This window comes from Paucibacter sp. KBW04, assembly GCF_003852425.1.
GTDB lineage: Bacteria > Pseudomonadota > Gammaproteobacteria > Burkholderiales > Burkholderiaceae_C > Paucibacter_A.
Genome location: NZ_QAJN01000003.1, coordinates 1 through 55,613, shown reverse-complemented (window position 1 = coordinate 55,613; position 55,613 = coordinate 1). Strand labels below are relative to the sequence as shown.

50 protein-coding genes and 1 pseudogene (1 of these 51 running past the window's edge) are annotated in these 55,613 nt (G+C 64.0%); 26 read left to right on the top strand and 25 right to left on the bottom strand.

Annotated elements, in window-relative coordinates:
• Together DBR47_RS05655 and DBR47_RS24910 are read left to right on the top strand one after the other, a co-directional pair.
• Positions 1-98: the 3' portion of a hypothetical protein gene (locus tag DBR47_RS05655; RefSeq protein ID WP_124447831.1), read on the top strand. The gene continues 439 nt to the left of window position 1, outside the view; only the last 98 of its 537 coding nucleotides appear in the window; the start codon falls outside the window, past its left edge; its stop codon occupies positions 96-98.
• Positions 99-285: 187 nt separating this feature from the next.
• Positions 286-531, top strand: coding sequence for a hypothetical protein (locus DBR47_RS24910; protein ID WP_124447829.1), 246 nt, complete (start codon positions 286-288; stop codon positions 529-531).
• 105 nt (positions 532-636) lie between these two features.
• Here DBR47_RS24910 and DBR47_RS05645 read toward each other — a convergent pair whose 3' ends face one another.
• The 6 genes from DBR47_RS05645 to DBR47_RS05620 all read right to left on the bottom strand — a co-directional run bounded on the left by DBR47_RS05645 (position 637) and on the right by DBR47_RS05620 (position 7,158).
• The gene (locus DBR47_RS05645; protein ID WP_124447827.1) at positions 637-1,416 is read right to left on the bottom strand and encodes an MBL fold metallo-hydrolase; all 780 of its coding nucleotides are present in this window, start codon (positions 1,414-1,416) and stop codon (positions 637-639) included.
• Positions 1,417-1,500: 84 nt separating this feature from the next.
• Positions 1,501-2,670, bottom strand: coding sequence for an outer membrane protein assembly factor BamC (gene bamC, locus DBR47_RS05640; RefSeq protein WP_124448039.1), 1,170 nt, complete (start codon positions 2,668-2,670; stop codon positions 1,501-1,503).
• Between the two features lie 200 nt (positions 2,671-2,870).
• Positions 2,871-3,752 carry a 4-hydroxy-tetrahydrodipicolinate synthase gene (gene dapA / locus DBR47_RS05635; RefSeq protein WP_124447825.1) on the bottom strand — a complete coding sequence of 294 codons (882 nt, stop codon included), beginning with the start codon at positions 3,750-3,752 and terminating at the stop codon, positions 2,871-2,873.
• A 50-nt stretch (positions 3,753-3,802) separates the two neighbouring features.
• A complete protein-coding gene (locus DBR47_RS05630; RefSeq protein ID WP_124447823.1) occupies positions 3,803-4,348 on the bottom strand; it encodes a bifunctional 2-polyprenyl-6-hydroxyphenol methylase/3-demethylubiquinol 3-O-methyltransferase UbiG in 546 nt (181 codons plus the stop codon).
• A 183-nt stretch (positions 4,349-4,531) separates the two neighbouring features.
• Entirely contained in the window at positions 4,532-5,779 is a 1,248-nt protein-coding gene (locus tag DBR47_RS05625) for an MFS transporter (protein ID WP_231512143.1), read from the bottom strand.
• A 77-nt stretch (positions 5,780-5,856) separates the two neighbouring features.
• On the bottom strand, positions 5,857-7,158 hold the full coding sequence (locus DBR47_RS05620) for a hypothetical protein (protein ID WP_124447821.1): 1,302 nt from the start codon (positions 7,156-7,158) through the stop codon (positions 5,857-5,859).
• Positions 7,159-7,239: 81 nt separating this feature from the next.
• Between DBR47_RS05620 and DBR47_RS05615 the strand changes: the two genes are divergently transcribed.
• A complete protein-coding gene (locus DBR47_RS05615; RefSeq protein ID WP_124447819.1) occupies positions 7,240-8,274 on the top strand; it encodes a histone deacetylase family protein in 1,035 nt (344 codons plus the stop codon).
• A gap of 4 nt (positions 8,275-8,278) precedes the next feature.
• Here the strand turns inward: DBR47_RS05615 and DBR47_RS05610 are convergent, their stop codons facing one another.
• Positions 8,279-9,571, bottom strand: coding sequence for an amidohydrolase family protein (locus tag DBR47_RS05610; protein WP_124447817.1), 1,293 nt, complete (start codon positions 9,569-9,571; stop codon positions 8,279-8,281).
• A gap of 254 nt (positions 9,572-9,825) precedes the next feature.
• Between DBR47_RS05610 and DBR47_RS05605 the strand changes: the two genes are divergently transcribed.
• From DBR47_RS05605 to bla, 5 genes are read left to right on the top strand one after another with little or no spacing between them, the layout of a single operon-like run.
• Complete coding sequence (locus DBR47_RS05605) at positions 9,826-11,817, top strand: DNA topoisomerase IV subunit B (RefSeq protein WP_124447815.1); 1,992 nt, start codon at positions 9,826-9,828, stop codon at positions 11,815-11,817.
• 19 nt (positions 11,818-11,836) lie between these two features.
• The gene (locus tag DBR47_RS05600) at positions 11,837-12,376 is read left to right on the top strand and encodes a GNAT family N-acetyltransferase (protein WP_124447813.1); all 540 of its coding nucleotides are present in this window, start codon (positions 11,837-11,839) and stop codon (positions 12,374-12,376) included.
• On the top strand, positions 12,373-13,077 hold the full coding sequence (locus DBR47_RS05595; protein WP_231512142.1) for a lytic transglycosylase domain-containing protein: 705 nt from the start codon (positions 12,373-12,375) through the stop codon (positions 13,075-13,077). The genes DBR47_RS05600 and DBR47_RS05595 overlap by 4 nt, the downstream gene beginning before the upstream one ends.
• A gap of 11 nt (positions 13,078-13,088) precedes the next feature.
• Positions 13,089-15,452: a DNA topoisomerase IV subunit A gene (gene parC / locus DBR47_RS05590; protein WP_370454871.1), complete on the top strand. Its 2,364-nt coding sequence runs from the start codon at positions 13,089-13,091 to the stop codon at positions 15,450-15,452.
• Entirely contained in the window at positions 15,449-16,336 is an 888-nt protein-coding gene (gene bla, locus DBR47_RS05585) for a class A beta-lactamase (protein ID WP_124447809.1), read from the top strand. The genes parC and bla overlap by 4 nt, the downstream gene beginning before the upstream one ends.
• A gap of 9 nt (positions 16,337-16,345) precedes the next feature.
• Here bla and DBR47_RS05580 read toward each other — a convergent pair whose 3' ends face one another.
• The 4 genes from DBR47_RS05580 to DBR47_RS05565 all read right to left on the bottom strand — a co-directional run bounded on the left by DBR47_RS05580 (position 16,346) and on the right by DBR47_RS05565 (position 20,959).
• On the bottom strand, positions 16,346-18,418 hold the full coding sequence (locus DBR47_RS05580; RefSeq protein WP_124447807.1) for a S9 family peptidase: 2,073 nt from the start codon (positions 18,416-18,418) through the stop codon (positions 16,346-16,348).
• Between the two features lie 89 nt (positions 18,419-18,507).
• Positions 18,508-18,975 (bottom strand): CYTH domain-containing protein, encoded by a 468-nt coding sequence (locus DBR47_RS05575; protein WP_124447805.1) that lies wholly within the window; start codon positions 18,973-18,975, stop codon positions 18,508-18,510.
• 14 nt (positions 18,976-18,989) lie between these two features.
• Positions 18,990-20,030, bottom strand: coding sequence for a quinone-dependent dihydroorotate dehydrogenase (locus DBR47_RS05570; protein ID WP_124447803.1), 1,041 nt, complete (start codon positions 20,028-20,030; stop codon positions 18,990-18,992).
• Positions 20,021-20,959: a LysR family transcriptional regulator gene (locus DBR47_RS05565; RefSeq protein WP_197046883.1), complete on the bottom strand. Its 939-nt coding sequence runs from the start codon at positions 20,957-20,959 to the stop codon at positions 20,021-20,023. The genes DBR47_RS05570 and DBR47_RS05565 overlap by 10 nt, the downstream gene beginning before the upstream one ends.
• Positions 20,960-21,146: 187 nt before the next feature.
• Here DBR47_RS05565 and DBR47_RS05560 point away from each other — a divergent pair, with 187 nt between their 5' ends.
• From DBR47_RS05560 to rpiA, 5 genes are all read left to right on the top strand, one after another.
• On the top strand, positions 21,147-21,539 hold the full coding sequence (locus DBR47_RS05560; RefSeq protein ID WP_124447799.1) for a 4-oxalocrotonate tautomerase family protein: 393 nt from the start codon (positions 21,147-21,149) through the stop codon (positions 21,537-21,539).
• Positions 21,540-21,636: 97 nt separating this feature from the next.
• Positions 21,637-22,770, top strand: coding sequence for a 3-deoxy-7-phosphoheptulonate synthase (locus DBR47_RS05555; protein WP_124448033.1), 1,134 nt, complete (start codon positions 21,637-21,639; stop codon positions 22,768-22,770).
• Positions 22,771-22,931: 161 nt separating this feature from the next.
• Positions 22,932-23,366, top strand: coding sequence for a DUF2141 domain-containing protein (locus tag DBR47_RS05550; RefSeq protein ID WP_124447798.1), 435 nt, complete (start codon positions 22,932-22,934; stop codon positions 23,364-23,366).
• Positions 23,367-23,381: 15 nt separating this feature from the next.
• Positions 23,382-24,905 carry a carotenoid oxygenase family protein gene (locus DBR47_RS05545; protein ID WP_124447796.1) on the top strand — a complete coding sequence of 508 codons (1,524 nt, stop codon included), beginning with the start codon at positions 23,382-23,384 and terminating at the stop codon, positions 24,903-24,905.
• 95 nt (positions 24,906-25,000) lie between these two features.
• On the top strand, positions 25,001-25,663 hold the full coding sequence (gene rpiA / locus DBR47_RS05540; RefSeq protein ID WP_124447794.1) for a ribose-5-phosphate isomerase RpiA: 663 nt from the start codon (positions 25,001-25,003) through the stop codon (positions 25,661-25,663).
• A gap of 69 nt (positions 25,664-25,732) precedes the next feature.
• On the opposite strand, the gene DBR47_RS05535 is transcribed toward rpiA, so the two are convergent.
• The 7 genes from DBR47_RS05535 to DBR47_RS05505 all read right to left on the bottom strand — a co-directional run bounded on the left by DBR47_RS05535 (position 25,733) and on the right by DBR47_RS05505 (position 35,662).
• Positions 25,733-27,283 carry a methyl-accepting chemotaxis protein gene (locus DBR47_RS05535; protein ID WP_124447792.1) on the bottom strand — a complete coding sequence of 517 codons (1,551 nt, stop codon included), beginning with the start codon at positions 27,281-27,283 and terminating at the stop codon, positions 25,733-25,735.
• Between the two features lie 193 nt (positions 27,284-27,476).
• Positions 27,477-29,069 carry a M4 family metallopeptidase gene (locus tag DBR47_RS05530; protein WP_124447790.1) on the bottom strand — a complete coding sequence of 531 codons (1,593 nt, stop codon included), beginning with the start codon at positions 29,067-29,069 and terminating at the stop codon, positions 27,477-27,479.
• Positions 29,070-29,272: 203 nt separating this feature from the next.
• Positions 29,273-31,189, bottom strand: coding sequence for an FAD-dependent 5-carboxymethylaminomethyl-2-thiouridine(34) oxidoreductase MnmC (gene mnmC / locus DBR47_RS05525; protein WP_124447788.1), 1,917 nt, complete (start codon positions 31,187-31,189; stop codon positions 29,273-29,275).
• Positions 31,190-31,204: 15 nt separating this feature from the next.
• Entirely contained in the window at positions 31,205-32,122 is a 918-nt protein-coding gene (locus DBR47_RS05520; RefSeq protein ID WP_124447786.1) for a DUF4010 domain-containing protein, read from the bottom strand.
• Positions 32,119-32,820 carry an NAD(P)H-binding protein gene (locus DBR47_RS05515; protein WP_124447784.1) on the bottom strand — a complete coding sequence of 234 codons (702 nt, stop codon included), beginning with the start codon at positions 32,818-32,820 and terminating at the stop codon, positions 32,119-32,121. The genes DBR47_RS05520 and DBR47_RS05515 overlap by 4 nt, the downstream gene beginning before the upstream one ends.
• Positions 32,821-32,957: 137 nt before the next feature.
• On the bottom strand, positions 32,958-34,466 hold the full coding sequence (locus DBR47_RS05510; RefSeq protein ID WP_124447782.1) for a DEAD/DEAH box helicase: 1,509 nt from the start codon (positions 34,464-34,466) through the stop codon (positions 32,958-32,960).
• Positions 34,467-34,660: 194 nt separating this feature from the next.
• Positions 34,661-35,662, bottom strand: a complete 1,002-nt coding sequence (locus DBR47_RS05505) for a PEP-CTERM sorting domain-containing protein (protein WP_197046882.1) — start codon at positions 35,660-35,662, stop codon at positions 34,661-34,663.
• A 304-nt stretch (positions 35,663-35,966) separates the two neighbouring features.
• Between DBR47_RS05505 and ettA the strand changes: the two genes are divergently transcribed.
• From ettA to DBR47_RS05485, 4 genes are all read left to right on the top strand, one after another.
• Positions 35,967-37,631: an energy-dependent translational throttle protein EttA gene (gene ettA, locus DBR47_RS05500; protein ID WP_124447778.1), complete on the top strand. Its 1,665-nt coding sequence runs from the start codon at positions 35,967-35,969 to the stop codon at positions 37,629-37,631.
• 162 nt (positions 37,632-37,793) lie between these two features.
• Positions 37,794-38,369, top strand: coding sequence for a Spy/CpxP family protein refolding chaperone (locus DBR47_RS05495; protein ID WP_124447776.1), 576 nt, complete (start codon positions 37,794-37,796; stop codon positions 38,367-38,369).
• Between the two features lie 111 nt (positions 38,370-38,480).
• A complete protein-coding gene (locus DBR47_RS05490) occupies positions 38,481-39,194 on the top strand; it encodes a response regulator (protein ID WP_124447774.1) in 714 nt (237 codons plus the stop codon).
• Between the two features lie 9 nt (positions 39,195-39,203).
• Complete coding sequence (locus DBR47_RS05485; protein WP_124447772.1) at positions 39,204-40,670, top strand: HAMP domain-containing sensor histidine kinase; 1,467 nt, start codon at positions 39,204-39,206, stop codon at positions 40,668-40,670.
• A gap of 6 nt (positions 40,671-40,676) precedes the next feature.
• On the opposite strand, the gene DBR47_RS05480 is transcribed toward DBR47_RS05485, so the two are convergent.
• The 3 genes from DBR47_RS05480 to trpS are packed head-to-tail and all read right to left on the bottom strand — an operon-like array spanning position 40,677 to position 43,518.
• Entirely contained in the window at positions 40,677-42,062 is a 1,386-nt protein-coding gene (locus DBR47_RS05480; RefSeq protein WP_124447770.1) for an MATE family efflux transporter, read from the bottom strand.
• The gene (locus tag DBR47_RS05475) at positions 42,059-42,523 is read right to left on the bottom strand and encodes a DUF3717 domain-containing protein (protein WP_124447768.1); all 465 of its coding nucleotides are present in this window, start codon (positions 42,521-42,523) and stop codon (positions 42,059-42,061) included. The genes DBR47_RS05480 and DBR47_RS05475 overlap by 4 nt, the downstream gene beginning before the upstream one ends.
• A gap of 29 nt (positions 42,524-42,552) precedes the next feature.
• Positions 42,553-43,518: a tryptophan--tRNA ligase gene (trpS, locus tag DBR47_RS05470; protein ID WP_231512157.1), complete on the bottom strand. Its 966-nt coding sequence runs from the start codon at positions 43,516-43,518 to the stop codon at positions 42,553-42,555.
• Between the two features lie 163 nt (positions 43,519-43,681).
• Between trpS and purN the strand changes: the two genes are divergently transcribed.
• On the top strand, positions 43,682-44,317 hold the full coding sequence (gene purN, locus DBR47_RS05465; protein WP_124447764.1) for a phosphoribosylglycinamide formyltransferase: 636 nt from the start codon (positions 43,682-43,684) through the stop codon (positions 44,315-44,317).
• 7 nt (positions 44,318-44,324) lie between these two features.
• On the opposite strand, the gene DBR47_RS05460 is transcribed toward purN, so the two are convergent.
• On the bottom strand, positions 44,325-44,558 hold the full coding sequence (locus DBR47_RS05460; RefSeq protein ID WP_124447762.1) for a DUF1653 domain-containing protein: 234 nt from the start codon (positions 44,556-44,558) through the stop codon (positions 44,325-44,327).
• Positions 44,559-44,627: 69 nt separating this feature from the next.
• Here DBR47_RS05460 and DBR47_RS05455 point away from each other — a divergent pair, with 69 nt between their 5' ends.
• The 3 genes from DBR47_RS05455 (at position 44,628) to DBR47_RS05445 (ending at position 47,966) form a co-directional block, all read left to right on the top strand.
• On the top strand, positions 44,628-45,887 hold the full coding sequence (locus DBR47_RS05455) for an RsmB/NOP family class I SAM-dependent RNA methyltransferase (protein ID WP_124447760.1): 1,260 nt from the start codon (positions 44,628-44,630) through the stop codon (positions 45,885-45,887).
• Positions 45,888-46,093: 206 nt separating this feature from the next.
• Positions 46,094-47,314, top strand: coding sequence for a fatty acid desaturase (locus tag DBR47_RS05450; RefSeq protein ID WP_124447758.1), 1,221 nt, complete (start codon positions 46,094-46,096; stop codon positions 47,312-47,314).
• A gap of 154 nt (positions 47,315-47,468) precedes the next feature.
• Positions 47,469-47,966 (top strand): DUF3016 domain-containing protein, encoded by a 498-nt coding sequence (locus DBR47_RS05445; protein WP_124447756.1) that lies wholly within the window; start codon positions 47,469-47,471, stop codon positions 47,964-47,966.
• A 110-nt stretch (positions 47,967-48,076) separates the two neighbouring features.
• Here the strand turns inward: DBR47_RS05445 and rpmG are convergent, their stop codons facing one another.
• The 3 genes from rpmG to trxB form a co-directional block, all read right to left on the bottom strand.
• Complete coding sequence (gene rpmG, locus DBR47_RS05440) at positions 48,077-48,244, bottom strand: 50S ribosomal protein L33 (RefSeq protein WP_058719936.1); 168 nt, start codon at positions 48,242-48,244, stop codon at positions 48,077-48,079.
• A gap of 26 nt (positions 48,245-48,270) precedes the next feature.
• Entirely contained in the window at positions 48,271-48,504 is a 234-nt protein-coding gene (gene rpmB / locus DBR47_RS05435; RefSeq protein ID WP_102766965.1) for a 50S ribosomal protein L28, read from the bottom strand.
• A 233-nt stretch (positions 48,505-48,737) separates the two neighbouring features.
• Positions 48,738-49,697 (bottom strand): thioredoxin-disulfide reductase, encoded by a 960-nt coding sequence (gene trxB, locus DBR47_RS05430; RefSeq protein WP_124447754.1) that lies wholly within the window; start codon positions 49,695-49,697, stop codon positions 48,738-48,740.
• Positions 49,698-49,916: 219 nt separating this feature from the next.
• On the opposite strand from trxB, the gene DBR47_RS05425 reads away from it, so the two are divergent.
• The 5 genes and pseudogenes from DBR47_RS05425 to DBR47_RS05405 form a co-directional block, all read left to right on the top strand.
• Positions 49,917-50,582, top strand: coding sequence for a Crp/Fnr family transcriptional regulator (locus tag DBR47_RS05425; protein WP_124447752.1), 666 nt, complete (start codon positions 49,917-49,919; stop codon positions 50,580-50,582).
• A gap of 120 nt (positions 50,583-50,702) precedes the next feature.
• A complete protein-coding gene (locus DBR47_RS05420; RefSeq protein ID WP_124447750.1) occupies positions 50,703-53,066 on the top strand; it encodes a DNA translocase FtsK in 2,364 nt (787 codons plus the stop codon).
• Positions 53,067-53,081: 15 nt separating this feature from the next.
• Positions 53,082-53,723 (top strand): outer membrane lipoprotein chaperone LolA, encoded by a 642-nt coding sequence (gene lolA, locus DBR47_RS05415; RefSeq protein WP_370454868.1) that lies wholly within the window; start codon positions 53,082-53,084, stop codon positions 53,721-53,723.
• 62 nt (positions 53,724-53,785) lie between these two features.
• Entirely contained in the window at positions 53,786-55,162 is a 1,377-nt protein-coding gene (locus DBR47_RS05410) for a replication-associated recombination protein A (protein ID WP_124448029.1), read from the top strand.
• 251 nt (positions 55,163-55,413) lie between these two features.
• Positions 55,414-55,613 (top strand): annotated as a pseudogene (locus tag DBR47_RS05405) (branched-chain amino acid ABC transporter permease); the annotation flags it as partial.

The window sequence follows — 55,613 nt, the reverse complement described above, 5'->3', positions numbered from 1 at the left end:
CCTTGAGCCAGATCGACGCTGTGTCGCTGCGCGAACAGACTGATGCAAGCTTGCAACGGTCTTACGAATCATTTGCCAGCACGACATTGGGTCTATAAGGGTGGACAAAAGTACCGGTTATACTTACAGGCTAGGCGGTGGAAGCGCTCGAGGTTTCCTCGTCTTAAGACGTCGAGGTTCGCAGCAAGTCAAATATTCAGTTTTTTCTGAGGGTTTGAGACTGTTGTGATGCTTCAAAAAATTACCGGTAATTGCATCGTCGTTTAACGAATTTTGAGGACAAGTATGAACAAGTCGATCCTGTTGGCTACCCTGTTGGCTGCTGTTGCCCTGACCGCTTGCGGCAAGAAGGAAGAAGCCGCTGTTGTGGCTCCCGTCGCTGAAGCCGCTTCGGCTGCCGCCAGCGCTGTTGACTCGGCTGCTTCGGCTGCCGCTTCCGCAGTGGCCACCGGCGCTGCTGACGCAGCTTCGGCTGTCGGCACTGCCGCTGCTGATGCAGCTGCTTCGGCTGTTGACGCCATCAAGAAGTAATCGAATCTTTTCGATTCTCTGAAAAAACCGCCCGGTGCGAACCAGGCGGTTTTTTTACGTCTGCTGTTTTTGCAAGGCCTGCGTTTATCGGGTGACAAAAGCGGCTCAGCGCAGTGAAAACCAGTCCGTGCCCAAGCCCTGGCTGGCGACCGGAATGTCCTCGATCTTGCGATCCAGTGCAGCGGCCAGCGCTTGTGCGGCCAGCTCGGGCCGGTTATTGCGCTCGCTCAGATGGGCGGCGACCACGACGCCCAAATCGGTGTGCAGGCACTGGCGCAGCAAGTCGGCCGAGTGCTCGTTGCATAAATGGCCGTGGCTGCCCAGGATGCGGCGTTTGAGGCTGGCCGGGTAGCTGGAGTTCCTGAGCAGCTGCTCGTCGTGATTGCATTCCAGCAGCAGGGCATGGCAGTCTTGCAAGGCTTCGATGACCTGCGGTGTGGCGCAGCCCAGATCGGTCAGCAGGCCTAGATGGCGGTCACCGTCGTGGCAGCGCAGGTGCAGGGGCTCGCGGGCGTCGTGAGGCACGGCAAAGGGCTGTAAAGCCATATCGCCCAGGTCGATGAAGTCGCCGTCGCGTACCAGGTGCAGCAGCTTGGGGTCGAAGTCCTCATGGCCTATGGCCTTCCAGGTGCCACGGCTGGTCCATAGCGGCACTTGAAAGCGCTGGCATAGATTGAGTACGCAACCCACATGGTCGCCATGCTCATGGGTGATGAACACCGCGCTGAGTTGCTCGGGCGAGCTGCCGGCGCGCAGCAGGCGTTTGCTGAGTTCGCGCAGGCTGAAGCCGCAGTCCAGCAGGAGCTGGGTGCTGGTGATGCCCTGGCTGGCTTCGATCAGCGTGGCATTGCCGCCGCTGCCGCTGCCTAGGCTACAAAAACGCATGGGGCTCTTTCGTTTGCTGTCTTGAATGAAAAACGCCACCGACCCGGAGGCGGTGGCGTGTTCTGTTTGGGCTGGGCTCTTGAATCAGCGCAGATCGTCCATCAGCAGATTGAGAATCCGCTTGGCGATCTCATTGGTCTGCTTCTGGCCCTTGTCGTCCAGCACCGAGACGACGCTGCGCTCGCCTTCGGACTTGACCTGCACCCGGTAGCGCACCTTGGCCGGGCCTTCGTCCTTGCTGAACAGCTTCTGGAAGAAGTTGGGCTCTTCCTTGCCGGCCTGGTTGGGGTCGGCATAACGCAGATAGAACAGGCCGGCTTTGCGGTCGCGGTCTTCCACGGTGAAGCCATGGCGATCCAGCGACTGACCCACACGGCGCCAGGCGCGCTCAAAGCCTTCGGCCACTTGCAACTCGTCCGGCACATCGGCCAGGCTGCGGCTTTGCGGCTTGCTGGCCACGGCGGCGGCACCAGCGGTGGCCACGGCGCCCGAGGCGGCGGCAGCGGCCGGCTTGGCGGCAGCCGCATTGTTGGCGGCCACCAGGGCGGCCTTGGCCGCTTCATCCTTGGCGCCCAGTTTGAGCATCAGGCGGGACAGCATCTCGGCTTCGAGCTGAGGCTCGCTGGCGCGGGGCTGCCAGGCCGTGCTGTCCTTCTGCTGGCTGGTGTAGACCTCTTGCACACCCTTGTGCGAGATATAGATCTCGGTGCCGCCGGCCACGCGCTCGATGCGGGTGCGATACATATCGCGCTCGCCGCTGGAGTAGAGGCCGTCAAACACCCGACCGATGGTGGAGCGGATCACGTCCTGCGGCAGCTTGGCGCGGTTTTCATTCCAATTGGTTTCGATCAGGCCGATATCGGCCTGCTCTTTAGCGATCTCGAAGCCGCGCTCGACCCAGAAGTCACGCACTTGCTGCCACAGCTGCTCGGGCGGCAGGTCCACACGCAGGAATCGCTCGCTGCCATTGCGCTCCAGGCGCACATTGCCGGCGGCGTTCAGGGCCACGGTATTGGCAGGGGCTGCGCCGCTGGCCTGGGCATTGGCCTTGGCGGCCGCATTGTTTTGCTGGAAGGTGGCTGCGCTGACCACGCCGCCTTGAGCCTGGTTGCGGCCGTCGCGGGCCAGCTGGGTCAGATCGGGCGGCACGTCCAGGCCGGTGGTCTGCTTGGCGCCGCTGCGGTAGTCCACCTTGTCGGTGGAGATCACATTGTCCAGCGAGGAGCAACCGGCTGCCAGCGCGCCCACCATCATCAGACAGGCCAAGGACACCGGGCGGGTCTTGGAAGAAGCAATTGAGGAACGAGTCACGCTAGACATCTCCGGAGGTCAGGGTTGCGGCTGCATGCGATCTTCAGTGATCTTGCATGAGCGGCTTCAATCAAAGTGGGGCGATTAGAGCAGATGCCGGGCTCGGACAAAACGAATGCGGTCTCGCCATCTGCTCGGGGGCCTTAGAGCAGGCCCGCGTCCTTCATGGCTTGCTCGACCAGGGCCTGGCCAGCAGGCGTCAGACCGGTGATGGGCAGGCGCAGATGGGGCTCGATGCGGCCCAGGCGCGACAGCGCCCACTTGGCCGGTGCCGGGCTGGGTTCGCAGAACAGATGCTTGTGCAGACCCAGCAGCTGGAAGTGGATGCGGCGGGCCTCAGCGATATTGCCGGCCAAAGCAGCCTTGCACAGCTCATGCATGGCGCGCGGAGCCACATTGGCCGTCACGCTGACATTGCCTGCGCCGCCCAAGAGCATCAGGGCGATGGCGGTGCCGTCGTCGCCGGAGTAGATCTTGAAGTGCTGGGGTGCGTGCTTGATCAGATAGGTCGCGCGCTCGATATTGCCGGTGGCTTCCTTGACGCCGAACACGCCGGGCAGGGCGGCGCAGCGCAGGGCGGTCTCGGGCAGCATATCGGCGACGGTGCGGCCGGGCACGTTGTAGAGCATCATGGGGATGTCTACCGCCTCGGCGATGGCCTTGTAGTGCTGGTAAATGCCTTCTTGCGAGGGCTTGTTGTAGTAGGGCACGACAGACAGGGTGCAATCCGCGCCGACTTCCTTGGCGTAGCGGCTCAGCTCGATCGCCTCGGCGGTCGAGTTCGCGCCGGTGCCGGCCATGATGGGCACACGGCCCTTGGCATGCAGAACCGCCGCGCGAATGATCTCGCGGTTTTCTTCCATGCTGACCGTGGGTGATTCACCGGTGGTGCCGACCACACCGATGACATCGGTGCCCTCGGCGATATGCCAGTCGATCAGCTTGCGCAGGGTGGGGTAATCAACGCTGCCATCTTCAAGCATCGGGGTCACGAGAGCGACGATGCTGCCAACAAGTCCGTTCATTGAGCAATTCCTAGTAATCGGCTGATTCTACTCAGCCACACAGCGCTTTCTCAGCCGGCTAGGGCATAACGCTGGAAAACCCCGTCTGAGCTAGCTGGGGCGCGCACAGCGGCAACGCGCTGCACAAAGCGGCCGTTGACGCCCGCAGCCTCGGTGCTGCTCGTTTGTGCGCATTCAAAGCCATCCTCGTAGGCGATCACCCGCAAGCCTTCACAAGCCTGCAGCAATTCGCCCGGCTGCAGCAAGAACTCGGCCCGCGCCGGCCGGCCTATGCTTTGCTGACCCTGGGCAAAGGTTTCGTAGATCAGCCAGCCGCCCGGCGCCACCGCCGCCACGATCTGCGGCAGCAAGGGCCGCCACAGATAGTTGCTGACCAGCACCAGATCAAATTGCCGCCCGGCCAAGGGCCAGGGGCCGTTCTCAATATCGCTGAGGATGATTTCGGCCAGCTCGCGCAAGGGGGCGACGGCAGCTTCGTCACGGTCCACGCCAGTCACCTGCATACCTCGCTGAGCCAGATAGCGCAGATGGCGCCCAGAGCCGCAGGCCAGGTCTAGCGCCGTGGCGCCGGGTCGGCAGGCTTGCGACCAGCGCATCAGCCAGGGGGAAACAGGATTGGCGCAGAGCAAAGGGTTCAAAAACAGGCCCAAATTTGATCAGACAAGCCCTGCATCAAGCTGGGCTGGAAATAGGCCAGAAACACCAGGCCCAACACCGCGAGAAGCAGGAGCCGCCACAGTGCAGCGCGTATTTTCATCTCAACTCTTCTTCGCCCGCCATCAAGCCGGCACAGCGCCGCGCGGAATGGCCGTCTCGCGCACCGGCAGATTCACCAAGGCCGCCATCACGCCCAGGCCAACCGCCAACCACCAGACCACGTCATAGCTGCCGCTCAAGTCGTAGAGCTTGCCGCCCAACCAGACGCCCAAAAAGCTGCCGATCTGGTGGCTTAGAAACACAAAGCCGCCCAGCATGGACATGTGTTGAACACCGAAGATCTGCGCCAACACCGCATTGGTGGGCGGCACGGTGGACAGCCACAACACCCCCATCACCGCCGAGAAGATGTAGATGGAGGCCGGCGTGAGGGGCAGGCTCAGAAAGATCACGATGGCGATGGAGCGCAGGCTATAGATGGCCGAGAGGATGTAGCGTTTCGGGAAGCGCTGGCCGAGCGAGCCCGCCGCATAAGTGCCAAAGACGTTGAATAGCCCGATCAAGGCGAGCGAATAGGTGGCGATCTGGGGGCTGAAGCCGTGGTCCTTCAGATAGCTGGGCATGTGCACGCCGATGAAGACGACCTGAAAACCGCAGACAAAATAGCCCAGCATCAAGAGCTGAAAGCTGCGGTAGCCAAAGGCCTCACGCAAGGCCTGGGCAATGCTTTGCTTGTGGCCATGGGCGGTTTGCGTGCCCTTGGGTTCGCGCAAGCCCAGGGCCAGAGGCAGGATGATCAAGGCGGCACAGGCCAGGATGAAGAGCGCGTTTTGCCAGCCGGTGTGGCCGATCAACCAGTTCTCCACCGGCACCATCAGGAACTGCCCGAAGCTGCCCGCCGCTGCGGCCACACCCATGGCCCAGGAGCGCTTTTCGGGCGCCACATTGCGGCCGATCACGCCGTAGATCACCGCATAGGTCGTGCCTGATTGGGCAATGCCTATGATCAGGCCTGCGCTGCCGGTGAAGGCCAAGCCTGAGGTCGACAAAGCCATCAAGACCAGGCCCAGGGCGTAGAGCAAGCCACCCACCATCAGCACGCGGAAAGGCCCGAAGCGATCGGCCAACATGCCGGTGAAAGGCCCGGCCAGGCCCCAGGCCAGGTTCTGGATCGCCAGAGCGAAGGCAAAGGTCTCGCGCGTCCAGCCTCGCTCCATGGTGATGGGCTGCAGCCACAGGCCAAAGCCGTGGCGTATGCCCATGGACAGGGTCACGATCATGGCGCCGCACAGCAGCACCTGAAACATGGACAGCTGTGGCGGCCGGGCGGCCGAAGATGGGGGTGTTTGGGGGAGGGTTGGGGCGCTCATCGCGCGACTCTAGCCAGAAATGCAAGTCCTGGCTGTCCCGCAGGTGAATCCATGGGCTTGTGAGCGAGGCGCTTTCTCTATTGGCTCAAGACCCGACCCTGTTTGACCCGCAGCTGAATGCGTTCCAGAGCCTCCAGGCCTTGGGCGCCTTGCAAGGGATTGCTCTTGAGCAGCAGGAAGCTGGCCTCGCAGCCATCGTCAAAGCAAGCGATCTTGCGCTTGGGGAAGAGGGCGCGTGGCGTGTCCACGGTGGCCAGGCGCAGCAGCTGGGCGCGCTCCAGCACGCCCAGGGAGTCCAGGCTGCGCAGCTCGCTCAAGACCGTGCCGTTGTAGAGGTCGGAGCCCAGCAGCAGCGGCACCTTGGCATCCAGCAATCGGCGCAGATTCTCGGCCTGCAACTGGCGCACGGCGGTGAGCGTCTCGGCCGACATGGGGAAGAGCTTGCTGCCGGAGATGGCGGTGATGACGGATACCTTTTTTTTCGCCGCCTCAGAGGCTGCGTCGGCGCTGATGCGATAGCGCTCGGCGTTCGTGCCCTCGAAGAAGAACAGGCCCGGCAGGCGTGCCACCCAGTCCACCCCGCTCTGGGCCGCCAGAGCAAAGTCGGCCGCGGTATCAGCCTGGGCGATGACCTTGAAGCCGTCCTGGTGCGCGCGTTTGACGATGGCGGGAACCAGCTCGGGCTTGAGCCCCAGGCGGCCCCACTGCTTGGGGTCGGCGCGCAGCTCGGGGCTTTCTGAGCGGCTGATCATCAGCTTGATGGAGTCGCTTTTGCGGGGGGCGATCAATGGCCACTTCTGGGCAATGTCCTGCGGCGAGTCCATCACCAGCACGGCCTTGTCGATGAAGTCCTCAGCGCGCAGCTTGGGGTCTTCGCCCATGAGCTGGGCCAGGGGCTGGCCGTCGCTGGAAGTGATGCAGGCGCTGTTGAACAGGACCTCGGGCGAGGCGGCCTGGGCAGCGATGGGCCGCATCTCGGACACGGCCTTGGGCTCGCCGCATTGCTGGGCTGTGTAGAACACGCCGTCGCGCAGATAGCTGGGCGCATAGCGGGCAAAGCCCCAGAGCGTCTGTAGATTGTGGTTGTGGGCGTCGGCCAGGGGCGGGATCAAAAACTGACCCTTGAGATCCATCTGGCGCTGGGCTTTTTTGATGCGTTGCTTGGTGAAGCGGCCGTCCTTGACGTAGAGCGTGCCTTGTTGAAAGCCCTTGCCGTCGAACCACTGGGCGTTCTTCAGCTCCATGCTCAGGGCCGGGCTGGCCTTGAAGTAGGGCGTTTCGGGCTCGGGATTGGCAGCGGCCGGAACTACAGCGAGCAGCAAACTCAGGCTGAGGGTGATGGGAGCGAGGGGACTGAAGGGGAAGCAGGAAACTGTCATAGCCCGGCCATGCTAGCCGGGTTTGCTGGCCTCAGCCCCGTGCGAAGATGGCCTCGCCCCAAAACAGCGAGGAGCCAAGGCTTGAAGACCGTCTACAACGACAAGCATGTTCAGCACGCCGCCAGCCATGAGTTCTTTCGTGGCCGACTGGTGCCGGCTTTTGAGATCCCGGCCCGTGCCGACTATGTTTTGCATACGCTGCAGGCCTCGGACCTGGGCCCCATCATGGCCCCCCAGGATCAGGGCTTGCAGGCGCTGGCCCGCGTGCATGCTCCCGCCTATTTGGATTTTTTGAGTGGCGCTTGGGGCGAGTGGCAGCGCTTGGGTGGCGAGGGCGATGCCTTCCCCGCCGTTTGGCCGGTGCGCAGCCTGCGCGCCGACGTCTTGCCCCAGAGCTTTGCGGCCCGCATGGGCTTGTTTTCCATGGACAGTGGCACGCCATTGACGGCCGGCGCCTGGCCCGCCGCTTACTGGGGTGCGCAATGCAGCTTGACGGGCCTGGATCTTGTCCTGGCCGGGGAGCGCAGCGCCTATGTGCTGAGCCGCCCGCCGGGCCACCATGCGGGGGCAGACTTTTTCGGCGGCTACTGCTTCGTCAACAACGCCGCGGTGGCGGCCCAGGCGGCCCTGGATCGCGGCCTGAAAAAAGTCGCCATCCTGGACGTGGACTACCACCACGGCAATGGCACGCAGGCGATTTTTTACGAACGTGCCGATGTCTTTTTCGCCAGCATCCACGGCGACCCGATGACCGAGTACCCCTTCTTCCTCGGCCATGCGGACGAAACCGGCGCGGGTGCTGGCCTGGGCTTTAACGCCAATTTCCCCTTGCCAGCGGGCGCCAGCAATGCGCTGTGGTTTGAGCGTCTGGACGCCGCCCTGGCGCGTCTGCAAGCCTATGCGCCCGAGTTGCTGATCGTCTCCCTGGGTGTGGATACCTATGGCGGCGACCCGATCTCGCACTTCCATCTGGACCGGCCGGAGTTCGCCCGGCTGGGCCAGCGCCTCCAGCGTTTTGGCGCGCCCACCCTGTTCTTGCAGGAGGGCGGCTATGCCACCGAGGCGATTGGCCACAATGTGCTGGCCGTTTTGCGGGGCTTTGAGTCAGGCGCTTAGTCGCCTAGTTCTTGGCCGGCAGGGCCTGCAGCACATGGCCCTGCTTGACCCGCAGCTGCACTTGGCCGAAGGCCTCTTTGTCGCGCAAGGGGTCGGTCTTCAGCACCAGAAAGCTGGCCTCGCAGCCGGGCTCAAAGCAGCCCAGGCGGCGCTTGGGGAAGAGGGCGCGCGGCGTGTCCACCGTTGCCAGCTTGAGTAATTCGGCCGCATCAAAAACCTGCAGGCTGGCCAGATTGCGGTACTCGGCCAGGCCGGTGGCGGCGAAATGGTCCGAGCCCACCAGCAGCTTGACCCCCGCCTGGCGCAGCAGGCGCAGATTGATTTTCTGCACGTTTTGGATGCGCGCCAGCAACTCGGGCTTGGGCTGGAAAAGATGGCTGACGGCCGTGGTGGTGATCACCTCCACCCCGCGGCGGGCGGCCTCGGCGGCCAACTCGGGGCTGAGCAGATAGTCCTCGATGCGATTGCCGTGATGGGGATAGTAACCGGGCAGGTGGGCGATCTGGTCCACCCCGGCCTGCAGGGCCGCGCCGAAGTCGGCGATGCTGTCCACATGGGCGCTGACCCGCAGACCTGAAGCATGGGCCAGGCGCACGACGGCGGCGGCGGTGTCGGCCCGCATGCCCAGATAGCCCTTGAGCTTGGGGTTGGCGATCAGATCCGGCCGCTCGTGGTAGCTGAGTATCAGCTTGACCCAATCGGTCTGGCTGCGCAGCACCAGCGGCCATTTGCGTTCGACCTCCTCGGGGCTGTCGGCCACCAGCACCGATTTGTCGGCCACGTCCTCATAGCGCACAGGCGGCTCCGGTGGCGGAGGCTGATCGGCCAGGGCCATGCCTATGGGGTGGCCGTAGGAGGAGGTGATGACGGCACTGGCAAAGAGAACATCCGGGCTGTCCGGCCGACCCGCCAGGGCGCGCAAGGGGGCGACGCCCTCGGGGTCGCCGGCCAGCATGGCCGCGTAGAACACGCCCTCATGCAGATAGCGCGGCCCGTTCTGCTGAAAGCCGCGCAGGAACTGCAGATTGTGGTTGTGCGCCTCCGCCAGCGGCGGGCTCAGGAAGCGGCCTTGCAGATGCATCACCCGGTCCACCCGGGCCGGTCGCTGGGCGCTGAACACGCCGTCCTGCACAAACAGCGTGCCCTGGCGCCAGCCCTGGCCGTCAAACCAGCGGGCCTGGCGCAGCTCCAGATTCTGGGCCGGCAGGGCCTGGTAGGCGGGGCTGCTTGCGCCCTGGGCCGGGCTGTTGATCAGGGTCAGCGCCGCTGTGAGCGCGGTGAGAAACAGAGCTTTCATGGGGGAATCCAGGAAAAAAAGCGGACTATCCGGCTTGAGCCGGTGGCTAGGCCGGGAGGCTTGGGCCGGGCATCCTAGCCCTGGGCTCGCAGGGCAAAGCACCCCAGGGAAGCACCTGAATCCGCTGATCGCCCCTGAGCATGGGGCTTGTGCGGCCGTCGCATGGGCTTGGGCGGCAGGGCGAACAGCGCCCGCGGGGTGGCCAGACCTGGGCTTGGCCGGAGCGGCCAGCGCCCCTGCCTACAATCGCCGCCATGGCGACGACTAAAGGCACTACCAATTCCTCCCCCGCTTCCTATGGCGAAGCGTCCATCCGCGTGCTCAAGGGCTTGGAGCCCGTCAAGCAGCGCCCGGGCATGTACACCCGCACGGACAACCCCCTGCACACGATCCAGGAGGTGATCGATAACGCGGCCGACGAGGCCTTGGCCGGTTTCGGCAAGCGCATCGATCTGATCCAGCACAGCGACGGCTCGGTGTCCATTGCCGACGACGGCCGGGGCATTCCCTTCGGCCTGCACCCCGAGGAGGGCGTGCCGGTGGTGGAGATCGTGTTCACCCGCCTGCATGCGGGCGGTAAATTCGACAAAGGCTCGGGCGGGGCTTACAGCTTCTCCGGCGGCCTGCACGGCGTGGGCGTCAGCGTGACCAATGCCCTGGCCAAGCGCCTGGAGGTGACGGTCTGGCGCGAGGGCCAGGTGGCCACGCTGGCGTTTGAAAACGGCGATGTGGTGGAGCCGGTGACGGCCCGCCCCGCGGTGCGCGGCGACCGCAAGCAGGGCACGACCGTGCGCGTCTGGCCCGATGCCAAGTATTTTGAAAGCGCCGAGCTGCCCAAGCACGAGCTGGTGCATCTGCTGCGCAGCAAGGCCGTGCTGATGCCAGGCGTCATCGTCACGCTGACGAATGAGAAGACCGGCGATGTGCAGACCTGGACCTACAAGGGCGGCCTGCGCGACTATCTGCTGCAAACCCTGAACGCCGAGCCCTTGATCCCGCTCTACGAAGGCGAGCAATACGCCAGCAAGGCCGAGACCGAGAACTTCGCCGAAGGCGAGGGCGCCGGCTGGTGCGTGGCCTTCACCGAAGAAGGCGCGCCCATGCGCGAGAGCTATGTCAATCTGATCCCCACGGTGGCCGGCGGCACCCATGAGTCGGGTCTGAAGGACGGGCTCTTCGGCGCCATCAAGGGCTTTATCGAAATGCACAGCTTGCTGCCCAAGGGCGTGAAGCTGATGCCGGACGATGTGTTCTCACGTGCCTCTTTCGTGCTCTCGGCCAAGGTGCTGGACCCGCAGTTCCAGGGCCAGACCAAGGAACGATTGAACAGCCGTGACGCTTTGCGACTCGTGTCCACTTACGTCAAACCCGGCCTGGAGCTGTGGCTGAACCAGCATGTGGAGCATGGCAAAAAGCTGGCCGAGCTGGTCATCAAACAGGCGCAAACCCGCCAGCGCGCCTCGCAAAAGGTTGAGAAGCGCAAGGGTTCGGGCGTGGCCGTGCTGCCGGGCAAGCTGACCGATTGCGAAAGCCGCGATCTCTTGCACAACGAGGTGTTTCTGGTCGAGGGCGACTCGGCCGGTGGCAGCGCCAAGATGGGCCGCAACAAAGAGACCCAAGCCATCCTGCCCCTGCGCGGCAAGGTGCTCAACACCTGGGAGGTGGAGCGCGACCGCCTGTTTGCCAATAACGAGATCCACGACATCGCCGTCGCCCTGGGCGTGGACCCGCATGGCAAGAACGACTCGCCGGATCTCTCCGGCCTGCGCTACGGCAAGGTATGCATCCTCTCGGACGCTGACGTGGACGGCTCTCACATCCAGGTGCTTTTGCTGACTCTGTTCTTCCGCCACTTCCCTAAGCTGGTCGAGGCCGGCCATATTTATGTGGCGCGCCCGCCGCTCTACCGGGTGGATGCACCGGCCCGCGGCAAAAAGCCCGCCGCCAAAATCTATGCCCTGGACGAGGGCGAGCTGACGGCGACCCTGGACAAGCTGCGCAAGGAAGGCGCCCGCGAAGGCTCATGGAGCATCAGCCGCTTCAAAGGCCTGGGCGAGATGAGTGCCACCCAGCTCTGGGACACCACGCTCAATCCCGAGACCCGCCGCCTCTCGCCCGTGGTTTACGGCCGCCTGGATCTGGGCGAGACCGAGGTCGCCATCAACAAGCTGATGGGCAAGGGCGAGGCCGCCTCCCGGCGCGAGCTGATGGAGATCAACGGCGATTCCGTCGAAGTTGACGTCTAAGGCCCGCGCCGTAACCGCCATGAGCCCGCCGCGCATCCATCTGCGTCCCACGATGCTGTCCGACCTGGACTATGTGGTCTCGGTCGAGCAGGATGGGGCGAATCGCCCCTTCATCACGCCCTGGGAGCGGGTGCAGCACGAGGGGGCCTTGCGCTTCCCGGACTCGCGCCACTTCATCATCGAGGCCGGGCCTGCATTGGAGCGCGCTGGCTTTGTAATTTTTCAAGGTTGCCGCAATCCGCATGGCTCGGTGGAGCTCAAACGCATCGTGCTGGCCCGCCAAGGCCAGGGCAAAGGCCTGGGCCGCGAGGCCTTGCGTTTGCTGAAGAAGATGGCTTTCACCCAGTTGCACGCCCACCGCTTTTGGCTGGATGTGAAGGCGCTCAATGTGCGGGCGCTCAAGCTCTACGAGAGCGAAGGCTTTGTGGTTGAAGGCCGCCTGCGCGAGAGCGTGCGCATCACGGCCGAGGGCGCGGACGGTTATGACAGCCTGATCGTCATGTCCATGCTGGACCGCGAGTACCAAGCCCGCGTGGCCCTGGGTGAGGAAGCGCTGTGATCGCCCGCGCCCTGTGTTTTGTTGCCGCGCTGAGCGCCGCCGCCTCGGCCCAGGCCGAGCTGTGGGGCTATGTGGACGCGCAGGGCGTGGCGCATTTGGCAGGCAAGCCTTTGACGGGCCAGTACAGCCTGGTCATGGCCGGCAAGCAAGACAGCAAGACGCCTGTGCCGGGCCGCGTATCCGGTAAGACCGATGGCAGCCAAGGTCTTTTGACCTGGCTGGAGATTGCCCCCGAGGTCAAGGCGGTGCAGCCTTTTTTGCGCGAGGCCGCGCGTGTCCACGGTGTGGACATGGAACTGCTCAAGGCCATCATCGCGGTGGAGTCGGGCTATAAGCGTGACGCGGTGTCCCCGCGTGGCGCCATCGGCCTGATGCAGATCACCTCGGTGGCCGGTGGCCGCTATGCCGAAAAAATGCTGGGCTCGCAAACCCTGGAGCAAGGCCTGCTGGACCCGCGCACCAATGTGATGACCGGCGCGCGCATGCTGGCCGATTTGATGCAACGCTTTGGCCGTATCGATGCGGCCTTGGCCGCCTGGAATGCCGGTGAAGGCGCGGTGCGCCGTGCCGGCGGGCGCATGCCGCCGATTCTTGAAACCCAGGCTCATGTCCATTTGGTGCTGGAGCTGTATTGGGCGTTGTTGCAGAAACGTTTGCCCGCCCAGGCCCAGCATCTGAAGATTCACTCCTCTCAACCATGAACCAGACTCCTATCGATTTCGATCTGCCGGATCAGCCGGCCCAGCCCCCTGTTCCACCTGTGGCTGCGAAGCCCATCTCTTTCGACGAGCCCGGCGACGCCCTGACCCTGGGCGATTACGCCGAGCGTGCTTACCTCGAGTATGCGCTGAGCGTGGTCAAGGGCCGGGCCCTGCCCGATGTTTGCGACGGGCAAAAGCCGGTGCAGCGCCGCATCCTCTACTCGATGGAGCGCATGGGCCTGAGCTTCACCGGCACGACGGGCGCCAAGCCGGTCAAGGGCGCGCGGGTGGTGGGTGATGTGCTGGGTCGCTTCCACCCGCACGGCGATCAGTCGGTGTATGACGCCCTGGTGCGCATGGCCCAGGACTTCTCGCAGCGCTATCCGCTGATCGACGGCCAAGGCAATTTCGGCAGCCGCGATGGCGACGGCGCTGCGGCCATGCGATACACCGAAGCCCGCCTGGCGCCGATCTCGCGCCTGCTGCTGGACGAGATCGACGAAGGCACGGTGGACTTCATCCCCAATTACGACGGCTCCACCCAGGAACCCAAGCAATTGCCGGCCCGCCTGCCTTTTGTGCTGCTCAACGGTGCCAGCGGCATTGCCGTGGGCATGGCCACCGAGGTGCCCAGCCACAATCTGCGTGAGGTCGCCAGCGCGGCCGTCGCCTTGCTGAAGAACGAGAAGCTGAGCGACGACGAACTCTTCACCCTCTTGCCCGGCCCGGACTATCCCGGCGGCGGCCAACTGATCAGCTCGGCCGAGGACATCCGCTCAGCCTATCTGAGCGGCCGCGGCAGCATGAAGCTGCGCGCACGCTGGAAGATTGAAGACCTGGCCCGTGGGCAATGGCAGTTAGTTGTCACCGAGTTACCGCACGGCACCAGCTCGCAGAAGGTGTTGGAGGAGGTAGAGGAGCTGATTAACCCGAAGGTGAAGGCTGGCAAGAAGGCGCTTTCGCAAGAGCAGTTGCAGCTGAAAGCCAGTGTGGCGGCCGTACTCGACTATCAGCGGGATGAGTCCAGTAAGGACGCCCCGGTTCGACTGGTCTTTGAGCCTAAGAGCAGGGCTGTGAACCAACAAGACTTGATTGCTGTCTTGCTGGCCCACACCAGCCTGGAGACCTCGGCCTCCATCAATCTGACCATGATTGGCGCGGATGGCCGCCCCACGCAGAAGAGCTTGCGCCAGATGCTGGTCGAGTGGCTGGGCTTCCGCCAGGCCACCGTCTTGCGCCGCACCGAGCACCGCTTGCGCAAGGTGCTGGATCGCATCCATGTGCTGGAAGGCCGGCAGCTGGTGCTGTTGAACATCGATGAGGTCATCCGCATCATCCGCAATGCCGACGAGCCCAAGCCGGCGCTGATCGAACGCTTCCGCTTGAGCGACCGACAGGCCGAGGACATTCTTGAAATCCGCCTGCGCCAGTTGGCGCGGCTGGAGGCGATCAAGATTGAGCAGGAGCTGAAATCCCTGCGCGAGGAGCAAAGCAAACTCGAAGACATCGTCGCCAATCCCGGTGTCTTGAAGCGCACCCTGGTCAAGGAAATCGAGGCTGACGCCAAGCAGTTTGGCGACGAGCGCCGCACCCTGATCCAGGAAGAGAAGAAAGCCACGGCCGAGGTCCGCATCGTCGATGAGCCCGTCACCGTGGTGGTGAGCTTGAAGGGCTGGGTGCGTGCGCTCAAGGGCCATGAGGTGGACCCCGCGGCACTGGCCTTCAAGTCGGGCGATCAGCTTTACGGCGTCTTCCCCTGCCGCAGCGTGGACCCGCTGATCGTGTTCGGTAGCAACGGCCGGGTCTACTCGGTGCCGGTTTCGGTGCTGCCGGGCGGGCGCGGCGATGGCCAGCCCATCACCACCTTGATCGAGCTGGAATCGGGCACGCAGATTGCGCATTACATCGCCGGCGCCAGCACCCAGCGCCTGGTGCTGGCCGGCACGGGCGGCTTTGGCCTGATCGCCGCCCTGGGCGATTTGGTCGGCCGTCAGAAGGCCGGCAAGACCTTCCTGAGTCTGGAAGGCGATGAAAAAATGCTGCCGCCGGCCCTGGTGCCCGCGGGCGAGGTGTTGGGCGTGCAACTGGCCTGCCTGTCCTTGCAAGGCCGTTTGCTGACCTATGCCCTGGATGAACTCAAGCACCAGCCCAAGGGCGGCCGTGGCCTGACCCTGATGGACCTGGAGCCCAAGGATGCCTTGCTGAGCGTGGCCGCCTTCGCCCAAGCCTTGCAGGTCCTGGGCCTGGGCCGTGGCGCCAAGCCCAAGGAAGAGCTTCTGAAGGGGGTGGGCTTGGCAGGCTATGCCGGCAAGCGCGCTCGCAAGGGCAAGGCCGTGGAAGCCTTCCAAAAGGTCTTGCGGGTGCTGGCGCCTTGATTGACCTCTTGAATGGCGCAGACGTCAAACGCCGAGCCCTGCTGATCACGGGCCTGGGCCTGGCGGCAGGGCTGCATGCGGCCGAGCCCGAACTTCTCGCCCGCATCGAAGCCTTGCAAAAGCGCAGCGGTGGGCGCATCGGCTTGTTTGCCCTCAACAGCGGCAGCCGGGCGCAGATCGCTTTCAATGCCGATCAGCGCTTTGCGTTTTGCTCCAGCTTCAAGCTCTTGCTGGCCGCGGCCGTGCTGGCCCGGGTGGACGCGGGCCAGCTGAGCCTGGACAAGCCGATACGCTTTGGCAGCAATGACATCGTGGCCCATGCGCCCATCACCTCGGCGCGCTTGGTCAATGGCCGGGGTGTGATGAGCGTGGGCGAGTTGTGCGAGGCCATCGTGACGGTCAGCGACAACCCGGCCGCCAATCTGCTATTCCCCCTGGTGGGCGGCCCGCCGGGCCTGACGCGATTTTTGCGCGAACTAGGTGATCAGCACACCCGCTCGGACCGCATCGAGCTGGCGCTGAACACCAATCTCGTGGGTGATGAGCGCGACACCACGACGCCGGCTGCCTTTGTGGCCAGCATGGAAGCCTTGCTGCTGGGCAATCGCCTGAGCGAGGAGGCCGTCCATCTGCTGCTGGGCTGGATGGTGGGCAGCACGACCGGATTGCAGCGCCTGCGCGCCGGCTTGCCCGAAGGCTGGCGGGCGGGAGATAAGACCGGCAGCGGGGCCAACGGCGCCGTCAACGATGTGGCCATCTTTTGGAAGCCGGAACAGGCCCCGCTGTTGATGGCCGTTTTCATGACGGGCTCGGAACAAAGCGTGGACGAACTCAACGCCATTCACGCGGAGTTGGCGGGGCTGGTGGTGAAGGCCCTCGGCTAAGGCCTTGACTTAGGGCGCCGCCAGATTGCGCCCCAAGAAGCTCTCGACCCGGCCCCAGAAGTCCTTGTTCGTTTCCAGCGCACGCCAGCCATGGCCCTCTTCGGGGTAGAGCACCCATTCCACCTGCTTGTGACCAGCGGCTTGCAGGGCGTCGCGCATCTTGACGCCATGCTCCAGGGGCACGCGGCGGTCGATGGCGCCGTGGGCCATCAGCAGGGGTTGTTTCAGGCGCGAGGCCTGCTGCAGGGGTGAGTTCTGTTTGAACATCTCGGCGTCTGACTTCGGGTCACCCACCGTGACGGGCATGTCGTAGGTCAAGCCCAGAGCGCCTTGGTCGCTATTGAGCGAGGTGTACATGAGTTGCAGGTCGGACACGCCCACCCAGTTGATGCCGCACTTGAAGGTCTCGGGGTAGCGGATCAAGGCCATCATGCTGGCGTAGCCGCCATAGCTGGCCCCGGCGATGCAGATTCGCGAGGCATCGGCATAACCCTTGGCCACGGCCCAGCGGGTCGCGTCCACGATGTCGTCGACCATGCCGGTGCCCCATTGCTTCCAGCCCGCACGTTCAAACTTGGCGCCATAGCCTCGGCTGCCACGGAAATCGGTCTCGATGACCAGATAGCCTCTTGAGGCCAGGAACTGCGGGATGTCGCTCCATTCCCAGTGATTGCCTCGCGCATTGGGGCCACCGTGCACCAGCACCACGGTGGGCAGGGGCTGGCTGGCCTTGGGGCGAGTCAGGAGGGTGGGCAGCATCAGGCCGTCGCGAGCGGGGATGCGCAGGCTCTCCCGCGCCGCCATGGCGCTGGGCTTGATCCAGGGCCGGGAAAGCAAGATGGGCTTGAGCGTCTTGTTCGCTCGGTCGTAGATGCTGAAGGCCAGAGGTTGGCGGTCCGAATGAGACTTCACCACCAAGCGTTCGGCATTCAAGCAATCGTCCCCGCACAGAATCTGGTTGACGGTGCTGCGCATGGCCTTGTCCACCTCGGTCTGGATGGCCTTCATGCTGGGCTCCATCCAGACGCTGTCCTGAGTCTCGGCCTCGAAGTGGGCGCCCAGCAGGCGGCCGGTCTTTTCGTCCAGCACCAGTTCACCGCGGAAGTCATAGTCCTTGATGCGCAAGAGCTCCTGGGGTTCTTGCTGGGGTTTCTTGGGGTCCAGCAGCAACAGGGCATCACCCACACCGGCCGACTTGCCTGCGCCCACCAGATAAATCTCTCCGCTGCTGCTGATGTCTATCCAGGTCGGAATGCCTTCCTCCATGCGGGGCGCGCGGCGCCACAAGTCCCAGGCATTGCCCTCTTTATTGGCCAGGTAGAGGGCGATCTTGTCTTGCTCGAGGGTGAGGGCAGCCAGCGGCTTGCCCTTGCTGCCGGTCAGCCAATCGCTGACATAGGCCGGCGCATTCTCCGCCACCTGAGTTTTGTTCGTGCTGTAGGTGTTGAAGCGAGCCAGGGTGGCGGAACGAAAGTCCCCGGTCCCGTCGTAGTGGTTCTGCCGCAGGATCACATCGGCGCTACCGTCTCGGATCACATTGTTCAGACGCCAGGTCCAGGGCAATAGAGTTTCCCGGCGCTCTTTGATGCGCGAATTGGCCAGGCGAGCCACGCCATCGGTATTGGTGGTGGGGAGGCTGGAACTTGCGTTGATGAGTTGACGGAAGTCGCCGCCGTCCACATCCACGGCCCAGAGGCCTCGGGCGATCGGCTTGTCGGTCGCCTCTTGCAACTGCGCCACATCGAACACCAGGCGTTTGTTATTGACCCATTGCACCCGGTTGATATCGCTATCGCTCATGGTGACCAGGGAGCGGGTGTTCTTCGGGTCCTGCAGATTGACGACGACCAGCTGGGTGCGTCGGCCTTCGGGCGAGGCAACCACGGCCAGCCATTCGCCATCGGGCGAGACCACGCCACCAAAAAACTGGGGCAGGCGGAAAAAGTCTTCGATGGGAGGCGGTGGCGCCGCCGGCGTTGTGCCTTGCGCCCCGGCGGGTGCGCCGCCGAGGCTGAAAAAGGCCAGGCCGAGCAGGCCGATCAATCGCTGGGCCTTGAACACCCGTTTTTGCACAGTCCTCATTCCTCAACCCTCTTGGTTTTGAATGAGACCACTGTGACAGCACTTGTCAGCCAAGCCTGTGCGGAAAAGCCCTTGCTGTGTGGGGCGGCCTACTCACCCCAACAGGTGTAGGGATTGTTGGCCAGCTGGGAGTTGAAGTACCGCGCATCGTGGCTGACCTCCTCGCCCAGCCAGGGCGGGCGCTCAAACTCTTGCTCGGCGTTGTTCAGCTCGATCTCGGCCACCACCAAGCCGGCGTTATTGCCCAGGAACTCATCCACCTCCCAGCTCATGCCGGCGTGTTGAACCTCGCGGCGGATCTTCTCGATCCGCGGGCCTTCACACAGGGCTAGCAGCTGTTTGGCGTCGGCCAGGGGCAGGGCGTACTCAAACTCGGCCCGGGCCAGGCCTTGGTTCTTGCCCTTGATCGTCAGCCAGGCGGACTCACCCTTGATGCGCACCCGCACCGTGCGGGCCGGGTCGCGGTTCAGATAGCCCTGGCTGATGAACTCGCCCGGGCCGCTGTCCTTCCAGGCCTCGCCCAGCACCAGGAATTTGCGTTCGATCTCGATGCCCATGGCGAACCGTTCGTTCAGACCCGCGCCATCGCGGTTGCGCACTCTCGCACCAAGGCCGGGCCCTTGTAGATCAAGCCGGTGTAAATCTGCACCAGGTCCGCCCCGGCCTGCAGCTTGGCACGGGCGTCCTCGCCGCTCATCACGCCACCCACACCGATGATGGGGTAGTTGGGCCCCAGGGCCGAGCGCAAGAGGCGGATGACCTGGTTGCTGGCCTCGAACACCGGCTTGCCCGACAGGCCACCGGTTTCCTGCGCATGGGGCAGACCTTTGACGGCTTCACGTGACAGCGTGGTGTTGGTGGCGATCACGCCGTCGATGCCATTGGCTTGCAAGGTGTGGGCGATAACGCTGACCTGTTCCTCATCCAGATCGGGGGCGATCTTGACGAACATGGGCACCTGGCGTTTGGCCTGCGCTTCCAGCTTGAGCTTGCGCTCTTGCAGGGCGCCCAGCAAGGCGTCCAGGGCCGCATCGCTTTGCAGCGCGCGTAGATTCTTGGTGTTGGGGCTGGAGATGTTGACGGTAATGTAGTCCGCATGCGGGAACACACCGTCCAGGCCGATCAGATAGTCGCTGGCCGCGTCTTCAATCGGCGTGGCCGCGTTCTTGCCGATGTTCAGACCCACCAGGCCACCGGCCGCGCGGAAGGAGCGAGCCCGCTGCACATTGGCCAAAAAGCTGGCTAAGCCTTCGTTATTGAAGCCCAGGCGGTTGATCAGCGCCTGCGCCTCGGGCAGGCGGAAGATGCGCGGCTTGTCATTGCCCGGCTGGCCCTTGGGCGTGACCGTGCCGACCTCGATAAAGCCAAAACCCATGGCGCCCAGGCCGTCGATGCAGCGACCGTTCTTGTCCAAGCCAGCGGCCAGGCCGATGCGGTTGGGGAACTTCAGGCCGGCCAGGGTCAAAGGATCCTGGATGCGGGGCTGGGACCACAGGCATTGCGCTGGTGTGTTCTGCAGCTTGGCAATCGAGGCCAGGGTCAGTTCGTGCGCCTGCTCGGGATCGAGGCCGAACAGGAAAGGACGGGTGAGGGCGTAAGGGATCAAAGACATAGGGGCGAATTGTCGCATTGCGCCGGTGATGGCCTGTCCCAGGGCGGCTCTTCGCCCAATTTCTCCAGCATGAAGTCAATCAAGGCGCGCAGCTTGGGGCTGGGCTGGCGCCTGGGTAGGTAGACGGCGTAGAGCGTGTTGGCGTCGGCGATGCCGCCCACCGGCGTCCACTCGGGCAGCAGGGCCTGCAAGCGGCCGGCGCGCAGATCCTCCCCAATCGCATAGCTGGGCAGAATCGCCAGCCCCATGCCGCTGAGAGCGGCCACCCGCAGGGCCTCGCTGCTATTGATGCTGAGCGGGCCTTGCACCGCCACGCTTTGCTCACCCAGGCTGGCATGGCGAAAGTGCCAGTGCCCCGGGGCTTGGCCGCTGGCAAAGCGCAGGCAGTGATGCTGGAGCAAGTCCTCCACGCTTTCGGGCCGACCCTGCCGGGCCAGATAGCTGGGCGAGGCGCAAAGCCGGTAGTGGAGCGGGGCCAAGCGCCGCGCCACCAGGCCGGGAGAGGGCTCCTGGGTCAGTCTCAGCACCACATCGAAGCCTTCTTCGGCCAGATCGACATAACGGTCGTTCAGGAGTAATTGCACCTGCAGCTGCGGGTAGCGCTGGCAGAACTCGCTCAGCAAGGCGCTGAGCTGCAGATTGCCAAAAGCGCTGGAGGTGGACAGGCGCAAAAGCCCTCGCGGCTCGCTGGCTTGGCCGGCCATTTCTTCCTCCAGGGCCTGCGCGTCTTCTAGCAGGCGTAGTGCGCGTGCGTAGACCTGCTGCCCGGCCGGGCTCAGGCTCAGGCTGCGGGTTGTGCGGTGCAAGAGCTGCACGCCCAGCTCCGCCTCCAGGCGCCCCAGCTGCTTGCTGAGGGCAGATTTTCCTAGCCCCAAGCTGCGGGCCGCGGCCGAGAAGCTGCCGCTGTCCACCACTCGGGCAAAACACATCAAGTCTTCCAGTCGACCCATCCTGCTTGCCCCTTGTACTGTTCAGTCCCATGCGCTGTTTCCAAAATGGAAACATTGCTGTGACTCCTTGGTGGATTCTCTATTTTTTTGGCAATGAATACAGTGAGTCAAGCCAGCCAGCCTGGCTTTTTAGCGCTTCAACACCCCCGTATGCCAAAGGATGGATATGCCTTACCTCCACATCAAAGTCGCCGCGGCGGAGTCCGCCGACACCTCTGCCCGCATTGCCCAGTTGCTCACCGATCTGACCGTGTCGGTCCTCGGCAAGAAGCGTGAATTGACGGCCGTCGCCTTGGCCTATGTGAAGCCCACAAGCTGGTTCATCGGCGGCAAGGTGCTGGCGGCCCCCAGCTTCTTCCTCGACATCAAGGTCACCGAGGGCACGAACACCAAGGACGAGAAGGCGGCCTATATCCGGCAGGTGTTTGCCGGCCTCTCCCACATCCTTGGCGAGTTGGCGCCGGCCAGCTATATCGTGATCCATGAGCTGCGCGGCGATGCCTGGGGTTACCAAGCCCAGACCCAGGAGTGGCGCTATATCCAGGGGCGTTCGCTCTGAAGCGGGGGCGGCCTTGCGGGCTAATCAGGCGATGTGCGAGCGCGCGGATCGCAGGCAGAGATAATCCCCTGCAGTTCGACGGAGTAGCAGACTGATGATGACGAATGCCTTGAATGATCGCCCCCTGGCCTCAAGCGACGAGCCCCGCGTAGCAACGGCGGACGGCACCCGCACCGATGACACCCGCATCGGCGCGGTGCGCCCCCTGATCTCGCCCGCGCTTTTGCTGGATGAATTGCCCTTGCCGACCGCCTCGCTGGAGTTGGTGGAGCGCGCCCGCCGTGAGATCAGCGATGTGCTGCACGGCCGCGATGACCGTTTGCTGGTGGTGGTGGGGCCATGCTCCATCCACGACCATGACCAGGCCATGGACTACGCCCGCCTGCTCAAGGCCGCAGAAGAAGAGCTGCGTCAGGACTTGCTGGTGGTGATGCGCGTCTACTTCGAGAAGCCCCGCACCACGGTGGGTTGGAAGGGCTATATCAACGACCCCCGCATCGACGGCAGCTTCCATATGAACGAAGGCCTGCGCCTGGCGCGCAAGCTCTTGCTGGATGTGACGGCGCTGGGCCTGCCGGCCGGTACCGAGTTCCTGGACCTGCTCTCGCCTCAATACATTTCCGACCTGATCGCCTGGGGCGCCATCGGTGCTCGCACGACCGAGAGTCAAAGCCATCGCCAGCTGGCATCGGGGCTTTCCTGCCCGGTGGGCTTCAAGAATGGCACGGATGGCGGCATCAAGGTGGCCAGCGACGCGGTGCTGGCCGCCGCTGCCAGCCACGCCTTCATGGGCATGACCAAGATGGGCGCAGCCGCCATTTTTGAGACCCGCGGCAATGACGACTGCCACATCATTCTGCGCGGCGGCAAAGCGCCCAATTACGACGCCGCTTCGGTCGAGGCGGCCTGCCAAGCCATGCGCTCGGCCGGCCTGCGTGAGCAGGTGATGGTGGACTTCTCGCACGCCAACTCCAGCAAGAAGTTCGAGCGCCAGATCGATGTGGGCCGCGATGTGGGCGCGCAGATTGCCGGTGGCGATGTCCGCATCACCGGCGTGATGATCGAGTCCCATCTGCAGCCGGGCCGCCAAGACCTGGCCGCCGGCCAGACCAAGGCCGATCTGAAGCCCGGCGTTTCCATCACCGACGCCTGCCTGGGCTGGGCCGATACCGAACCCCTCTTGCGCGAGCTGGCGGCGGCGGTGCGGCAGCGCCGCGCCGCAAAGGCTTGAAGCCAGGCTGAGCCGACTCGCCGACGCGGGCGGCGCCACCACTGGCGCCGTGTTTCAGACCCTTGGCGACTTGGCGGCAGCGTTTGTCGCATGGTGCTAGAGGGCAGGGGGCGTGAACCCTAGAGTTCATCCATCGCCAACCCAGCCCTCGAGGTGCCGCCATGAAGAAACTGTCGTCCATTCCCTTTGCTCTCGCCCTGAGCGCCGGCCTGATGCAGGCTCAGGGCGCCCGTGCCGCCGATATGGAGCTGGAGGTCCAGGGCGTGAGCGAGGACCAGGGCCAGATTCTGGTCAGCGTCTTCGCCGAAGCCAAGGACTGGCTGCGCAAGCCGGTGCTGGTGTTCAAGGCGCAAGCGGTCGAGCGCAAGGACGGCAAGGTTCTGATCCAGCTGCGCGATTTGCCCGAGGGGGATTTGGCCCTCAACGTCAGCCACGACGTCAACGGCAATGGCCGCCTAGACATGAATGCCATGGGCATGCCGACCGAGCCCTACGGCTTCTCCAACAATGCCGCGGGCATGTTTGGGCCGCCGGCTTTTGACAAGGCCCAGTTCGCGGTCAAGCCCGGCACGCGCATCGTCGTGCAACTCAACTGATCGAGGGGCGAGATCATGCGCATGCAAAGACGTGAACTCCTCAAGGCGGGCCTGAGCGGTCTGGCCGGCGCTGGGCTGGGCCTCACCGGCCTGCAAGAAGCCTGGGCCCTCGGCGCCCCGCCGCCCAATCAATTCAGCAGTGCGCCCGAGCTGGCGCCTTTTTTGGGCCTGCAGGGCGAGGACCTGGCGGCCCAGGATCTGCGCATTGAAGGCCGCCTGCCTAGCCAGCTGCGCGGCGTGTATTACAAGAATGGGCCCTCCCTGATGGGGCGCGCGGGCGAGCGCTATCAGCATTGGTTTGACGGCGACGGCTTGGTGCAGGCCTGGCGCTTTGGCGATGGCAAGGTCAGCCACCAAGCCCGCTTTGTGCAGACGGCCAAGTTCAAGGCCGAGACGGTGGCCGGCCGCTTTCTGGTGCCGGGCTTTGGTACGGCGATCGAGGCCCGCATGCCCACCCGCGGTTCGGACGGCATGAATGTGGCGAATACCAGCGTCCTGATGCAGCAGGACAAGCTCTACGCCCTCTGGGAAGGCGGCAGCGCCCATGAGCTGGACCCGCAGACCCTGGCCACCCGTGGGGTCAAGACCTGGGCGCCGGGCTTGGCGGGCATGCCTTTCTCGGCCCATCCCAAGGTGGAGGCGGACGGCACGGTGTGGAACTTCGGCACCATGGCCGGGCGCATGGCGATCTACCAGATCTCGGCCCAGGGTCAGGTCTTGCGCAGCGAGGTGTTTGCCTCTCCTGGCCCCACGGCTTTTGTGCACGACTTCGCCGTCTCGCAAAACTATCTGGTGTTTTTGCTGCCCCCCCTGCATCTGGACCTGGAGGCCTTGCGGGGCGGTGCCAGCATGGCGGGCTCGCTGCGTTGGCAGGCGGCGGAATCGACCCGGGTCTTGCTCATCGACAAGGCGGACTTCGGCCGACGCCGTCTGCTGGAGATCCCGGCCTGCATGCTGTTTCACTTCGGCAATGCCTGGGACGATGGCCAGACCCTGCATCTGGACTATGTGCAGTCTCGCCCCATGCCCTCGCTGAACCAGGAGTTCGCCCAGCTGATGCGGGGCGAGCGGCCTGCAAGCCATGAGGCCTTGAGCGTCACTTCGACGCCGCGCTTCATGAAGATTGATCTGAGCAGCGGCCGGGTTGAATTGCAGTCCCGCACCGAGGCGGTGGAGTTCCCGGTGGTGGACCCGCGCGTCGTGGCCCAGCGCTACCGCCATGTTTACTACCCGCTGGCGCTGGAGACCGGCGAGCGCTGGGGCTTCAACGGTCTGTTGCATCTGGATCTGGAGTCCGGTCGACGTGAGCGTTACTGCTTTGGCAATCAGGTGGTGGTGGAAGAGCATGTGATGGTGCCCAAGCCCGGCAGCCGCCAGGAGGGCGAGGGCTGGTTGCTGGGGCTCTGCTACGACACCCAGCGCCAACGCAGCTTTGCCAGCGTCTTCGATGCGCAAGCCCTCAGTGCCGGCCCGCTTGCCAAGGTCTGGCTGCCGTATTGGGTGACTTACGGCTTTCACGGCAAGTTCTACGCGGCTTGATTCGACAAGGCTTGGGATAATGGCGGGGACGGTGGGGTTTGCCCCGCGATTTCTTTTCCCTCTTTCCCTTTCAAGCGCCGTGCGCGCTCCAAGCCATGACCCAAGACGAACTCAAAACCCTGGTGGGCCAAGCCGCCCTGTCTTACGTTGAAGCCGGCAGCATCGTCGGCGTGGGCACCGGCTCGACGGTGGACAAATTCATCGACGCCCTGGCCGCCAGCGGCCTCAAGATCGCCGGCGCCGTCAGCAGCTCGCTGCGCTCCACCGAACGCATGAAGGGCCTGGGCATTCCGGTGCTGGACGCGGCCGAGGTCAAGTCCCTGCGCGTTTACATCGACGGCGCGGACGAGATCGACCACGCTGGCCACATGATCAAGGGCGGTGGCGCGGCGCTGACGCGCGAGAAGATCGTGGCCGATCTGGCCGAGCAGTTCGTCTGCATCGCCGACGAGTCCAAGCTGGTCAAGGTGCTGGGCCAGTTCCCGCTGCCGGTCGAGGTCATCCCCATGGCCGCCGCCCAGATCGCGCGTCGCTTCGAAGCCCTGGGCGCGCAAGCCACGCTGCGCGCCGGTGTGGTGACCGACAACAGCTGCCACATCCTGGACGTGCGCGGTCTGCAGATCGCCGATCCGCAAGCGTTTGAGGCCGATGTGAATCAATGGCCCGGCGTGGTCACCGTTGGTGTGTTTGCACGCAACCGCGCCTCGGTCTGCTTGCTGGGTACGGCCGAAGGCGTCAAGACCCTCAAGTTCGATTGATTCGGGTTTAAGCCGTAGACATGAAAAAAGCCCCGTGAGGGGCTTTTTGCTTTTCTTGCACGCAGGGCTTCAGAGCTTGAACACCGCGATGGCCGAGGCCAGACGGCCCGACTGATCGCGCAGGCTCTCGGCCGCGGCGGCCGACTCCTCCACCAGGGCGGCGTTTTGCTGGGTCATCTGATCCAGCTGGCCCACGGCGTTATTGACCTGGTTGATGCCCTCGCTTTGCTCGCGCGAGGCGGCGCTGATTTCGGCAATGATGTCCGAGACCCGCTGCACGCTGGCGACGATATCGCTCATGGTGCTGCCGGCGTCTTGCACCAGCTGGGTGCCGGACTCGACCCGTTCGGCGCTGGCGCCTATCAAGGTCTTGATTTCCTTGGCGGCCTCGGCCGAGCGTTGAGCCAGGCTGCGCACCTCGGAAGCCACCACCGCGAAGCCGCGCCCTTGCTCGCCCGCCCGGGCCGCTTCCACGGCGGCGTTCAAGGCCAGGATATTGGTCTGGAAGGCGATGCCATCGATGGTGCCGATGATGTCGGTGATGCGGCGTGAGCTGGCGCTGATGTCCTCCATGGTGCTGACCACCTCGGCCACCACCGTGCCGCCGCGGCGGGCCACCTCGGCCGCCGAGCTGGCCAATTGATTGGCGGTGACGGCCGATTCGGCGGTCTGGCGCACGGTGCCGGTCAGCTGGGCCATGGAGGCCGCCGCCTCTTGCAGATTGGAGGCCGTTTGCTCGGTGCGGGCCGAGAGGTCGTGATTGCCGGTGGCGATTTCGGCGCTGGCCGTGCTGATGCTGTCGGTGGAGCTGCGCACCTCGCCGATCAGGCGGATCAAGGCCTCCTGCATGGTTTTCTGTGCCTGCTGCAGCTGGCCGGTTTCATCGGCCGAGTTGACCGAGATGTGGCGGCTGAGGTCGAAGTGGGCGATGGCATCGGCCGAGGCGGCCGCCTGGCTCAGTGGCCGCACGATGGAGCGGGTCAGGCGCAGCGCCAAGAAGGCACCCAGCGCCAAGGCGCAAGCGGCAAAAACCAGCAGGGCGATGCGGGCCTGACTATTGGTTTGGGCCACGCGCTGGGCGGCCGCGTCCAACTCGTCGCGTTGCTCCTGCACGATCTGCTTGATGGTGTCCTGGAACTGGCCGGCAGCCGGCAGGTATTGCTGCGTGAAGATCTCCTCGGCGCGCTGGGCATCGTCGGCCTTTTTGGCCTGGGTCATGGCGTCGCGTGCGGCTAAATAGGCTTGGCGACCTTGGCTCAGCTGATCGAACAACTGCCGCTCGCGTGGTGAGCTGAGCAAGGCATCCAAACGCTTTTGCAGTTCACTGGACTGGCGGGTGGACTCGGCCGCCGCGGCGCTGAAGTACTCGGCCAGGGCCTTGTCCTTGCTGACCGCGATGGCGGTGGAGCGGTAGATGCCGCCGACGATATTGCGCTGCCAGTCACTGGCCAGGCGCTCGGAGAGCAGGGTCTCGCCATACATGCTGGCGGTCTCGTCCGCCACTTTTTGCAAGGACCAAAAGCCCATGGCCGAACCGGCCAGGGCAATCAAGAGAACCAGGGAGAAGGAGAAATTCAAACGACGGCCTATGGAGCGGCCGGACAACTGAGGGACGGACATGCAAACTCTTTTCGGAAAACGTCGAGCCGCAGAACAAATGCGACGGGGAGGGTGAAAGTTACATCGACGTTTCAGCCGGCATGTTGAGTTTGGGTGGGCGGCAATCGCACTGGTGAATCGCGCAGCGCCCACTGGAATGAAACAAAGGCCCCGCAGGGCCTTTGTGTTTGGGCAGGAAAAAGCAGGTCTGGGCTTAGTTCACTCCGACCGCCGACCAGGCGGCTGCCACCTGGGCCGAGTAGTCGGTGCCCAGGGTGGCGGTCAGCTCGGCGGCAGCAGCCAGGGTGGCTGCGCGCGCGCCGGCATAGTTGGTGGCCGAAGTCATCTTGGTGGTCAGTGCGCGGTACCAGATCTTGGCCGCGGCCGTGCGGCCAATGCCGCTCAGGCTGGCACTGCCGGTGGCCACGCGGGTGTTGCCGGCCACGCAGGTGGGGCTGCTGCCCAGGGGGCTGTTCGTGCCTTCGGCCAGGATGAAGAAGAGGTGGTTGGCCACGCCTGAGCTGTAGTGCACGTCCAGATTGCCGACGCCGGAGTACCAGCAGTCGGCCGAGGATCCATCGGCGCTGGGTTTCATCATGCTGCGCATAAAGGCGCGGCCAATCATGATCTTCTCGCCGATCAGATAGTCGCCCGCGTCATTCGCATTGGCGGCATAGAACTCGACCATGGAACCGAAGATGTCCGAGGTGGCTTCATTGAGGCCGCCGGACTCGCCCGAGTAGGTCAGATTGGCTGTGCGGCTGGTGACGCCATGGGTCATTTCGTGGCCGGCCACGTCCAGCGAGACCAGGGGGCGCAAGGATGTGCCGTTGCCGTCGCCATAGGTCATGCAAAAGCAGCTGTCCGACCAGAAGGCATTGGCGTAGTTACGGCCGTAGTGCACGCGGTTGTAAGCACCCTTGCCATCGTTGGCGATGCCGTTACGGCCGTGCACATTCTTGTAGTAGTCCCAGGTCACGGCGGTGCCGAACTGCGCGTCGGCGCCGGCCGAGGCGACGTCGCTGGTGGCGTTATTGCCCCAGCTGTTGTCGGCATCCTTCATGATGCTGCCGCCGTTGGTCTTGTTGGCCAGGCTCATGGTGTAGGTGCTGCCGCGGCTGGGGTCGCGCAACTCGTAGCCACCGGTCACCGTGTTGGTGGTCAGCACCACATTGCCGCTGTACAGCGTCTTGCCCGTGCCGTTGGCGGCCGCGGTGTGGACATCGTCCCAGGCTTCCAGCACGCGGCCGTTTTGCGCGTCCACGATGACGTGCATCTCCGACGGCGTGCCATCGGCCTTGGTGCTGAAGCTGCGCACATCCCAGGCCAGGGCGGGCAGGTCGCCGCGGGCGTAAACCATCAGCTCGGGCTGCTTGCTGAGCAGCTCACCACCATGGCTTTGCAGAGCGATCTGGTTGGCTTCGGCGGCGCGCAGCTTGGGCTTGGTGTCGAGCTGGATTTGGCGAGCCAGGGTTTGGCGGATGGATTGCAAAGCGCCTTGACGACCGGAGTGCACGATCAGATCGCCACCCAGCACCTTGAGGCCTTTGTAGCGGCGGTCGAAGCGGGCGTGTTCGGCACCGTCCTCGTCCACGACCAGGTCGCGGGCTTCAAAGCTGTGATCGGCATCGCTGAGGCTGCGGCCTTGGTGCGACTCGATATGGCCCTGTGCCTTGCTGAAGGCATTGGCCCGCTGGGCTTGGCTCAGCTCTTGCATCTGCTGGGCTTGTGCGCCCAGGCTCAGGGCCGAGAGGCCGGTGGCAATGGCAAAAGCCAGGCTGGCTTGACGGAAGGTATCGCGGGACATGGACCGTGTTGTCATTCGAAAATCTCCGGGTTGCGGGTGGTGGATTCGCCTGCGGTCAACCCCCGGAGTAGAGGGGCAACCTTGGCGAAGCCACGAATGTCCGCTGTTCGCACAAGAGCCCGCATCCAGTGTTTCCCTGATCCTTTACAAAGCAACACATTCAGGGGACAAGCGCCCCGCTCAACCCCTGGGGAAATCCAGCACTAACGTTGTTCCCGCATGACAAAACGTGCCGGATCGACGGCGTCCAGCAAGCTGGCTTCCAGCGGAATCGGTGCGCCACTGACTTGCGCCGCCAGCACCTGGGCGCAGAGGGCGGCCCAGGCGATGCCACGCGATCCCATGGCTGTGCACAAGGCCAGGCCGGGCCGCCTTGGGATGAAGCGGGTCTGGTCCTGCCGGCCCGCGTAGCCCGGCAGGGGCAGGCCGCCCACCAAGGGCAGGCGGTCCGGCGTGGCCAAGCGCCAGCCGACGCGACCGCCCTGGATCTGCGGCAGCAGCTCGGCGGCCGTGCCCGCTTGTGAACTGAGGCTCAGCCATTGCGCCAGATTGCGCTCGTGATCGGCGCTGCGCAGCTGGGGCTCGCCGTCATCCATCTGGCTGGTGGCGCCACACCACAGGCCTTGCTCGCGATCGGCGATGGCATAACCCAGGCCCGCCACGGGGAGCTTGGGGCGGGGCCCGGCCGGGCTCAGATGGCTGAGTTGGCCTCGCATGACCGACAGCCGCGCGGCCAGGCCTGAGTCCAGCTGCGCAAGCAAGACCTGACCCTCATGCCCGCCGGCCAGCACCAGCAAGTCGGTCTCGGCGATCAGGTGCTCGGCCTCGTCCCACAGCCGCCAGTTAGCCCCTATCGATTCAATGCGTGCGACTCGGCAGTTGAATTGCGTACTGACCGCCGACCCGGCGGCCTGCAGCAAGGCCTGGGCGTAGGCCGGGGGCGGCAAGGCCCCGCCGCTTGGATAGAACCAGGCCGGGCCGGGCAATGCCAGGCCGGACAAGGCGGCAGCCTCGCCTTGGCTCAAGGCCTGCACATAGTCGGGTGGCAGGCCCTGGCGCTGCAGCAGGGCCTGCATCTGGGCCAGCTCGCGCGCTTGCTCCAGGCGCAGCAAGCCTTGTTGCCGCCAGGGCAGGGCGGGCAGGCTACGCAAGGTCTCGGCGGTGGCGAGGGCTGCCGCGCGGTTGAAGCGGGCGTGCAGGCCGTCGTCCGGGTTGAGTGTGCCGTGGTAGAGGCCACCGGGATTGCCCGAGGCGGCCTGGGCCGGGCCGGGGCGGGCGTCGATCAAAGTGCTTTTGATGCCCTGGGCCGTCAGGGCCCAGGCGCAGGCGGCACCGGCCAGGCCGGCGCCCAGGATCAGGGCGTGCTTGGCTTTGGGTGCGAGCGCCTCGCGGCCGGCGGGCTTCTGGGCTTGGTGGCGCGGTTCATAACGCGCCACACACATGCCACCCTTGTTGGCAAAGCCGCGCTGTCGCTCCTGGCTGAAGCCCGCGGCCATCAGGCCTTCGCGCAGCTGCGGCGCCACGCTCCAGCTGGCGGCGGTGGCGCCAGCAGCGGCGCGCCGGCCCAGGGCCTTGAGCACATGGCCGTCCCACATCTCGGCATTGCTGGCGGGCTTGAAGCCGTCCAGATAGAAGGCATCGACCTCGGCCACCAGCTCGCGCATCCACAGATGCACATCGCCAAAGGCCAGCAAGAGCTGCACCCGGCCGCCCTCGAAGGCGAGGCGATGCAGATTGGGTGTGAGCGGTGGCCAGGCCGCGTGCAATTGCTGGGCCAGATCCGCCAGCGTGTCGGGCCGCTGGACCTGGGCCAGATCCTCTTTGCGCAGCGGGTGTTTTTCGATGCTGATGAAAATCAGGGTCTGGCAGCGCTGCGTGTCCTGCCGCCAGGCCTGCCAGGTGGCGAGGAAGTTGCTGCCCAGGCCAAAGCCAGTCTCCAGGATGACGAAGCGGGGCTTTTGCGCCCAGCGCTCGGGCAGGCCATTGCCGCCCAGAAAGACATGGCGGGCTTGCTCCAGGGCGCCGGCGCGGCTGTGATAGACGTCTTGGAAGGCCGGGGCACTCGGGGCGGCGGGGTCGGAGAAGTCGATCTGAGCGGGGGCAATGGGCTGGGTTTTCATCCGGCAAGAAAAGGTTCAGACGCTGAAGAGCAAGAGGCTGGTGAGCAGCAGACAAATGCTCAGCACGCTGGCGACGATGAGGGCGTAGCGCAGGCCCCCGGCCAGCCAGGCGGTGAGGCAGCGAGTCAGGCTGTTGCAGGCGATGGCGAGCATCACGCCTTGCGCCACCTGGTGGGTGTTGATCTGACCCTCGCTGTACAAGCCGGCGAGGGAGGCGACGGGGGCATGCGCGTCCGCCAAGGCGGCCAGAGCGATGGAGGCGTAGAGGCCGGTCTGGCCAAACTGGCTCTGCGCCCAGCTGACCAAGAGGGTGACGGCACTGAGCATCACGGCGATCAGCGCGGCTTCTTTCAAACGCAAGGGGCCTTGTCTGGCCGATTCGCTCGAGGCCGCCGGCGCCTGCGCTGCTGGCCCCGCGCGTTTGGCGCGTGCCGCCAAGGCCATGCCCGCGCTGCCCGCCAGCACCAGGCCCAGCGCGCTGATGGGCAAGAAGGCGCGTGCGGCTTGAGGGGCCAGGGTCAGCAGCATGAGGCTGGCTTGCAACCAGGTGGCGGCGGTGGACATGACCGCGCCCGCGCAGCAGGCCCAGAACAAGCTGGGCTCGGCCCGCGCGCGCTGGCCCATGCTGGCGATGGTGGCGGTGCTGGAGATCAGGCCCGACATCAGGCCGGCCAGCGCCAGGCCGGTGCGGGCGCCCAGCAGCCTGAGCGCGATATAGCCCAGGGTCTGCAAGCCCAGCAGCAAGACCAGCAGGCCGAGGAGGGCCTTGATTCGCAAGCCGGCCAGCCATGGCAGAGGCTCGGCAGGGCTGAGGGGCAGGATGATCAGGGCGAGGACGGCCAGCAGCAGGCCGTCGCGCCACTCTTGCGGGCTCAGCCAGGCGCGTGGCCGGCGCAGGCCTGAGAGAAAGGCGGTCCGCCACCTTTGCCTCATCGTGGCGCTGAGCCCAGTTGGCGGAGTTGATCCGATTCCAAAATGCTGAGGCCTTGCCCTTGTTGGGCCAGGCCCCGCCACAGGGCGCGCGCCACCAGCCTGGCTTCAATCGGCCGCCAGCGCGCCGGGATCAGCGGCAGCAAGGGGCGGCTGAGCCGCTCGCCCCATTGCTCGCCGGGCCTGGCGGGCTGGCCCAGGGCTTGCCTGTCCCCGATCAACAAGGAGGGGCGGGCGATCAGCAGGCGCTCGAAACCGAGGCTGCTGAGGGCCGCTTCCATCTCACCCTTGACCTGGTTGTAGAACACCTTGGAGTCGGGGTCGGCGCCCAGGGCCGAGACGACGGCGCAGCGCCGCAGGCCCGCAGCCTTGGCAGCTTGAGCGACATGCAGCACGGCTTGCAGATCGAGGGCTCGAAACGCGTCTTTTGATCCGGCTTGGCGAATGGTGGTGCCCAGCGCGATGAAGAGCGCGTCGGCTGACGGCAAGGCAGGCTGTGCGTTCAGGCTCGCGGCTTTGAAATCCACCTGGTGCAAGTGCAGCCGTGGGTCTTGGGGCAGGTCGGGTGCTGCGCGGCGCAGCAGGGCGTGGACGGCGCGGGTTTGCGGCTCGGCGAGTGCCAGGCCCAGCAACTCGTGGCCGATGAGGCCGGTGCCTCCGGCAATCCAGATCGAGGGCAAGAATCGGGTCGCTTGGTTCATACGGGCATCCTAAACACCATGGGCAAAACGCCGAGCTGGGCCAAAAAACAAAACCCAGCCGCACGATGACATCGCAGGGCTGGGTTGAGGGCTGTTGAGGCCGCGCTGCAAGGCAGTGCGACCTTGCAGGCCGGGGCTTAGCGCTTGGGGCTGGTCAGGCGCGAACCGCCGCCAAAGCCGCCGCCACCACCGCCGCTGCGGCCACCGCCGGCTGCGGAGCGAGGGGCGGAGGAGCGATTGCCGCCGCCATTACCACCACCACCGGTACCGGAGGACGAGCGCTGGCCTTGCGGCGCGGCTTGTCGGGGCGCGCGTTGTTCGCCGCCACCACCGCCGCCTTGGCCGGGTCGGCCGCCGCCGCTTGGGCCACGGCCCGCGGCCGGGCGACCGCCGCCACCCGCGCCACCGCGCGAATTGCCACGGCCACCGCCGCCGCCGGAGCGGCTGCCATTGCCGTTCAAAATCATGCGGCCCAGCACGATGGGCTCGGCACGCTCGTCGGGCGAGGGTGCGAAGCCGGGCACGATTTCCTTGGGGATCTCGCGCTTGATCAGCTTCTCGATCTCACGCAGGAAGCCGTTCTCGTCCACGCAGACCAGGGACACCGCCTCGCCCTGGGCACCGGCGCGGCCGGTACGGCCGATGCGGTGCACATAGTCTTCCGGCACATTGGGCAACTCGTAGTTGACGACGTGGGGCAGTTGATCGATGTCGATGCCGCGCGCCGCAATATCGGTGGCCACCAGCACCTGCAGATCGCCGCTCTTGAACTCGGCCAGGGCCTTGGTGCGGGCACCTTGGCTCTTGTTGCCGTGGATGGCCATGGCGCTGATGCCCTGGTCATTCAGATAGTCGGTCAGGCGGTTGGCGCCATGCTTCATGCGGGTGAAGACCAGCACCTGGTGCCAGTTGCCTTCTTTGATCAGATGGCAGAGCAGGTCCTTCTTGCGGTCGCGGCCGACAGGGTGAACCTTTTGCGCAATCGACTCATTGGTCTGGTTGCGTCGCGCCACTTCGATCAGGGCGGGCTGGTTCAGCAGGCGGTCGGCCAAGTTCTTGATGTCATCGCTGAAAGTGGCGCTGAACAAGAGCGACTGCTTCTTGGCGGGCAGCAAGGCCAGCACCTTCTTGATGTCATGCACAAAGCCCATGTCCAGCATGCGGTCGGCTTCGTCCAGCACCAGGATCTGCACCTGGCTCAGGTCCAGCGTGCCCTGCTGTGCGTGGTCCAGCAGACGGCCGGGTGTGGCCACCAGGATGTCCACGCCGTCGCGCAGGCGGTTGATCTGCGGCTGCATACCGACGCCGCCGAACATGACCATGCTCTTGAGCGGCAGGTATTTACCATAGGTTTTGACGCTTTCCTCGACCTGGGCGGCCAGCTCGCGGGTAGGTGTCAGCACCAGGGCACGGATGGCGGGCTTGCCACGCTTGTTGGTGACGGGCGCGCCCTGACTCAGCAGGTGCAGCAGGGGCAGGGTGAAGCCGGCGGTCTTGCCGGTGCCGGTCTGGGCACCCGCCATCAGATCGCCGCCCTTCAGAACGGCGGGAATGGCTTGCGCTTGAACGGGGGTGGGAGTGGTATAGCCGGCGTCGGCGATGGCCTTCAGCAAGGGCGCGGCAAGGCCCAGGGATTCAAATGTCATTGACTGCTTATTGAGCACGACTCATGGGTGCAAGGCCGCGCGGCAAAGATGCTGCGCCAGTCTTCGGGCCTGCGAAGGAACCGTGCTTGAGGCTCAAAAAAATAAAGCCGCGACAAGACTGGTAGTCGCAGCAATGCCGCAGATTATAGCCGTCATAGAGAGCGGCCTCCCGGCCTGTCTCCGTGAGCAAACTCTCAATGCGCCCGGCGGCGGCGCATCAACAGGCCAGCCCCGGCCAGAAACAGCGCCCAGGTCTGGGGTTCGGGGACGGTGGTAGCGATGAAGCCGTGGTTGATGCCGAGTGCGTCGGTGTAGAAACCGACCACATCATTGGCGTTGTTGATGCCGCCGCCGAAAGTCATGTTCGCACCCTCAATGAGCAATTCTTGAAAGCTGCCGGGGCTGCCCACAAAAGGATTCAATGGGCTGCTTGCTCCCCGTGCATAGCCGAGCATGAGGCCGTTGTCATTGATATCGGTCAGGCGGGTTTGACTCAGACCGGAAAACACAAGCGGCGTGCTCGTGCCGCTGTGGATGTCGTACAAAAAGGCTTGGCGGCGGGAGGTGCCGGCGTCCGCGTCGACGACCAAGTCCCAACCGGCCACCTGCCCCAGATTGTTGATGCCCCTAAGGGATGAATACACACCTGCTTGGTAGGCACCCACGAATGTTCGCGTGTTGGTGAGGCGATCAAAGATGAATCCCTGCGAGCCTTGAATACCGTCGGCATCTCCATAGTCATAGGTTCCGGAGACGTAGCGACCGTCGGGAGAGATTCCGCCCAATAGAGTGTTGTAAGCCCCCTCAATGGCCATCGTGGTATAGGCCCCTCCAGCGTAGATGAAGCCATGGCTGGGGCCTAGAAGGTTGCTGCCGCTGGAAGTGTCTCGGTTGGTGTAGTAGTTGCCTACGACGGCACCGTTATCGCTAATGCCGAAGGCTCCAACGCCCAATGCTCCGCTGGGGCCGTTCAAATAGCTGTATTGCCCATTTTGCAAGATGAAGGCTCTGTATTCATCTTGTTCTGAAACGAGCGACTGACCCACGATTTGGCCAAGATTGTTGATGTCAAGAAAGTTTGTTGACGTACTGCCATTCGGGTCAATGCGCGTGATTTTGTAGTCCGTCGCCAGGGCTGCGCAGGCCGTCAGCAGGCCCAGGCCGAACAATCCAATGGTTCTTGAAAGATGCTTCATGCTTTGAGTTCCCTCAGGCTTCTTTGGCCAGGAATTGTGCGAGGCCGGGACGGCGTCAAACACCTGTGAACAAGGGAAGGGTTTGCCTGAATTGCCCGTAGTTTGTGGGCGCTTGTGGGTCGGCCGCCATAGAAGGGCGAGGGCGGGGCGCTGAAGCTGCGACAATAGCGCTCTTCGCGTTCCGCCCGGCCCGATTCGATCCGGGGCCCAGCGCCGAGCGCGGCGAATGGCTTTCGCTTGTTGTTTGACCGAAGCCGCTCGCAGCCTGCATAACCCAACGCTTTTCTCCAGGAAGCTCATCCTCATGGCGCAATACGTCTATTCCATGAATCGTCTGAACAAGACGGTTCCTCCCAAACGCCACATCCTGAAGGACATCTCCCTGTCCTTCTTCCCGGGCGCCAAGATCGGCGTGCTGGGCGTCAACGGTTCGGGCAAGTCCACCGTGCTGAAGATCATGGCCGGCGTGGACAAGGAGTACGAAGGCGAAGCCATCGCCATGCCTGGCATCAAGATCGGCTATCTGCCGCAAGAGCCGCAGCTCAACCCGGAGCAGACCGTGCGCGAAGCGGTGGAAGAGGGCATTGGCGGCGTGCTGGCGGCCAAGAAGCGCTTGGACGAGGTCTACGCGGCCTATGCCGAGCCGGATGCCGACTTCGACGCCCTGGCTGCCGAGCAAGGCGAGCTGGAATCCATCATCGCCGCGGCGGGCTCCGAGAACACCGATCTGCAATTGGAACTGGCGGCCGACGCCCTGAACTTGCCGCCCTGGGACGCCGTCATCGGTGTGCTCTCCGGCGGTGAAAAGCGCCGTGTGGCCCTGTGCCGCCTGCTGCTGAGCAAGCCCGATATGTTGCTGCTCGACGAGCCCACCAACCACTTGGACGCCGAATCGGTCGAGTGGCTGGAGCAGTTCCTGCAGCGCTTCCCTGGCACCGTGGTGGCCATCACCCACGATCGCTACTTCCTGGACAACGCGGCCGAGTGGATTCTGGAGCTGGACCGCGGCCACGGCATTCCCTGGAAGGGCAATTACACCGACTGGCTGGACCAGAAGGAACGCCGCCTGGAACAGGAGCAAAAGACCGAAGACGCTCGCACCAAGGCCATGAAGGAAGAGCTGAAGTGGGTGCGCTCCAATGCCAAGGGCCGTCAAGCCAAGAGCAAGGCGCGTCTGGCTCGCTTCGAAGAGCTGAGCGATGTTGAGTACCAGCAGCGCAATGTGACGAACGAAATCTTCATCCCCGTGGCCGAGCGCTTGGGGAACGAAGTGATCGAGTTCGAGAACGTCAGCAAGAGCTTTGGCGATCGCGTGCTGATCGACAACCTCAGCTTCAAGGTGCCGGCCGGCGCCATCGTCGGCATCATCGGCCCCAACGGTGCCGGTAAGTCGACCCTGTTCCGCATGCTGCAAGGTGTGGAACAGCCGGACAGCGGCACCGTCAAGATCGGCAAGACCGCCAAGATGGCGTTTGTGGATCAAAGCCGCGAGAACCTCGAAGCCGACAAGACCGTCTGGCAAGACGTCTCCGGCGGCCTTGACAACATCACGGTGGGCAAGTTTGTGATGCCCAGCCGCGCCTATCTGGGCCGCTTCAACTTCAAGGGCAATGACCAGCAAAAGCTGGTGGGCAGCTTGTCGGGTGGTGAGCGCGGTCGTCTGCATCTGGCCAAGACCTTGGCTCAGGGCGGCAACGTCCTGATGCTTGACGAACCCTCGAACGACTTGGACGTCGAAACCCTGCGCGCGCTGGAAGAAGCGCTGCTGGAGTTCGCCGGCTCGGCCATGGTGATCTCCCATGATCGCTGGTTCCTGGACCGCATCTGCACCCACATCCTGGCTTGCGAAGGCAATTCGCAGTGGTTCTTCTTCGACGGCAACTTCCACGAGTACGAAGCCGACAAGAAGAAGCGCCTGGGTGAAGAAGGTGCACGCCCCAAGCGCATGCGCTTCAAGCCGATCAAGTAATCGTCTTCAAAGACGTCAAGACGAAGGGAGCCTGTGGGCTCCCTTTTTTGTGCTCGCCTTTGGCCTTCACTTAACTTTACGGCCGGGGCATGGGTGATTTACCTGGCCTGGTGAGACTTCAGTCAGCTCCTCTGGGAGGAGCATAAATTCTGGAGTTCAAGCATGCGTCAACTGATTTCTACATCTCTGCTGAGCAAGGCCTTGTTGCTGGGTACGCTGAGTTTGGGTGCTGCGATGGCCATGGCACAAGGGCCTATGGCTGGCCCGGGCGAGCATGGCGGCCACGGTGGCCGTGGTGGCCCCGGCATGATGATGATGATGGAGGGCGGGCATATGCCTCATATGCTGGAGGCGGCCGGCGCCACCGAGGCCCAGCGTGCCCAGATCAAGCAAATCATGCAGGCCGCCCACGCCGATCTCAAGGCCCAGCGCGAAGCAGGGCGCAAGCTGCATGAGCAGGGCATGGCCTTGTTCACCGCAGCGGTGATCGATGCGGCCGCCATCGAAGCGCATCGCCAACAAATGCTGGCCCAGCACGATCAGATGAGCAAGCGCATGACGCAGGCGATGACGGAGGCTGCCAAGGTGCTAACGCCCGAGCAGCGCGCCAAGCTGGCCGAGAAGATGAAGAAGATGCAGGCGCGCCGTGGCGAGCGCGGCATGGACCGCGGCCCGACTCACAAGCACGAGGGTGCCGGTGCTGCGAGTCCGATGTCGTCGCCCAAGTCGGGCAATTGAGATTCAGCTTTGAACAAGGCTCGCTCGTTTATGCTCACACCTCACACGCCTTCTTCTCTGTCAGCGCGGCTCAAAGCGCTGCGCTCCCTCCACTGCACCGAAATTTCGCCCATGCCCGCTCGACTGCTGCTGATCGATGATGACGCCCGTTTGACCGCCATGCTGAGCGACTATCTGGGCGCGGCAGGCTTCGAGGTGTCGGTGGCGGGTTCCTTGGCGGCGGCACGTTCGCAGCTGGCCTCCGGTGCCTTTGACCTGCTGGTGCTGGACCTGATGCTGGGTGACGGCGATGGGCTGGACTATTGCCGCGAACTGCGCAGCGATGTCCACACCCGCCGCCTGCCGGTGCTGATGTTGTCGGCGCGCGGTGAACCCATGGATCGCATTCTCGGCCTGGAGTTGGGGGCGGACGACTATCTGGCCAAACCCTTTGAACCTCGCGAGCTGCAGGCCCGCGTCAAGGCATTGCTGCGTCGCGCCGAGCCGCAGCTGCCTGACCAGGATGTGCTGCGCTTCGGTCGTCTGGAAATCGATCTGGCCGAACGCATGGCTCGCCTGGACGGCAAGCCTTGCGATTTCACCAGCCATCAGTTTGACTTGCTGGTGGTGCTGGCGCAGAGCCCGGGACGGGTCTTGTCGCGCGACCAGATCATGGATGCATTGAAAGGCCACCCCCTGGATGCCTTTGACCGCTCCATCGATGTGCACATCTCCCGCATCCGGGCCTTGATCGAGGACGACCCCAAGAATCCGCGCCGGGTGCTGACCGTGCGCGGTGCAGGTTATGTTTTTGCCCGCAAGCAAGATGCAGAGAATGCGGTCTGATTGTTTGACATGAAGTCGCTGTACCTGCGGATTTATCTGACCCTGGTGGTCTTGCTGCTGGCTTTCGCCTTCGGCTCGGCCTGGCTGTTTCAACGCCATATCGAGCAGGAACGAGGCAGCGTAGAAGTGACGGCCAATGAGCGTGCCATCGCCATGGCCGAGCTGATTGAATTGGCACTGCCTGCCGCCGACGCGCCGCGCGAGCAGCAGGCCGCGGCCTTGCTGGACTGGGGCCAGCGCCTTCGTCTGGCGGTGGCCTTGATCGATGCCAAGGGGCAGCGCATCGCCGAGACCGAGTTGTTCCAGCGCCGCGAGGCCGACGACAACATGCCCATGCAGAGTCAGACGGTGGAGCTGGGCGATGGCCGCAGCCTCTTGCTGCTGCGCCCGCGCCGCTTGCCATCAGCCATGCTGCCACCGGCCGTGCTTCCTCCGGCCATGCTGCCGCCGGCCGGGTTGCCTCAGGGGAGAGCGGGGCGCGAGGCCCACGATCCTGGCGAAGTTCGCATGAGCGGACGCCCGTTTGTTGATGCCCGCGGCATGATGTTGCCGCCACGCGATGAGGCGCTCTGGCGCCTGCCTTTTTTGGGCCCCCAGCCTAACGGCCAGGCTTTGGCGATTCTCTTGGTGCTGCTATTCCTGGGCGTGGCCTTGGGGGCTTATCCGGTGGTGCGGCGTTTGACGCGGCGGCTGGAAGAACTCAAGCAGGGCGTGGAGCAATTTGGCGCCGGCAAGTTGGCCCACCGGGTCGATGACCAGGGCAATGATGAGGTGGCGGCCCTGGCCGGCAGCTTCAATCAAGCCGCTGCTCAGCTGGAATCCTTGTTGCGCTCCCAGCAAACGTTGCTGGCCAATGCCAGCCATGAATTGAGGTCACCCCTGGCTCGGCTGAAGATGGCTTTCTCCATGCTGGACGAGGCGGGCCCCACGCAGCGCGCCAAGCTGGTGACCGAGATTCATACCAATATCGGCGAGTTGGATGCCTTGGTGGAAGAGGTGCTGCTGGCCAGCCGTTTGGATTCTGGCCTGCCTCGAGATGCGAACGAGTCGGTCGACTTGATGGGCCTGGCCGCCGAGGAGTCGGCGCGGGTGGGGGCCGATTTTGAGCCGTCCCAAGGCCTGAGCAGCCTCAAGGTCAGTGGTGAAGACCGTTTGCTGCGGCGCGCCTTGCGCAATCTGCTGGAGAACGCGCGGCGCTACGGCGGTAACGAGGTCTTGTTGACCTTGACCCGCCGCGAGGGCCTGGCCGAGCTGCGGGTGTGGGACCGTGGCCCGGGCGTGCCCGAGGCCATGCGCGAGCGCATCTTCGAGGCCTTCTTTCGCTTGCCCGGTCATGCCGAGCAGGCGGGTGGCGTGGGCCTGGGCCTGAGCTTGGTCAAGCAGATCGCTCAGCGCCACGGCGGCCAGGTGCGCTGTGAGTCGCGGCCAGGCGGCGGCAGTGTGTTTGTGTTGAGCCTGCCCGCCTTGGCCGGCTGACCCCACTCAAGCCCGGGTCTGCACTTCCTTGGCATGCACCCAGGCCAGGAAGCCGCCCATGCCGGTGGCTGCTAGAGCCAAGCCCACGGTGGCCGCCGACCAAAAGCCTGGTGCGCCGTGGAAGCGGGCCGGGATCCAGGCGGCCTCGCCAAAGGCCAGCCAGTAGCCGCCGCCTATGCCCACACCCCAGATGGCCAGGGCATAGACCAGCATGGGCACGGTGGCGATGCGATGGGCGCGCAGCACAAAGGCACCCACGGTCTGACCCGCATCGCCCACATGGAACCACCACAGCCAGATCAGCAGGGGCATGGCCGCTGCGATGATGGCTGGGTCCTGGGTGTAGAGGCCCAGGATTTGTTCACGCCCCAGGAACACCAGGCCGCCCATGCAAAAAGCCAGGGCCAGGGCGATCTCCAGGCTGTGCCAGCCCAGGCGGCGTGCGTCGGCCAGGCGTTGCGCTCCCACGTTCTGCGCCACCAGGGTCTGGGCGGCATTGCCCAAGGCCATGGGCGCCATAAAGAGCAAGGACACCAGATTCATGGCCAGCTGATGCCCGGCCACCGCCGTGGCACCCAGTCGGGCGATGAAGATGGCCATGAAGGTGAAGCCCGTCACCTCGATCAACATGCCCGCGCCCATGGGCACGCCCAGCTTGAGCATGGACTTGATGGCGGCCCAGCGCGGCGCGTGCAAGCCGCCGGTGTTGAGGCCGAAGGGCGCGTAAAAGGGGTCGCGCCGCACCAGGCGCCAGGCGATCAAGGCCTGGGCCCACATCACCAGGGCGGTGGCCGCCGCGCAACCCACGGCGCCCAGGGCGGGTACTTGCAAGCTGCCGAGGCCAAAGCCATAAATCAGCAAGAGGCTGAGCGGCACTTTCAAGGCCAAGCCGGCCAGCTGAATCGCCATCACCACCTTGGGTCGAGATACGGCCGTGTTGAAGCCTCGGTAGGCGGTGAACAGCAGGGCTGGCGGCAGGCCCAGTGCCAGGGTGCTGAGGTAGCCGCGCACCTTGCCCTCGACATCGGGCGTCACCCGGGCGAGGCTGAGCATGGGGTCGGGGAAGAGCAGGGCCAGGCAACCCAGCAGGGACAGGCCCAGTGCGAGCCACAGCGATTGATGCAGCTCGTCACCCGCTTGGGCCAGCTTCTTGGCGCCAAACAGCTGGCCGGCGATGGGGGAGATGGCCAGCACCACGCCCATCAGGCCCAGAAAGATGGTGATGTAGATGGCGACGCCGACGGCCAGGGCGGCCAAATCGTTGGCGGAGTAACGCGCCATCAGAACGGTGTCCACCGTGCTATTGGCCAGCACCGCCACTTGGCCCACAAACACCGGCCAGGCCAGGGGCGCGAGTTGGCGCAGGCTGGCCAGGCGGCCGGGGCTGGTCAAGGCTGGGCTGGGCTGCCAGAGGGCAGCGCCTGGTTTTGTGGATGGTCAACACCATGAAATTCGCGGGCGCGCTCGGCATAGCGATTGAAACGCCAGGCTGTCGCCTCGATGGAGATGCGGCGCCAGGTGACGCGCTTCTCGGCCGGCGTCATCACCGGCCAGTTCTGCACCTCATCGAAGGTGCGGCCGCAGCCTTTGCACAACTCATCGCCCTGGCTGGTGGAGCAGATGGCGATGCAGGGGGCGTCGGGCGTGCTCTCGTACCAGCGCAGCCAGGCCTCGCGGGCGGCGGCGGGCATGCTGTCTTCATCGCATTCCGTCTCGCGGTAATAGACCAGCAGGGCGTAGACCTCGGCCAGGGCCAGCACCTCGGCGCAGGCGCGCAGGCCGTCGGCGGAGGGTTGGCGATCGCGCCACCAGTTGATGGCGGATTCGATATCGGTGATGTGGATGCCGGCCATGCTTGTTTCGTTCAGCGTGATCCGACCCATCAGTAGGCCAGGCCCATGGCGGTGCGCACCTCGCGCAGGGTTTTGCGGGCGACGGCGCGGGCGCGCTCGGTGCCGACCTCGACGATCCACTGCACCTGCTTGGGGTTGGCCAGATAGCTCTCGGCGCGCTCGCGCCAGGGCTCTTGCTCTTTGTGTATGGCTTGAATCAAGGGCTGTTTGCAGTCCAGGCAGCCGATGCCGGCTGAGCGGCAGCCCTCGGCCGCCCAGGCCTGGGTCTCGGCATTGGAGTAAAGCTCATGCAAGGGCCAGACGGGACAGCGCGCGGGCTCGCCGGGGTCGCCCAGGCGCACGCGCTGCGGGTCGGTGGGCATGGTGCGGATTTTTTCTTCCACCACGGCCGGGGCGTCGCGCATGGCGATGGCGTTGCCCGCGCTCTTGCTCATCTTCTGGCCGTCGAGCCCGGGCAGGCGGGCGGTTTCGGTCAGCAGCTCCTGCGGTTCGGGCAGGATGGCGCGATCCGGCGAGTAGATGCGGTTGAAGCGGCGCGCCACCTCACGGGTCACTTCCACATGGGCGGTTTGGTCTTCGCCCACCGGCACAAAAGCGGCCTTGTAGATCAGGATGTCGGCGGCCTGCAGCAGGGGGTAGCCGAGGAAGCCGTAGGTGGCCAGCTCGCGGTTTTTTTCCACCTGATCCTTGTAGCTGGGGATGCGCTCCAGCCAGCTGGAGGGCGTGCTCATGGCCAAGAGGGTGAAGAGCTCGGCATGCTCGGGCATGCGGCTTTGGATGAAGAGGGTGGCCTGCTCGGGGTCGATGCCAGCGGCCAGCCAGTCGATCACCATATCGTAAACATTGCGCTCAATCTCACCACGGTCCTGGTAATGCGTGGTCAGGGCATGCCAGTCGGCGACGAAGAAAAAGCAGTCGTGAACGGATTGCAGGCGCACCCAGTTCTTCAGGGCGCCGTGGTAATGGCCCAGATGCAGGGCACCGGTGGGGCGCATGCCCGAGAGCACGCGCTGGCGGGTCTGCTGGGGCGTGGACGAAGCGTCGGGGGCAATCAGTTCGGAATTTGGGTTCATGGCATTGGGCCGAGGGTGGCCGAGCGAGGCCGAGGACAGCCCGCCATTGTAGGTATGCGCCTGCAGTCGCCTACACTCCCGGCCCATGAAAAGCATTGTGATTTTGATTTCCGGCCGTGGCTCCAATATGGAGGCCATCGTGCGCGCCTGCGCGGCCGAGGGCTGGCCCGCGCGCATCGCCGCCGTGATCAGCAACCGCCCGGGCGCGGCTGGCTTGGCCTTTGCCGCCTCGCACGGCATCCCGACGGCGGTGGTGGACCACAAGGCATTCAGCGGCCCTCAGGCCCGCGAAGCATTCGATGCCGAGCTGCAGCGGGTGATCGATGGTTTTGCGCCCGATCTGCTGGTCTTGGCCGGCTTTATGCGCATTCTCACGCCCGGCTTCACGGCTCACTACGCCGATCGCATGCTGAACATCCACCCCTCGCTGCTGCCGTCCTTCACCGGCCTGCACACCCATGCGCGGGCGTTGGAGATGGGCTGCAAATTCGTCGGTGCCACGGTGCATTTCGTGACGGCCGAGTTGGACCATGGCGCCATCGTGGCCCAGGCCGTGGCGCCGGTGCAGGCGGGTGATGATGAGGACTCTTTGTCGGCCCGGGTGCTCAAGCTGGAGCACCGCATGTATCCGGCGGCCGTGCGTTGGTTTGTGCAGGGTCAGCTCGCCATTGAAGGCGGCTTGGTGCGGCAAACAGCGGGCGAGAGCCAGGCCTTCAGCTGAGCTTGCCCTAGGTGATGGGGCTGAATCGCTGGACGATTTGACCCTCAACTTCCAACTCACCAAAAAACATGGCGTAGGGCCGCACCCATAGGCCTGTGGCGTTGTAGAGCGGCCGGTAGAGCACCAGGGGCTCCAGGGTTTCGCTGTGGCGGGCGACGCCCAGCACCTCGTATTCACCGCCTTTGTAGTGGCGGTAGCGGCCGGTGGGTGCAGAGGGTAGGGGGCTCAGTTCTTCGCTCATGGCGCCTTTTGTGCGGACCTTGCTGCATACAAATGCGGGCAGGGTGGCCGGTGCTGGGATAATCGGGGCATGCATCCTAATGCCCTTCTTGAAATGAGCTGCGAGCTTTTGCGCGCTGTCCTCAAACTCGACGCACCCGCCGACGGCGTGGTGTCTGCCTTCTTCCGCCAACACAAGGGCCTCGGTCAGCGTGAACGGCATGCACTTGCAGAGACGACTTATGCCGTCCTGCGGCGCCGGCCCTTGCTGCAACATCTGGCCCAGTCGGGCCGCGGCCCGACCGAACGCCGCCTGGCCATCTTGGCCTGGCAGGGCAATGACACCTTCTTGCGTGGCGCTCTAACGCCGCCCGAACAGGAATGGTTGGCCCAGGTTCAGGCCCTGGATCAAACCGGCCTGCCGCCCAAGCTGCGCCACAACCTGCCGGATTGGCTGGCCGCGCCCCTGTTGGAGCGCCTGGGCGAGGAGCAGTTCTGGCTGCTGGCCGCCAGCATGAACGAGCCCGCACCGCTGGATCTGCGCGTTAACACCTTGAAGAACAAGCGCGAAGAAGCGCTGGCTGCCCTGGCCGCGGCCAATATCTCGGCCGAGCCCACGCCTTTTTCGCCCCTGGGTCTGCGCATCCCGGGCAAACCGGCATTGAACAAGCTGGAGCTCTTCACCGGCGGCGGCGTCGAGGTGCAGGACGAAGGCAGCCAGCTGCTGGCCCTGATTCTGGACGCCAAGCGCAGCGAGATGGTGGTGGACTTCTGCGCGGGCGCCGGTGGCAAGACCCTGGCGCTGGGTGCGTCCATGCGCAATACCGGCCGCCTCTATGCCTTCGATGTGTCCGGCCATCGCCTGGCGGCTCTGAAGCCGCGCCTGGCTCGCAGCGGCCTGTCCAATGTCTACCCGACCCAGATCGCGCATGAGCGGGACGATCGCATCAAACGCCTGGCCGGCAAGATCGACCGCGTGCTGGTCGATGCACCTTGCTCGGGCCTGGGTACCTTGCGCCGCAACCCCGATCTGAAATGGCGCCAGACGCCGCAGGCGATCGCCGAACTGCAGGTCAAGCAGGCGGCCATCCTGGCCAGCGCAGCGCGCATGCTTAAGCCGGGTGGCCGTCTGGTCTATGCCACTTGCAGCCTGCTGGATGCCGAGAACGAAGAGATCGCCCAGGCCTTCGAAGCCGCGCACCCGCAGTTCAGCAAGCTCGACGCTGCCGAGGTCTTGAGCAAGGCCCATGTGGCCCATGCCGAGAAGCTGGTGGAGAACGGCTATCTGCGTCTGTGGCCACATCAGCATCAGACGGACGGTTTCTTCGCTGCCGTCTGGGAAAAGCGTTAAGTCCTGCGCTTTCCTTGCGCGTTTCTTGATCTCCCTCAGCCGGGCCCGGGGCTTTCACCCTGGGCGATTTAGGGTGACTCACCTACAATCAAGCAAGAACTTTTTCGCATCTGTTGGCTTTTGGCCAATGCTTGGCGGAGAAGTTTCCAAGGGATTGCCGCGGGCCTGAGGCCTCGGATCGCTATGGATCACTGTTTAAGGACCGAATGAACTTCTTGATGACGATACGTGACGGCCTGGTGGAGTGGCTCAGCAATGGGCTGCTGGACGCCAGCGCTTGGCAGATGGTTGTCTACACCTTGGTTGTGACGCATTTCACGATTCTGGGTGTGACCATCTTCTTGCATCGTGCGCAAGCTCACAGAGCCTTGGACCTGGGCCCCATTCCGGCCCACTTCTTCCGTTTCTGGTTGTGGCTGACCACCGGCATGGTGACCAAGGAGTTTGTGGCGGTACACCGCAAGCATCACGCCAAGTGCGAGACCGAGGAAGATCCCCACAGCCCGCAAACGCGTGGCCTCAAGGCCTTGCTGCTGACGGGTGTGGAGCTCTATCGCGCCGAAGCCAAGAACCCCGAGACCGTCAGCAAGTACGGCCTGGGCACGCCCAATGACTGGATCGAACGCAATCTCTACACCCGCTATTCCTGGCAAGGTGTGGGTCTGATGTTGATCATCAATTTGACGCTGTTTGGTGCCATCGGCGCCACCATCTGGGCGATTCAGATGGCCTGGATCCCGGTCTGGGCAACAGGTGTCATCAACGGCATCGGTCACTTCTGGGGCTACCGTAATTTCGAGGCCCCCGATGCTTCGACCAATGTCTCGCCCTGGGGCATCTTGATCGGTGGTGAAGAACTGCACAACAACCACCACACCTATCCGACCTCGGCCAAGTTCTCGGTCAAGCCTTTTGAGTTCGATATCGGCTGGGGCTATATCCGTGCCTTCGAGATGCTGGGTTGGGCCAAGGTCCGCAAGACGGCGCCCAAGCTGCGTCAGGGTGATATCAAGCCCGCCGATAAGCAGACGCTGGAAGCCATCATCGCGAATCGCTACGAGGTCATGGCCAGCTATGGTCGCGGCTTGAAGGCGGCTTGCGGCGAGGAGTTGGACAAGCTCAAGGCTCAGGGCAAGCAGCACAGCGCTCAGTGGGCGCAGTTCAAGGCCGCCAAGGCTTGGCTGCACCGCGATGCCGATCGCATCCCGGACGAGGCGCTGGACCAGATTGCTGGTGCCCGTGCTGCCAGCCCGGCTCTGGACAAGCTGCTGACCATGCGCGAGGAATTGCGCCAGCTCTGGACTCGCACCAATGTCTCGGCCGAGCAGCTGGTGAGTGATCTGCAAGCCTGGTGTCGTCGCGCCGAGGAGAGTGGCATTGCCGAGCTGCGTGCCTTCTCCATGAACCTGCGCATGGCGCGGGTCTAACGGCGAAAACGAACGGCTTTGCCTTCGCTTTGCGAAGTGCGAGGCCAAGACAACAAAGCATTACAGAAGCGATACAGAAAGGGCACCCCAGGAGGTGCCCTTTTTTTCGTCTACGGACTAGACTTTGTCTGTGACTAGCTCAAGGAGAGACAAGATGAAAGCAATCAGACTTGCTGTTTTACCCCTGGCTTTGCTGCTGGGTGCTGCTGCAGCCCAGGCCAGTGTCGAAGTGCGCTTCGTGAATCCCGAGAAATTTTCCGATGCCAACCGCTCGGTGGTGGACCGGGATCGGGTTTTGCAGGCGCTGCAAGCGCATCTGCGCGAGCTGGGTGATCAGCAGCTGCCCGGCAAGGATTTGCTGATCGAAGTGACTGATGTGGATCTCGCCGGCGAGTTGGAGCCGCATGGTCGGACCATGGAGATGTACCGCGTCCTTCGTCCCGTGACGCGCCCGGCCATCGATCTGCGCTTTGTGCTGAGTGAGCAGGGCAAGGAATTACGCAAGGGTCAGGCCCAGCTGAGCGATCTCTCGTATATGGATCGCTTCAATCGCTACGACAGCAATGACTCCCTGCGTTTCGAGAAGCGCATGCTGGACGAGTGGTTCGCCAAAGAGTTTGCCGCTGAGATCAAGCCTGCTGCCAAACCCTAAATCGCAGCGTCGGCCTTGCGGCCATAAAAAAACCCCGCCAGCCTGAGCTGCGGGGTTTTTTTTTGGCGAGACCTGCGAGCAGGTCTCAAGCACCGAGATACCAGGCCGAATTACTTCAGCTTGATTTCCTTGTACAGAACATGCTTACGAGCCTTGGGGTCGAATTTCATGAATTCGAGCTTGCCGGTCGTGGTCTTCTTGTTCTTGTCGGTGGTGTAGAAGTGACCCGTACCTGCGGTCGACTCCAGCTTGATCTTTTCGCGTGCGCCTTTGGCCATGATTGTGCTCCTTGAGTCTTAGATGATCAGAGCTCGCCCTTGGCGCGCAGATCGGCGACGACTTGGTCGATGCCGACCTTGTCGATCAAACGCAGAGCAGCATTGCTGATACGCAGACGAACCCAACGGTTCTCGGTTTCCAAGAAGAAACGGCGGTACTGCAGATTCGGCAGGAAGCGACGCTTCGTTTTGTTATTGGCGTGGGAGACATTGTTTCCCACCATGGGCTTCTTGCCCGTGACTTGACAGACGCGTGCCATGACGCTACTCCGGTTTGATTTGATGACCAGCCGCCTCGCCCTGAAACAGGGTTTCGCGCAAGGCGAACCCTGGAAAGAGTGATTGAGACGACCTTTTGATCGCTTTATGCAAGCTAAACCCTTTGAAGAAAGCTCTGGGCTTTAGTCATTGGGCGCGATCCATCCAGCAAGCAAGCCTGCGAGTATAGCTCAATTTTGAACAGGCCACCAGGCTCGGGCCGCCCTGGGCTTGATCAGCCCTGTTCTTGCTCCAGATAGCGCTGAGCGTCCAAGGCCGCCATGCAGCCGGTGCCGGCGCTGGTGATGGCTTGGCGGTAGATGTGATCCTGCACATCGCCGGCGGCAAAGATGCCCGGCACGCTGGTCATGGTGGCGAAGCCGTTCAGGCCGCTCTTGGTGACGATATAGCCGTCCTTCATCTCCAACTGGCCCTTGAAGATGTCGGTATTGGGCTGATGGCCAATGGCGATGAAGCAGCCTTGCAGGGCCAGGTCTTGCGTGCTGCCGTCCTGGGTGCTCTTGATGCGCACGCCGGTGACGCCGCTCTGGTCACCCAGCACCTCATCCAGGGTGTTCCACAGATGCAGGACCACATTACCGGACTTGGCTTTTTCGCTCAGCTTGTCGATCAGGATAGGCTCGGCGCGGAACTTGTCGCGGCGATGGATCACATGCACCTTGCTGGCGATATTGGAGAGGTAGAGCGCCTCTTCCACGGCGGTGTTGCCGCCGCCCACCACGCAGACTTCTTGGCCGCGGTAGAAGAAGCCGTCGCAGGTGGCGCAAGCGCTGACGCCACGGCCGGCAAAAGTCTCCTCAGAGGGCAGGCCCAGATACTTGGCCGAGGCGCCGGTGGCGATGATCAGGGCGTCGCAGGTGTAGGTGGCGCTGTCGCCGATCAGGGTGAAGGGGCGCTTGCTGAAGTCGACCGTGTGGATGTGGTCGAAGACGATCTGAGTCTGGAAGCGCTCGGCATGTTCCTGGAAGCGCTGCATCAGCTCTGGGCCTTGCACGCCCATCACGTCGGCGGGCCAGTTGTCGACTTCGGTGGTGGTCATCAGCTGACCGCCTTGGGCCATGCCGGTCAACAGGGTGGGCTTGAGATTGGCGCGGGCGGCGTAGATGGCGGCGGTGTAGCCGGCGGGGCCGGAGCCGAGGATCAAAAGCGAGTGGTGTTGAGGTGCTGAGGTCATGACTTTGCTTCGGGGGTTGTTTCCAGCAGACACATGGGGGCTGTCTCGGGCTTATTCCCGTGCCTACCCGATGTGAACACCAGAAGGTATTGGCACAATCGTTGAGTGCATTCTAGGGACCCTGGGCAAAACCGTAGGGATCTTGTTGTTTGCCCTGGCTACGCTGCAGGTGTTGCGCTTGCGTGCCGATATCAATTCATTCTTCGTAGGAGACCCTATATGGCCATGTTGTCGAATCTGGACCTGATCCGCAGAGTGCCTCTGTTCTCCTTGCTGACCACCGATCAGGCGCAGTCCATTGCAGACAATGTCGTCAAGCGTCGCTTCAAGCGCGGTGAATTGATCGTGGAGCAGGGCACCAAGTCGAATGCCTTGTTCATTTTGCTGAATGGCCGGGCCCGAGTCCTAACCTCGGATACGCGTGGACGCGAGGTGATCTTGGCCGTGTTGCAGCCCGGCGACTATGTGGGCGAAATGAGCTTGATCGACCATGAGCCGCATTCGGCCACCGTGCGTGCCGAGGTGCAGACCGATATGTTGGTGCTGGGTCGTCTGGAGTTTGCGCGCTGCTTGCCCGAGACCTCTAGCCTGTCTTACGCCATTCTGCGTGGCTTGGTGGCGCGCCTTCGCAATGCCGACCGCCAGATCGAATCTCTGGCCTTGCTCGATGTGTATGGCCGTGTGGCGCGCACCTTGCTGGATATGTCAGAGGAAGAGAAGGGCCTGAAGATCATCCGTGGCAAGGTTTCGCGTCAGGACATGGCCAAGGTCGTCGGCGCCTCGCGCGAAATGGTCAGCCGGGTGATGAAGGACCTGGAGGAGCGGGGCGTGATCGAGACCCTGGAAAACGGCTCGGTGGTGATCAAGGAACGCTTCCCCGATTGAGCGTCTTTGGCGCTGAAACGACCCCGCGCGCACGCTGACCATCGCAGCCTTGTTGGAGATGGTCACACCCTCGGGTGACGCGTGCGCAATGAGCGCCAAATCCTGCGCCACAATGGCAGCATGAGTTTTCCCCTGGGTTCCCTGCTGCGTGGCGAAGAAGCCGGCGCAAACGACAAAGTCTATAAACGCCAAGGCAAAAAGGGCAAGGCGCCCGTGCCTGTGCGCGGCAACCCCTTGAGCACGCCGGTCTGGTTGCTGCTGGGTGGGCTGCTGTGGTGCATGGTGGTGCTGGCCTTGCTCAGCCATGATCCGGCCGATGCCGCGTTCACCAGCTCAGGCACCCGGGCGCTGTACGGCAATCGCATGGGGGGCGTGGGGGCCTGGGTCTCCGATCTGCTGCTCTTCGGCTTTGGCTTCTCGGCCTGGTGGCTGGTGTTGATCGGTTTGCGCCAATGGCTCAGCGGCCTAGCTGGTCTCTTGCGCGCCGAGGCACCGGATGCCCATCCTAGGCCAGCTGGCCGCAAGGCCTTGGGGGCCTTGGGCGTGCTGCTACTGATGTGCGCCAGCTGCTCGCTGGAATGGACCCGGCTGTACTCCTGGGAGTCTCATTTGCCCGGTCATGCCGGTGGCGTGCTGGGCTACGCCCTGGGCCCTTGGAGTATGCGTGCGCTTGGCTTTGCGGGATCGGGCGTGGTCTGGATCGCCCTGGCTTTGCTGGGTTCGGGTCTGGCCCTGAGATTTTCTTGGCTGCGAGTCGCGGAGGCCTTGGGTACCCGCCTGGACCAGCTGCGTGAACGCCAGGCCGAGCGCCGCGAGCAGGCCGAGGACCAACGCGTGGGCGAACAAGCCGCCCAGGAGCGTGAGTATGTGGTCGAGGTGGAGCGCCAGGTGGTCGAGGAGCACCATGTGCCCATCGTCATCGAGCCGCCGGTGGTGGAAGTGCCCAAGTCCACCCGTGTGGCCAAGGAACGCCAGACCACGCTTTTTGTCGATGCTAGCGATACCAAGCTGCCTCAGGTCGATCTGCTGGACACCGCCCCGCAGCGGGTGGAGTCGGTGACGCCGGAGTCGCTGGAAATGACCTCGCGCATGATCGAAAAGAAGCTGCGCGACTTTGGTGTCGAGGTGCGGGTGGTGGCGGCCTCGCCGGGCCCGGTGATCACCCGCTACGAGATCGAGCCGGCCACCGGCGTCAAGGGCTCGCAAATCGTCGGCCTGGCCAAGGACTTGTCGCGCTCTCTGAGTCTCGTGTCCATCCGCGTGGTGGAAACTATCCCCGGCAAAAACTACATGGCCCTGGAGCTGCCCAATGCGCGGCGCCAGACGATTCGTTTGTCGGAGATTTTGGGTTCGCAGGTTTATGCGGACGCCTCGTCTCAGCTGACCATGGGCCTGGGCAAGGACATCGTGGGCCTGCCCGTGGTGGCCGATCTGGCCAAGATGCCGCACTGCCTGGTGGCCGGTACGACAGGCTCGGGTAAGTCCGTCGGTATCAACGCGATGATTCTGAGCCTGCTCTACAAGGCCGAGGCGCGCGACGTGCGCCTGATCCTGATCGACCCCAAGATGCTGGAAATGAGTGTCTACGAAGGCATTCCGCATCTGTTGGCCCCGGTGGTCACCGATATGAAGCAGGCCAGCAATGCGCTCAACTGGTGTGTGGGCGAGATGGAGCGCCGCTACAAGCTGATGAGCAAGCTGGGCGTGCGCAATCTGGCTGGCTATAACAAGAAGATCGACGAAGCCACCGAGCGCGGCGAGCACCTGCCCAACCCCTTCAGCCTGACGCCCGAGATGCCGGAGCCGCTGGAGCGCCTGCCCTTTATCGTCGTCGTCATCGACGAGTTGGCCGACCTGATGATGGTGGTGGGCAAGAAGATCGAAGAGCTGATCGCCCGTCTGGCGCAAAAAGCCCGTGCCGCCGGCATCCACCTGATCCTGGCCACCCAGCGCCCCTCGGTCGATGTGATCACCGGCCTGATCAAGGCGAATATCCCGACCCGCCTGTCCTTCCAGGTCAGCAGCAAGATTGACAGCCGCACCATCCTCGACCAGATGGGCGCCGAGGCCTTGCTGGGCATGGGTGACATGCTTTATATGCCCTCGGGCACCGGCCTGCCTATCCGTGTGCACGGCGCCTTCGTCAGCGATGACGAGGTGCACCGCGTGGTCGAGTATCTGAAGACCCAGGGCGAGCCCAATTACATCGAAGGCATTCTGGAAGGTGGCGTGCTGGAGGGTGAGGGCGGTGAGGCCGGTGGCGGCGGGGCAGGGGGTGAGGGCGAGGCCGACCCGATGTACGACCAGGCCGTGGCCATCGTGCTGCAGCACCGGCGAGCCTCTATCTCCTTGGTTCAGCGCCATCTGCGCATTGGCTATAACCGCGCCGCCCGTCTGCTGGAGCAGATGGAAAAGTCCGGCCTGGTGTCCAGCATGGGCACCAATGGCAACCGTGATCTGATCGTGCCCAAGCGGGACGAGTAAAGCGAAGCAAGAACAATGAAGACGATGATGAAGACCGGCCTCAAGCTGTCGCAGAAGGCCGCTGTGCTGCTCGGCATGTTGAGCATTTCCGCCTGGGCTCAGGCCGATGCGGTCACGGCCTTGAAAGACTTTGTGCGCGAGGTCAAAAGCGGCCGTGCCCAGTTCAGCCAGGTGGTCAGCTCGCCCGATGGTCAGCGCAAGAAGACCTCCTCGGGCAGCTTCGAGTTTCAGCGCCCCAATCAATTCCGCTTCGTCTACACCAAGCCGTTTGAGCAGCTGATCGTGGGTGATGGGCAAAAGGTCTGGATCTTCGACCCCGATCTCAACCAAGCCAGCTCCCGACGCATGAGCGCCGCCCTGGGCGCCACCCCGGCTGCCTTGCTGGCAGGTGGCAATCTAGAACGCGACTTCAAACTCAAAGCCTTGGCCTCGGAAGGCGGCCTGGATTGGGTGCAGGCCGAGCCCAAGCAGGCGGACGGTGGTTTTCAGTCCCTCAAGATCGGATTCAAGGGCGAGGTTTTGGCCGCCTTGGAAATCGTCGACGGCTTCGGCCAGCGCTCGCGCCTGGACTTCACGGCCCTGAGCGCCAACACGCCCATCGCGGCGGAGCGTTTTCGTTTTGTGCTGCCTGCCGGTGCCGATCTAATCGAGCAGTAAGCCTGTGCCTGGCCGGTGAGAAGCTGCGACAAGCGGCTGCGACAATGCTTGCCATGTCCGATATGAATGACTCGCTCTTTCCTGAGTTCACTGCGCCGACTCAGCCCGCGCCAGCATCCAGCCCGGCCGAGGTTTCTGTCCTGAATCAACCCCTGGCCGAGTTGCTGCGGCCCCGCTCGCTGGATGAGGTCATTGGCCAGCAGCAGCTGCTGGGTCCGGGCATGCCTTTGCGCAATGCCTTTGAATCGGGTCGCCTGCACTCCATGATTCTGTGGGGCCCGCCGGGCGTGGGTAAAACCACTTTGGCGCGGCTGATGGCGCAAGCCTTTGACGCCCACTTCATCACCATCTCGGCCGTGCTGGGCGGGGTGAAGGACATTCGTGAAGCGGTGGAGCGCGCCCAGAGTGTGGTCGCTCAAGGCCGCCGCACGGTGGTGTTTGTGGATGAGGTGCACCGCTTCAACAAGTCTCAGCAAGACGCTTTCTTGCCCCATGTTGAATCGGGCCTGTTCACATTCATCGGCGCCACCACCGAGAACCCGTCCTTTGAGATCAACTCGGCGCTTTTGTCCCGCGCCCAGGTCTATGTGCTCAAGTCGCTCAGCGATGAGGAGCTGAGGCAATTGGTGGCCAAGGCCCAGGCCACCGAGTTCTTCCCGGTGGAGTTGGACGAGGGCGCGATAGACACCTTGGTGGGTTATGCGGATGGCGATGCCCGCCGCCTGCTCAATCTGCTGGAGCAAGCCGCCTCTGCCGCCCTGGCCGCCAAGACCCAGAAGCTCAGTAGCGAGTTCATCCAGAAGGCGCTCACGCTCAATGCCCGCCGCTTCGACAAGGGCGGTGACAATTTCTACGACCAGATCTCGGCCCTGCATAAATCGGTGCGAGGCTCCAATCCGGATGCCGCGCTTTACTGGTTTTGCCGCATGTTGGATGGCGGGGCCGATGCGCGTTATCTCTCGCGCCGCATCGTGCGCATGGCCTGGGAAGACATAGGCCTGGCCGACCCTCGCGCCATGCAGATCGCCAACGATGCGGCGGCCACCTTTGAGCGCCTGGGCTCGCCCGAAGGCGATCTGGCCCTGGCTCAGGCGGTGATCTACCTGGCCGTGGCAGCCAAGAGCAATGCGGGCTACAAGGCCTTTAACGAGGTGCGTGCCTTTGTGAAGCAAGACAAATCGCGCGAGGTGCCGGTGCATTTGCGTAACGCGCCTACGAGCTTGATGAAGGAGCTCGGCCACGGCCATGCCTACCGTTATGCCCATGACGAGCCGCATGCCTATGCCGCGGGTGAGACCTATCTGCCCGCCGGCCTGGAGTCGCAGCGCTGGTACGAGCCCGTGCCGCGGGGTTTGGAGGGCAAGATCAGCGAGAAGCTGGCCTTTCTGCGCCGGCTCGATGAAGAGGCCGGCGCGGCACCCGAAGCCAGCGCCGATTGACCTGAATACTGTGCCCGTGGTGGGCATGAATTTGCGGCGTTTGCCCCCGTGTTTATCCGGGGTGTCGGTACGGGTATTTACTATCGAAACCGGGCTCTAGCCCACTCCTACAATCGTTCCGAGCCTGCAGGAACAGATGGCCAACCAAGGCCCGCCGACTTTGCGGCGGGTTTTTTTTTGCTCGTCATGCAATGAACGGGCAAGGGCAGTGCAGAAACAGTACAAGGCCCAAGCCAAACCGGAGACGCTTTATGGAAACCTTTTTCCAGCAAATCATTAACGGGCTTGTGCTCGGCAGCATGTACGCGCTGGTGGCGCTGGGGTACACGATGGTGTACGGCATCATCAACCTGATCAATTTCGCGCATGGCGAGATTTTGATGGTGGGGGCGCTGGTGAGTTGGACCGTGGTCTCGGCCTTGTCTGACGCCGGCCTGCCCGGCTGGGCCCT

What these genes read in the sequence shown, in the direction of transcription:
- DBR47_RS05575 (WP_124447805.1), bottom strand. Translation starts at nt 18,975, where the DNA reads ATGGGCATCGAGATCGAACGCAAATTCCTGGTGCTGGGCGAGGCCTGG.
- DBR47_RS05550 (WP_124447798.1), top strand. Translation starts at nt 22,932, where the DNA reads ATGAAGAAACTGTCGTCCATTCCCTTTGCTCTCGCCCTGAGCGCCGGC.
- DBR47_RS05490 (WP_124447774.1), top strand. Translation starts at nt 38,481, where the DNA reads ATGCCCGCTCGACTGCTGCTGATCGATGATGACGCCCGTTTGACCGCC.
- DBR47_RS05445 (WP_124447756.1), top strand. Translation starts at nt 47,469, where the DNA reads ATGAAAGCAATCAGACTTGCTGTTTTACCCCTGGCTTTGCTGCTGGGT.
- DBR47_RS05505 (WP_197046882.1), bottom strand. Translation starts at nt 35,662, where the DNA reads ATGAAGCATCTTTCAAGAACCATTGGATTGTTCGGCCTGGGCCTGCTG.
- DBR47_RS05520 (WP_124447786.1), bottom strand. Translation starts at nt 32,122, where the DNA reads ATGAGGCAAAGGTGGCGGACCGCCTTTCTCTCAGGCCTGCGCCGGCCA.
- trxB (WP_124447754.1), bottom strand. Translation starts at nt 49,697, where the DNA reads ATGACCTCAGCACCTCAACACCACTCGCTTTTGATCCTCGGCTCCGGC.
- DBR47_RS05570 (WP_124447803.1), bottom strand. Translation starts at nt 20,030, where the DNA reads ATGTCTTTGATCCCTTACGCCCTCACCCGTCCTTTCCTGTTCGGCCTC.
- DBR47_RS05560 (WP_124447799.1), top strand. Translation starts at nt 21,147, where the DNA reads ATGCCTTACCTCCACATCAAAGTCGCCGCGGCGGAGTCCGCCGACACC.
- trpS (WP_231512157.1), bottom strand. Translation starts at nt 43,518, where the DNA reads ATGCGCCCCACCGGTGCCCTGCATCTGGGCCATTACCACGGCGCCCTG.
- DBR47_RS05425 (WP_124447752.1), top strand. Translation starts at nt 49,917, where the DNA reads ATGGCCATGTTGTCGAATCTGGACCTGATCCGCAGAGTGCCTCTGTTC.
- DBR47_RS05645 (WP_124447827.1), bottom strand. Translation starts at nt 1,416, where the DNA reads ATGCGTTTTTGTAGCCTAGGCAGCGGCAGCGGCGGCAATGCCACGCTG.
- ettA (WP_124447778.1), top strand. Translation starts at nt 35,967, where the DNA reads ATGGCGCAATACGTCTATTCCATGAATCGTCTGAACAAGACGGTTCCT.
- DBR47_RS05420 (WP_124447750.1), top strand. Translation starts at nt 50,703, where the DNA reads ATGAGTTTTCCCCTGGGTTCCCTGCTGCGTGGCGAAGAAGCCGGCGCA.
- DBR47_RS05485 (WP_124447772.1), top strand. Translation starts at nt 39,204, where the DNA reads ATGAAGTCGCTGTACCTGCGGATTTATCTGACCCTGGTGGTCTTGCTG.
- DBR47_RS05410 (WP_124448029.1), top strand. Translation starts at nt 53,786, where the DNA reads ATGAATGACTCGCTCTTTCCTGAGTTCACTGCGCCGACTCAGCCCGCG.
- DBR47_RS05475 (WP_124447768.1), bottom strand. Translation starts at nt 42,523, where the DNA reads ATGGCCGGCATCCACATCACCGATATCGAATCCGCCATCAACTGGTGG.
- DBR47_RS05450 (WP_124447758.1), top strand. Translation starts at nt 46,094, where the DNA reads ATGAACTTCTTGATGACGATACGTGACGGCCTGGTGGAGTGGCTCAGC.
- DBR47_RS05600 (WP_124447813.1), top strand. Translation starts at nt 11,837, where the DNA reads ATGAGCCCGCCGCGCATCCATCTGCGTCCCACGATGCTGTCCGACCTG.
- DBR47_RS05580 (WP_124447807.1), bottom strand. Translation starts at nt 18,418, where the DNA reads ATGAGGACTGTGCAAAAACGGGTGTTCAAGGCCCAGCGATTGATCGGC.
- rpiA (WP_124447794.1), top strand. Translation starts at nt 25,001, where the DNA reads ATGACCCAAGACGAACTCAAAACCCTGGTGGGCCAAGCCGCCCTGTCT.
- purN (WP_124447764.1), top strand. Translation starts at nt 43,682, where the DNA reads ATGAAAAGCATTGTGATTTTGATTTCCGGCCGTGGCTCCAATATGGAG.
- DBR47_RS05455 (WP_124447760.1), top strand. Translation starts at nt 44,628, where the DNA reads ATGCATCCTAATGCCCTTCTTGAAATGAGCTGCGAGCTTTTGCGCGCT.
- DBR47_RS05510 (WP_124447782.1), bottom strand. Translation starts at nt 34,466, where the DNA reads ATGACATTTGAATCCCTGGGCCTTGCCGCGCCCTTGCTGAAGGCCATC.
- DBR47_RS05630 (WP_124447823.1), bottom strand. Translation starts at nt 4,348, where the DNA reads ATGCGCTGGTCGCAAGCCTGCCGACCCGGCGCCACGGCGCTAGACCTG.
- DBR47_RS05565 (WP_197046883.1), bottom strand. Translation starts at nt 20,959, where the DNA reads ATGTGTTTTGCCCGAGTGGTGGACAGCGGCAGCTTCTCGGCCGCGGCC.
- rpmG (WP_058719936.1), bottom strand. Translation starts at nt 48,244, where the DNA reads ATGGCCAAAGGCGCACGCGAAAAGATCAAGCTGGAGTCGACCGCAGGT.
- DBR47_RS05535 (WP_124447792.1), bottom strand. Translation starts at nt 27,283, where the DNA reads ATGTCCGTCCCTCAGTTGTCCGGCCGCTCCATAGGCCGTCGTTTGAAT.
- DBR47_RS05555 (WP_124448033.1), top strand. Translation starts at nt 21,637, where the DNA reads ATGACGAATGCCTTGAATGATCGCCCCCTGGCCTCAAGCGACGAGCCC.
- DBR47_RS05605 (WP_124447815.1), top strand. Translation starts at nt 9,826, where the DNA reads ATGGCGACGACTAAAGGCACTACCAATTCCTCCCCCGCTTCCTATGGC.
- mnmC (WP_124447788.1), bottom strand. Translation starts at nt 31,189, where the DNA reads ATGAAAACCCAGCCCATTGCCCCCGCTCAGATCGACTTCTCCGACCCC.
- DBR47_RS05530 (WP_124447790.1), bottom strand. Translation starts at nt 29,069, where the DNA reads ATGTCCCGCGATACCTTCCGTCAAGCCAGCCTGGCTTTTGCCATTGCC.
- rpmB (WP_102766965.1), bottom strand. Translation starts at nt 48,504, where the DNA reads ATGGCACGCGTCTGTCAAGTCACGGGCAAGAAGCCCATGGTGGGAAAC.
- DBR47_RS24910 (WP_124447829.1), top strand. Translation starts at nt 286, where the DNA reads ATGAACAAGTCGATCCTGTTGGCTACCCTGTTGGCTGCTGTTGCCCTG.
- DBR47_RS05620 (WP_124447821.1), bottom strand. Translation starts at nt 7,158, where the DNA reads ATGACAGTTTCCTGCTTCCCCTTCAGTCCCCTCGCTCCCATCACCCTC.
- DBR47_RS05610 (WP_124447817.1), bottom strand. Translation starts at nt 9,571, where the DNA reads ATGAAAGCTCTGTTTCTCACCGCGCTCACAGCGGCGCTGACCCTGATC.
- dapA (WP_124447825.1), bottom strand. Translation starts at nt 3,752, where the DNA reads ATGAACGGACTTGTTGGCAGCATCGTCGCTCTCGTGACCCCGATGCTT.
- DBR47_RS05495 (WP_124447776.1), top strand. Translation starts at nt 37,794, where the DNA reads ATGCGTCAACTGATTTCTACATCTCTGCTGAGCAAGGCCTTGTTGCTG.
- bamC (WP_124448039.1), bottom strand. Translation starts at nt 2,670, where the DNA reads ATGATGGTGGGCGCGCTGGCAGCCGGTTGCTCCTCGCTGGACAATGTG.
- DBR47_RS05545 (WP_124447796.1), top strand. Translation starts at nt 23,382, where the DNA reads ATGCGCATGCAAAGACGTGAACTCCTCAAGGCGGGCCTGAGCGGTCTG.
- lolA (WP_370454868.1), top strand. Translation starts at nt 53,082, where the DNA reads ATGAAGACGATGATGAAGACCGGCCTCAAGCTGTCGCAGAAGGCCGCT.
- DBR47_RS05625 (WP_231512143.1), bottom strand. Translation starts at nt 5,779, where the DNA reads ATGAGCGCCCCAACCCTCCCCCAAACACCCCCATCTTCGGCCGCCCGG.
- DBR47_RS05460 (WP_124447762.1), bottom strand. Translation starts at nt 44,558, where the DNA reads ATGAGCGAAGAACTGAGCCCCCTACCCTCTGCACCCACCGGCCGCTAC.
- DBR47_RS05515 (WP_124447784.1), bottom strand. Translation starts at nt 32,820, where the DNA reads ATGAACCAAGCGACCCGATTCTTGCCCTCGATCTGGATTGCCGGAGGC.